Origin of the sequence: Enterobacter vonholyi (assembly GCF_008364555.1) — a bacterium.
Lineage (GTDB): Bacteria > Pseudomonadota > Gammaproteobacteria > Enterobacterales > Enterobacteriaceae > Enterobacter > Enterobacter vonholyi.
Window position 1 is genome coordinate 571,427 of record NZ_VTUC01000006.1, and the last position, 57,671, is coordinate 629,097.

At 56.7% G+C, this 57,671-nt stretch carries 50 protein-coding genes and 1 pseudogene (2 of these 51 running past the window's edge); 22 read left to right on the forward strand and 29 right to left on the reverse strand.

The window, feature by feature from the left end:
• Window positions 1–242, reverse strand: partial view of a formate dehydrogenase-N subunit alpha gene (gene fdnG, locus F0319_RS11410; RefSeq protein ID WP_149366970.1) — the beginning only. Its footprint begins 2,806 nt before the window's first position; 242 of the gene's 3,048 nt are visible here — the first part of the coding sequence; its start codon is at window positions 240–242; the stop codon falls past the left edge of the window.
• 221 nt (window positions 243–463) lie between these two features.
• Here fdnG and yddG point away from each other — a divergent pair, with 221 nt between their 5' ends.
• Entirely contained in the window at window positions 464–1,342 is an 879-nt protein-coding gene (yddG, locus tag F0319_RS11415) for an aromatic amino acid DMT transporter YddG (protein WP_111963630.1), read from the forward strand.
• A 629-nt stretch (window positions 1,343–1,971) separates the two neighbouring features.
• Entirely contained in the window at window positions 1,972–3,081 is a 1,110-nt protein-coding gene (locus F0319_RS11420) for a porin OmpC (RefSeq protein WP_033145646.1), read from the forward strand.
• Window positions 3,082–3,135: 54 nt separating this feature from the next.
• Here F0319_RS11420 and F0319_RS11425 read toward each other — a convergent pair whose 3' ends face one another.
• Window positions 3,136–4,080 carry a LysR substrate-binding domain-containing protein gene (locus F0319_RS11425; RefSeq protein ID WP_127731023.1) on the reverse strand — a complete coding sequence of 315 codons (945 nt, stop codon included), beginning with the start codon at window positions 4,078–4,080 and terminating at the stop codon, window positions 3,136–3,138.
• Between the two features lie 170 nt (window positions 4,081–4,250).
• Here F0319_RS11425 and F0319_RS11430 point away from each other — a divergent pair, with 170 nt between their 5' ends.
• Genes F0319_RS11430 through F0319_RS11460 form a run of 7 tightly spaced genes read left to right on the forward strand, consistent with a single transcriptional unit; the run spans window position 4,251 to window position 10,701 of the window.
• Window positions 4,251–5,201 carry a branched-chain amino acid ABC transporter permease gene (locus F0319_RS11430; protein WP_149366971.1) on the forward strand — a complete coding sequence of 317 codons (951 nt, stop codon included), beginning with the start codon at window positions 4,251–4,253 and terminating at the stop codon, window positions 5,199–5,201.
• 8 nt (window positions 5,202–5,209) lie between these two features.
• The gene (locus F0319_RS11435; protein ID WP_149366972.1) at window positions 5,210–6,316 is read left to right on the forward strand and encodes a branched-chain amino acid ABC transporter permease; all 1,107 of its coding nucleotides are present in this window, start codon (window positions 5,210–5,212) and stop codon (window positions 6,314–6,316) included.
• Window positions 6,313–7,080 (forward strand): ABC transporter ATP-binding protein, encoded by a 768-nt coding sequence (locus tag F0319_RS11440; protein ID WP_149366973.1) that lies wholly within the window; start codon window positions 6,313–6,315, stop codon window positions 7,078–7,080. Before F0319_RS11435 ends, F0319_RS11440 begins: the two co-directional genes overlap by 4 nt.
• A complete protein-coding gene (locus tag F0319_RS11445) occupies window positions 7,073–7,792 on the forward strand; it encodes an ABC transporter ATP-binding protein (RefSeq protein WP_149366974.1) in 720 nt (239 codons plus the stop codon). The genes F0319_RS11440 and F0319_RS11445 overlap by 8 nt, the downstream gene beginning before the upstream one ends.
• 28 nt (window positions 7,793–7,820) lie before the next feature.
• Window positions 7,821–8,978 (forward strand): branched-chain amino acid ABC transporter substrate-binding protein, encoded by a 1,158-nt coding sequence (locus F0319_RS11450; RefSeq protein ID WP_127731031.1) that lies wholly within the window; start codon window positions 7,821–7,823, stop codon window positions 8,976–8,978.
• Window positions 8,979–8,995: 17 nt separating this feature from the next.
• Window positions 8,996–9,478, forward strand: a complete 483-nt coding sequence (locus tag F0319_RS11455) for an L-2-amino-thiazoline-4-carboxylic acid hydrolase (RefSeq protein ID WP_127731033.1) — start codon at window positions 8,996–8,998, stop codon at window positions 9,476–9,478.
• Window positions 9,475–10,701 carry a Zn-dependent hydrolase gene (locus tag F0319_RS11460; protein ID WP_149366975.1) on the forward strand — a complete coding sequence of 409 codons (1,227 nt, stop codon included), beginning with the start codon at window positions 9,475–9,477 and terminating at the stop codon, window positions 10,699–10,701. The genes F0319_RS11455 and F0319_RS11460 overlap by 4 nt, the downstream gene beginning before the upstream one ends.
• 16 nt (window positions 10,702–10,717) lie before the next feature.
• Here F0319_RS11460 and F0319_RS11465 read toward each other — a convergent pair whose 3' ends face one another.
• Window positions 10,718–12,601, reverse strand: a complete 1,884-nt coding sequence (locus F0319_RS11465) for a potassium transporter Kup (RefSeq protein WP_149366976.1) — start codon at window positions 12,599–12,601, stop codon at window positions 10,718–10,720.
• Window positions 12,602–12,690: 89 nt separating this feature from the next.
• Window positions 12,691–14,178, reverse strand: a complete 1,488-nt coding sequence (locus F0319_RS11470) for an MFS transporter (protein ID WP_149366977.1) — start codon at window positions 14,176–14,178, stop codon at window positions 12,691–12,693.
• Between the two features lie 116 nt (window positions 14,179–14,294).
• On the opposite strand from F0319_RS11470, the gene F0319_RS11475 reads away from it, so the two are divergent.
• Window positions 14,295–14,888: a TetR family transcriptional regulator gene (locus tag F0319_RS11475; protein WP_149366978.1), complete on the forward strand. Its 594-nt coding sequence runs from the start codon at window positions 14,295–14,297 to the stop codon at window positions 14,886–14,888.
• 34 nt (window positions 14,889–14,922) lie between these two features.
• Here F0319_RS11475 and nhoA read toward each other — a convergent pair whose 3' ends face one another.
• Window positions 14,923–15,768 carry an N-hydroxyarylamine O-acetyltransferase gene (nhoA, locus tag F0319_RS11480; RefSeq protein ID WP_149366979.1) on the reverse strand — a complete coding sequence of 282 codons (846 nt, stop codon included), beginning with the start codon at window positions 15,766–15,768 and terminating at the stop codon, window positions 14,923–14,925.
• A gap of 108 nt (window positions 15,769–15,876) precedes the next feature.
• Here nhoA and F0319_RS11485 point away from each other — a divergent pair, with 108 nt between their 5' ends.
• Window positions 15,877–16,449: a flavin reductase family protein gene (locus F0319_RS11485; RefSeq protein WP_032656883.1), complete on the forward strand. Its 573-nt coding sequence runs from the start codon at window positions 15,877–15,879 to the stop codon at window positions 16,447–16,449.
• Window positions 16,450–16,484: 35 nt separating this feature from the next.
• On the opposite strand, the gene fusA is transcribed toward F0319_RS11485, so the two are convergent.
• Window positions 16,485–18,584 (reverse strand): elongation factor G, encoded by a 2,100-nt coding sequence (fusA, locus tag F0319_RS11490; protein WP_127731047.1) that lies wholly within the window; start codon window positions 18,582–18,584, stop codon window positions 16,485–16,487.
• Between the two features lie 160 nt (window positions 18,585–18,744).
• On the opposite strand from fusA, the gene F0319_RS11495 reads away from it, so the two are divergent.
• Window positions 18,745–19,044: an ArsR/SmtB family transcription factor gene (locus tag F0319_RS11495; protein WP_149366980.1), complete on the forward strand. Its 300-nt coding sequence runs from the start codon at window positions 18,745–18,747 to the stop codon at window positions 19,042–19,044.
• Here F0319_RS11495 and F0319_RS11500 read toward each other — a convergent pair.
• Window positions 19,037–19,678 carry an ECs1377 family protein gene (locus tag F0319_RS11500; protein ID WP_149366981.1) on the reverse strand — a complete coding sequence of 214 codons (642 nt, stop codon included), beginning with the start codon at window positions 19,676–19,678 and terminating at the stop codon, window positions 19,037–19,039. The two genes, F0319_RS11495 and F0319_RS11500, sit on opposite strands and share 8 nt — an antisense overlap.
• 121 nt (window positions 19,679–19,799) lie before the next feature.
• A complete protein-coding gene (locus tag F0319_RS11505) occupies window positions 19,800–21,131 on the reverse strand; it encodes a 2-hydroxycarboxylate transporter family protein (protein WP_149366982.1) in 1,332 nt (443 codons plus the stop codon).
• 406 nt (window positions 21,132–21,537) lie between these two features.
• Between F0319_RS11505 and F0319_RS11510 the strand changes: the two genes are divergently transcribed.
• Together F0319_RS11510 and F0319_RS11515 are read left to right on the forward strand one after the other, a co-directional pair.
• Window positions 21,538–22,485, forward strand: coding sequence for an AEC family transporter (locus tag F0319_RS11510; protein ID WP_111963649.1), 948 nt, complete (start codon window positions 21,538–21,540; stop codon window positions 22,483–22,485).
• A 32-nt stretch (window positions 22,486–22,517) separates the two neighbouring features.
• Window positions 22,518–24,203 (forward strand): NAD-dependent malic enzyme, encoded by a 1,686-nt coding sequence (locus F0319_RS11515; RefSeq protein WP_111963650.1) that lies wholly within the window; start codon window positions 22,518–22,520, stop codon window positions 24,201–24,203.
• A gap of 44 nt (window positions 24,204–24,247) precedes the next feature.
• Here F0319_RS11515 and F0319_RS11520 read toward each other — a convergent pair whose 3' ends face one another.
• The 11 genes and pseudogenes from F0319_RS11520 to F0319_RS11575 form a co-directional block, all read right to left on the reverse strand.
• Window positions 24,248–25,249 carry a Kdo(2)-lipid IV(A) acyltransferase gene (locus tag F0319_RS11520; RefSeq protein ID WP_149366983.1) on the reverse strand — a complete coding sequence of 334 codons (1,002 nt, stop codon included), beginning with the start codon at window positions 25,247–25,249 and terminating at the stop codon, window positions 24,248–24,250.
• A gap of 192 nt (window positions 25,250–25,441) precedes the next feature.
• Window positions 25,442–25,672, reverse strand: coding sequence for a tautomerase PptA (pptA, locus tag F0319_RS11525; RefSeq protein WP_023311964.1), 231 nt, complete (start codon window positions 25,670–25,672; stop codon window positions 25,442–25,444).
• 37 nt (window positions 25,673–25,709) lie between these two features.
• On the reverse strand, window positions 25,710–26,327 hold the full coding sequence (locus tag F0319_RS11530; RefSeq protein ID WP_111963652.1) for a glutathione S-transferase family protein: 618 nt from the start codon (window positions 26,325–26,327) through the stop codon (window positions 25,710–25,712).
• Window positions 26,328–26,368: 41 nt separating this feature from the next.
• Window positions 26,369–27,256, reverse strand: coding sequence for a transporter substrate-binding domain-containing protein (locus tag F0319_RS11535; RefSeq protein ID WP_149366984.1), 888 nt, complete (start codon window positions 27,254–27,256; stop codon window positions 26,369–26,371).
• 9 nt (window positions 27,257–27,265) lie between these two features.
• Complete coding sequence (locus F0319_RS11540; RefSeq protein WP_023311967.1) at window positions 27,266–28,039, reverse strand: amino acid ABC transporter ATP-binding protein; 774 nt, start codon at window positions 28,037–28,039, stop codon at window positions 27,266–27,268.
• Window positions 28,023–28,949: an amino acid ABC transporter permease gene (locus tag F0319_RS11545; protein WP_111963654.1), complete on the reverse strand. Its 927-nt coding sequence runs from the start codon at window positions 28,947–28,949 to the stop codon at window positions 28,023–28,025. The genes F0319_RS11540 and F0319_RS11545 overlap by 17 nt, the downstream gene beginning before the upstream one ends.
• 9 nt (window positions 28,950–28,958) lie before the next feature.
• The gene (locus F0319_RS11550) at window positions 28,959–29,468 is read right to left on the reverse strand and encodes a GNAT family N-acetyltransferase (RefSeq protein ID WP_111963655.1); all 510 of its coding nucleotides are present in this window, start codon (window positions 29,466–29,468) and stop codon (window positions 28,959–28,961) included.
• Window positions 29,469–29,477: 9 nt separating this feature from the next.
• Window positions 29,478–31,741 (reverse strand): annotated as a pseudogene (locus tag F0319_RS22345) (NtaA/DmoA family FMN-dependent monooxygenase).
• Window positions 31,742–31,757: 16 nt separating this feature from the next.
• Complete coding sequence (locus tag F0319_RS11565; protein WP_111963658.1) at window positions 31,758–32,879, reverse strand: amidohydrolase; 1,122 nt, start codon at window positions 32,877–32,879, stop codon at window positions 31,758–31,760.
• Window positions 32,876–33,877 carry an LLM class flavin-dependent oxidoreductase gene (locus tag F0319_RS11570; RefSeq protein ID WP_111963659.1) on the reverse strand — a complete coding sequence of 334 codons (1,002 nt, stop codon included), beginning with the start codon at window positions 33,875–33,877 and terminating at the stop codon, window positions 32,876–32,878. Before F0319_RS11570 ends, F0319_RS11565 begins: the two co-directional genes overlap by 4 nt.
• 110 nt (window positions 33,878–33,987) lie before the next feature.
• A complete protein-coding gene (locus F0319_RS11575; RefSeq protein ID WP_115875251.1) occupies window positions 33,988–34,527 on the reverse strand; it encodes an AAA family ATPase in 540 nt (179 codons plus the stop codon).
• 344 nt (window positions 34,528–34,871) lie between these two features.
• Between F0319_RS11575 and F0319_RS11580 the strand changes: the two genes are divergently transcribed.
• Together F0319_RS11580 and ansP are read left to right on the forward strand one after the other, a co-directional pair.
• Window positions 34,872–36,407: a methyl-accepting chemotaxis protein gene (locus tag F0319_RS11580; protein ID WP_111963661.1), complete on the forward strand. Its 1,536-nt coding sequence runs from the start codon at window positions 34,872–34,874 to the stop codon at window positions 36,405–36,407.
• Window positions 36,408–36,842: 435 nt separating this feature from the next.
• Window positions 36,843–38,339 carry an L-asparagine permease gene (gene ansP, locus F0319_RS11585; RefSeq protein WP_111963662.1) on the forward strand — a complete coding sequence of 499 codons (1,497 nt, stop codon included), beginning with the start codon at window positions 36,843–36,845 and terminating at the stop codon, window positions 38,337–38,339.
• 51 nt (window positions 38,340–38,390) lie between these two features.
• Here ansP and yncE read toward each other — a convergent pair whose 3' ends face one another.
• Window positions 38,391–39,452, reverse strand: coding sequence for a 7-bladed beta-propeller protein YncE (gene yncE / locus F0319_RS11590; protein WP_111963663.1), 1,062 nt, complete (start codon window positions 39,450–39,452; stop codon window positions 38,391–38,393).
• 242 nt (window positions 39,453–39,694) lie between these two features.
• Here yncE and pqqU point away from each other — a divergent pair, with 242 nt between their 5' ends.
• The gene (gene pqqU / locus F0319_RS11595; RefSeq protein ID WP_149366985.1) at window positions 39,695–41,809 is read left to right on the forward strand and encodes a TonB-dependent receptor PqqU; all 2,115 of its coding nucleotides are present in this window, start codon (window positions 39,695–39,697) and stop codon (window positions 41,807–41,809) included.
• 119 nt (window positions 41,810–41,928) lie between these two features.
• On the opposite strand, the gene F0319_RS11600 is transcribed toward pqqU, so the two are convergent.
• The 3 genes from F0319_RS11600 to F0319_RS11610 form a co-directional block, all read right to left on the reverse strand.
• Window positions 41,929–42,597, reverse strand: a complete 669-nt coding sequence (locus F0319_RS11600; protein WP_111963665.1) for a GntR family transcriptional regulator — start codon at window positions 42,595–42,597, stop codon at window positions 41,929–41,931.
• Between the two features lie 254 nt (window positions 42,598–42,851).
• Entirely contained in the window at window positions 42,852–43,892 is a 1,041-nt protein-coding gene (locus F0319_RS11605; RefSeq protein ID WP_149366986.1) for an NADP-dependent oxidoreductase, read from the reverse strand.
• 65 nt (window positions 43,893–43,957) lie between these two features.
• Window positions 43,958–44,533 carry a helix-turn-helix domain-containing protein gene (locus F0319_RS11610; RefSeq protein WP_008501301.1) on the reverse strand — a complete coding sequence of 192 codons (576 nt, stop codon included), beginning with the start codon at window positions 44,531–44,533 and terminating at the stop codon, window positions 43,958–43,960.
• 148 nt (window positions 44,534–44,681) lie between these two features.
• Here F0319_RS11610 and F0319_RS11615 point away from each other — a divergent pair, with 148 nt between their 5' ends.
• Both F0319_RS11615 and F0319_RS11620 read left to right on the forward strand, forming a co-directional pair.
• Window positions 44,682–45,200, forward strand: a complete 519-nt coding sequence (locus F0319_RS11615; protein WP_149366987.1) for a GNAT family N-acetyltransferase — start codon at window positions 44,682–44,684, stop codon at window positions 45,198–45,200.
• On the forward strand, window positions 45,197–45,646 hold the full coding sequence (locus F0319_RS11620) for a DMT family transporter (RefSeq protein WP_032656841.1): 450 nt from the start codon (window positions 45,197–45,199) through the stop codon (window positions 45,644–45,646). The genes F0319_RS11615 and F0319_RS11620 overlap by 4 nt, the downstream gene beginning before the upstream one ends.
• A gap of 3 nt (window positions 45,647–45,649) precedes the next feature.
• Here the strand turns inward: F0319_RS11620 and F0319_RS11625 are convergent, their stop codons facing one another.
• On the reverse strand, window positions 45,650–45,883 hold the full coding sequence (locus tag F0319_RS11625; protein WP_115875267.1) for a YdcY family protein: 234 nt from the start codon (window positions 45,881–45,883) through the stop codon (window positions 45,650–45,652).
• A gap of 49 nt (window positions 45,884–45,932) precedes the next feature.
• Complete coding sequence (locus F0319_RS11630; protein WP_149366988.1) at window positions 45,933–47,531, reverse strand: ABC transporter substrate-binding protein; 1,599 nt, start codon at window positions 47,529–47,531, stop codon at window positions 45,933–45,935.
• A gap of 283 nt (window positions 47,532–47,814) precedes the next feature.
• Between F0319_RS11630 and F0319_RS11635 the strand changes: the two genes are divergently transcribed.
• Genes F0319_RS11635 through F0319_RS11645 form a run of 3 tightly spaced genes read left to right on the forward strand, consistent with a single transcriptional unit; the run spans window position 47,815 to window position 54,321 of the window.
• Complete coding sequence (locus F0319_RS11635; protein WP_149366989.1) at window positions 47,815–49,161, forward strand: SrfA family protein; 1,347 nt, start codon at window positions 47,815–47,817, stop codon at window positions 49,159–49,161.
• Window positions 49,162–49,165: 4 nt separating this feature from the next.
• Window positions 49,166–52,147, forward strand: coding sequence for a virulence factor SrfB (locus F0319_RS11640; protein ID WP_149366990.1), 2,982 nt, complete (start codon window positions 49,166–49,168; stop codon window positions 52,145–52,147).
• Window positions 52,144–54,321, forward strand: coding sequence for a virulence factor SrfC family protein (locus F0319_RS11645; protein ID WP_149366991.1), 2,178 nt, complete (start codon window positions 52,144–52,146; stop codon window positions 54,319–54,321). Before F0319_RS11640 ends, F0319_RS11645 begins: the two co-directional genes overlap by 4 nt.
• Before the next feature lie 71 nt (window positions 54,322–54,392).
• Here the strand turns inward: F0319_RS11645 and F0319_RS11650 are convergent, their stop codons facing one another.
• From F0319_RS11650 to F0319_RS11665, 4 genes are all read right to left on the reverse strand, one after another.
• Window positions 54,393–55,148, reverse strand: a complete 756-nt coding sequence (locus F0319_RS11650; protein ID WP_149366992.1) for an alpha/beta fold hydrolase — start codon at window positions 55,146–55,148, stop codon at window positions 54,393–54,395.
• Window positions 55,149–55,235: 87 nt separating this feature from the next.
• Window positions 55,236–55,409 (reverse strand): GhoT/OrtT family toxin, encoded by a 174-nt coding sequence (locus F0319_RS11655; protein ID WP_013096478.1) that lies wholly within the window; start codon window positions 55,407–55,409, stop codon window positions 55,236–55,238.
• Between the two features lie 182 nt (window positions 55,410–55,591).
• Window positions 55,592–57,016, reverse strand: a complete 1,425-nt coding sequence (gene patD, locus F0319_RS11660) for an aminobutyraldehyde dehydrogenase (protein WP_149366993.1) — start codon at window positions 57,014–57,016, stop codon at window positions 55,592–55,594.
• A gap of 24 nt (window positions 57,017–57,040) precedes the next feature.
• A protein-coding gene (locus tag F0319_RS11665) for an ABC transporter permease (RefSeq protein ID WP_029741505.1) crosses the window boundary here: on the reverse strand, window positions 57,041–57,671 show its 3' portion. Its footprint extends 176 nt past the window's final position; the window shows 631 of its 807 coding nt (coding positions 177–807); its start codon lies beyond the right edge, outside the window; the stop codon is at window positions 57,041–57,043.

A 57,671-nucleotide genomic window follows, 5' to 3' on the forward strand; every position in this document is an offset into this window, starting at 1 on the left:
TCCCCTTCAATGTGGTAAATCGCTTCTCTGGCGTTCTTCGCGCCATCGCCCAGGCTATACATTAAAAGCCCACAACCCACGGAGCAGTATGTGCAGGTGTTACGGATCTCTTTCGCGCGCAGCAGCTTATAGTTGCGTGCCTGAGCCAGCGCCATTTTGGGGGCAAATCCCAGCATGGCTGCCGTTGTTCCGGCCATACCGCCCGCGCAGATTTTAAAAAATTGTCTGCGGCTGACGTCCATTGTTGTCCTCGTTATCTGAAAACATTTCGCGCCGCAAACTAACAGCAAAGCCCCTGATTTTTTTGCGTCAAATCAAGGTCATCTGCCTTCCCCCCCTTAATAGTCACCCCCGGAACATTTCATTACCCCTTTTTGATTAACGGTTTAAGAGAATAATTCACGACAGCGACAGGCGTAATACGATACATTTTTCCTTTGATTTTTATTGCGATGACGAAGTAATGGACAGAAAGAGAGCAACGCTTATTGGGCTGGCGGCGATATTGTTATGGAGCACCATGGTCGGCCTTATTCGCAGCGTGAGTGAGGGGCTTGGGCCGGTAGGCGGTGCGGCGATGATTTACACTCTCAGCGGATTACTATGTCTGGTGACGGTAGGATTTCCTGATATCAGGCGGTTTTCACTCCGCTATCTTATTGCCGGCAGCGTTTTATTTGTCAGCTACGAAATATGTCTGGCGCTGTCGCTGGGCTATGCCGCGACGCGCGCTCAGGCGATTGAAGTCGGTATGGTGAATTACCTTTGGCCAAGCCTGACGATCGTATTTGCGATTTTGTTCAACGGGCAAAAGTCTACCCTGTGGGTGCTCCCCGGCCTGGTCATTTCGCTGCTGGGCGTCTGCTGGGTATTGGGCGGTGAAGAAGGGTTACATCTTGAGGAAATAACCCGCAATGTCGTTTCCAGCCCCCTGAGCTACGCGCTGGCGTTCGCCGGGGCCTTTATCTGGGCTGCCTACTGCACGGTAACCAGCAAATTTGCGAAAGGACAAAACGGTATTACCCTGTTTGTTTTGCTGACCGCGCTGAGCCTGTGGGTGAAATATTTTCTGAGCGATCAGCCCGAGATGGTGTTCACGCTTCCGGTGGTGGTGAAGCTCGTCATGTGCGGGATCGCGCTTGGGTTTGGTTACGCCGCATGGAATATTGGCATTCTGCACGGGAACGTCACGGTTCTGGCTGCCGTATCCTATTTTACCCCCGTGCTCTCTGCCGCGCTTGCCGCCGCGGTGCTAAGCTCTCCCCTTTCATTCTCGTTCTGGCAAGGGGCGCTGATGGTCTGCGCCGGGTCGTTGCTCTGCTGGTACGCAACAAGACAATAGCGCCTCTCCAGCGGCCGGGTTAATTTCAACCCGGCAACATAATTAACATAAATTTAAAATGTGATCGCACCTCAGAATATTTATCATAATAATAGAGCGTCTGTTTAAGTTCGGTTTATATTGAGCGCCTTCTGTAAAGCCACCTGAAGCGAGTTGACGTAAACTGACAACCCAGTGAAATTAGTCAGTAATAAACATTAACGCTCTGCATAGCATTACATGCAATAATTCAGCCCTGGCAGCTTTAATGGAATATACGAAATAGACGTTGAAAAATTAAATCAACCCATTGTTTTTAAGGAGAAACAGGCGATACCCCCCTGCCAAACCATCGGAAATTGCGAAATATAACGCAATAGACTAAAACCATCAGAAATTATCTTAAAAGCAATAATCCCACTGACTAAATAACCATTAATCGTATAAATTCCGGCCATATTGTTTGAATAATCGCCTTCTTGCACGATCGAGATCACACTAATTGAAATTATCTCTAATATTTTGAAACTTATTATTGAAATAAGACTACGAGATTCTTAAAAATAGCATGCCATTGACGAACAGCCTCGTTTAGAAATCGTTCACAGTGGTTCAGGAAATACTGAAAAAAATTATAAGGAATATTTAAGATGAAACTTAAATTAGTTGCAGTGGCAGTCACTTCCATGCTGGCAGCAGGCGTTGTTAACGCTGCCGAAATTTACAACAAAGACGGTAACAAGCTGGATCTGTACGGTAAAGTAACAGGTCTGCACTATTTCTCTGATGACGCTGGCGCAGATGGCGATAAAACCTACATGCGTATCGGCTTCAAGGGCGAAACCCAGGTTAACGATCAGCTGTCCGGCTACGGCCAGTGGGAATACCAGATTCAGGGTAACAAAGACGAAGGCGACAACCAGTCCTGGACCCGTGTGGCGTTTGCAGGTCTGAAGTTCGCGGAAGCAGGCTCCTTTGATTACGGTCGTAACTACGGCGTAATTTACGACGTGACCTCCTGGACCGACGTTCTGCCAGAATTCGGCGGTGACACCTACGGTGCCGACAACTTCCTGCAGTCTCGTGCTAACGGCGTTGCGACCTACCGTAACCAGGACTTCTTTGGTCTGGTTGACGGCCTGAACTTTGCTCTGCAGTACCAGGGCAAAAACGGCAGCGTAAGCGGTGAAAACACCAGCGGCCGCAGCCTGCTGAACCAGAACGGTGACGGCTACGGCGCGTCCCTGACATACGATCTGGGCGAAGGCTTCAGCGTAGGTGGTGCAATGTCCTCTTCCCGTCGTACCGCTGACCAGAATGCGGCTGGCGTATACGGTGAAGGCGACCGCGCAGAAGTATACAGCGGTGGTGTGAAATACGACGCGAACAACATTTACCTCGCGGCACAGTACTCTCAGACCTATAACGCAACCCGCTTCGGTACCTCTAACGGTAATCGCAGCGACATCTACGGCTTTGCAAACAAGGCGCAAAACTTCGAAGTTGTGGCTCAGTATCAGTTCGACTTTGGCCTGCGTCCATCCATCGCCTACCTGCAGTCTAAAGGTAAAGACATCGAAAACTTCGGCGACCAGGATCTGGTTAAATACATCGATGTTGGCACGACCTACTATTTTAACAAAAACATGTCCACCTACGTGGATTACAAAATCAACCTGCTCGACGACAACCAGTTCACTCGCCAGGCAGGCATCGGTACCGACAACATCGTTGCGCTGGGTCTGACCTACCAGTTCTAAATCTTGTCTGTACAAAAGCCAGCTGCACAAGCTGGCTTTTTTTATCTCCCTCTTTTACCCGCCAGACGACTCCCCACCCGCCGCCCGACGCAGCCAGTTTTGCAGCAGCTTGCCGTCTTCAGTCATCTCTGAGTCAGTACGCACGCAGAGGTAATAGTCGCGCCCGTCATCAATCGGCAGGTCAAATATCTTCACCAGTTCGCCGCTCTCAAGATAAGGCGCAATCAGCGGCTCACGCATTAACGCACACCCCAGACCAGCCTGAACGCCCGCCAGCGTCAGCAGACCGTCCTCAAACATCGGACCGCTGCGGCGCACGGGGCGCTTCACCCCCTGCTGTACAAACCACTGCGCCCACGTGGTGCGCTCCTCATCGTGCAGCAGCGGCATTTGCAGCAGTTGCTCGGGCGTGTCGATATGGCCGTGAATGCGCAAAAACGCGCGGCTGCACACCGGGACCATCTGACCGGAAATCAGCTTTTCGCTTTGATAGCCCGCCCACTGCCCGTTGCCAAAACGAATCGACATATCCGACGCGTCGCTCAGATAGTTACGATGGTTGGCATACACCACGTTGATCTCGGTTTGCGGATTGGCGCGCATAAACGCAGGCAAACGTGGGATAAACCACCCCATACCAAAAAGTGGGATCAGGCTGATGGTGACCTGACGCGTTTGCGCCTGCTCCGCCAGGTGCTCCGTCGCCTGGCGCAGCACGTTAAACGCCGCGCGGATAGAGCGGTAATATTCCCGCCCGTGCTGGCTCAGCACCAGCCTGCGCCCCTGACGCTCCGTGAGCGGCATTTGCAGATACCCTTCAAGCACCCTGAGCTGATGGCTTACGGCCGACGGAGAGATGTCCAGCTCCTGCGCGGCCAGCGTGACGCTGCCCAGCCGGGCGATGGCCTCGAAAGCACGTACGGCCCGAAGCGGCGGATCGTTTGCCAGTCGGCTTTCTGCATACGCCGTCAGGCTCGCCAATTGTTCTGTTTTATTCATATGTTGATTTCTTTAGGCTTTTCACCCCAAAACAGGCATTAACTATCTTCATATAAATCATAAAGATAAAACAATATTTATTTATCATAAGAAATAATAGATGCGTATTTTACAATTTAATTCATTTATTGGATGGTAGCCGCAGAACGAGCACTTTGCGGGTACAGACGTTGGATACACTCATACAACAACTGATCAACGGTGTGATGCTGGGCAGCATCTACGCGCTGATTGCGCTGGGCTATACCATGGTGTATGGCATCTTGCGCATTATTAACTTTGCTCACGGCGATATTCTGATGGTCGGTGCGCTCACCACGCTCTCCGCCATAAACGCCCTGAATACCACCTTTCCACAAATGCCGCTGCTGTTGCAGCTTGGCGTTGCCCTGGTGATTGCCATGGCCGTTTGCGCCGTGCTGGCAATGGCCGTTGAACGCTTTGCCTACCGTCGACTGCGCAACGCACCGCGCCTGGCGCCACTGATCTCGGGTATCGGCGTCTCCGTCCTGCTGCAAACCGTGGCGATGATTATCTGGACGCGCAACCCGCTGATGTTCCCGCAGATCCTGCCGATGGACCCTATCGCCGTCACGTCCGGCAGCGAAGCGCACCCGCCCGCCATCGTGACCGTTACCGGAATTGTCACCGTGGCGCTGGCACTGGCGGTGATGACCGGGCTGTGGCTGCTGGTGGAATACACCCGTCTGGGGCGCAGCATGCGCGCCGTGGCGGAAAACCCGCGCGTGGCCACGCTGATGGGGGTTAACCCAAACGCCATTATCACCCTGACGTTTGCCATTGGCGGCGTGTTCGCCGCGCTGGCAGGCGTAATGATGGCGAGCAACTACGGCAACGCCAGCTTCTCGATGGGCTTTTTGCCCGGGATCAAGGCCTTTACCGCCGCCGTGCTGGGGGGCATTGGCAACATTCGTGGCGCCATGATCGGCGGGATACTGCTCGGCATTATCGAAGCGCTGGGCGCGGGCTACCTGGGTGAACTGACCCACGGCGTATTTGGCAGCAACTATCAGGATGTCTTTGCCTTTATGGTGCTGATTCTGGTGCTGGTCTTCCGTCCGGCTGGCCTGCTGGGCGAGCGCGTGGCGCAAAGGGCGTAAGGAATACCATGACAACACTTCAACTCCAGACTCCGGCGACGACGCGCAAATTCTGGTCAGGCATGAGCCTGTTCTGCCTCGCGCTGCTGGTTGCTCCCGTGGTGACCACGCAGCTTGGCGGCAACTACTGGGTGCGCGTTATCGACTTCGCCCTGCTCTACATCATGCTGGCTCTGGGGCTCAATATTGTGGTGGGCTATACCGGCCTGCTGGACATGGGCTTTATCGCCTTTTACGCGGTTGGCGCTTATCTCGCTGCGCTGATGGCCTCCCCACACCTGCTGGAGGTGTTTCCTGTTCTCGGCGTCTGGTTCCCGGACGGGCTGCACACCTCGTATCTGCTCATTATTCCGCTGGCTGCGCTCGTCGCTGCAGTCTGCGGCATTTTACTGGGAGCGCCCACGCTGAAGCTACGCGGAGACTACCTGGCGATAGTGACCCTTGGCTTCGGCGAAATTATCCGCATCCTGATGCGCAACCTAGACCGTCCCGTGAACATCACCAACGGCGCAAAGGGCATAACCGGAGTGGATACGCTGAACCTGTTCGGCCTGAAGTTTAGCGGCGTATACCACTGGTTTGGTTTCAAAGTGCCCGCCCTGTGGCTGTGGTACTACCTGCTGATGCTGGTGATTGTGGCGATTATTTTTGTCTGCCTGCGCCTGCAGCATTCCCGTATTGGTCGCGCCTGGCACGCTATCCGCGAGGATGAAGATGTAGCCCGCGCGATGGGCATCAACGTGCGTAACTATAAGCTGCTCGCCTTTGCGATGGGGGCCTCCTTTGGCGGCGTAGCGGGTGCGCTTTTCGGCGCGTTTCAGGGATTTGTCTCGCCGGAATCCTTCACGTTACAGGAATCCATTGCCGTACTGGCGATGGTGGTGCTGGGCGGTATGGGGCACATTCCGGGGGTGATCCTCGGCGCGGTACTGCTTACCGCCCTGCCGGAACTGCTGCGCAGCCAGGCAGCGCCGGTTCAGCAGGCGCTGTTCGGTACGGTGCTGATTGACCCGGAAGTACTGCGTCAGCTGTTTTACGGTCTGGCACTGGTGCTGGTGATGCTGGTGCGCCCGTCCGGGATCTGGCCGGTACGCCACAAGGAGGCGAAAGCATGAGCCTGTTAACCGTACGCAACATGACAAAACGCTTCGGCGGCCTTACCGCCGTGGATGACGTTTCCATTACCGTGAACAAGGGCGAGATCTACGGCCTGATTGGTCCTAACGGGGCGGGAAAAACCACCTGTTTTAACCTGATCACCGGGCTTTATCCGGCGGACAGCGGCGAATTTTCCATTGCCGATAAGCCCTATTTTCCAAAACACATTGAGAAAGTCACCGCCGCAGGAATTGCGCGCACCTTCCAGAACGTTCGCCTCTTCAACGAGATGTCGGTGCTGGAAAACGTGATGGTGGGCCGCCACGTGCGCACCCTTAACGGTCTGTGGGCCGCGCTGAGCCGCCACAAACGCGCTCGCGAGGAAGAAAAGCAGACCCGCGAACTGGCCTGGCACTGGCTGGAGTACACCGGCATTGCGCAGTTCGCCCACTATCGCGCCTGCGATCTGGCCTATGGTCATCAGCGTCGCCTTGAAATCGCCCGCGCGCTGGCAACGGATCCGCTGCTGCTGGCGCTGGACGAGCCCGCCGCCGGGATGAACGCGGCGGAAAAAGTGACGCTCGGCGAACTGCTCATCCGCATCCGCGATGACGGCAAAACCCTGCTGATGATTGAACATGACGTCAAGCTGGTGATGGGCATCTGCGATCGACTGACGGTGCTTGATTACGGCAAAACGCTCGCCAGCGGCACGCCGGAAAGCGTGCGGCGCGACCCGGCGGTAATCGCCGCCTGGCTTGGAGGCAACGCGCATGTCTGAATTGCTGAAGGTGGAACGTCTGGACGTGCATTACGGCGGAATTCAGGCCGTACGCGATGTCTCCTTTACCCTGCGCGAGGGCGAACAGGCTACGCTGATCGGCGCGAACGGCGCGGGGAAAAGCTCCACCGTGCGCGCCATTACCGGGCTGGAAAGCTTTAGCGGCAGTATTGAATTCAGCGGTAAAGCGGTGCGTAAACAGAGCCCGGAGACCCTGCTTCGCGACGGACTGGTGATGGTCCCGGAGGGCCGCGGGATCTTCTCCCGCATGACGGTACTGGAAAACCTGCAGATGGGCGCCTGGCTCAGGCGTGACACTGTCACCGTTAAGCGTGAGATGAACGAGGTGTTCGAGCGCTTCCCGCGCCTGGGCGAACGCCAGCATCAGCTTGCCGGTCTGCTGTCCGGCGGTGAGCAACAGCTGCTGGCCCTTAACCGCGCCCTGCTCAGCCGCCCGCGCCTGCTGATCCTCGACGAACCGTCGATGGGCCTTGCCCCGAAGATGGTCGAGAACATTTTTGCCGTCATCGCCGGGCTGCGCGAGCGCGGAGTCGCCCTGCTGCTCATCGAACAAAACGCCCGTCTCGCGCTGGAAGTCACCGACAGCGCGTGGGTGATGGACAGCGGTAGCATTGTTCATCATGGCGAATCGACAGCGCTGCTCGATGACGACCAGATTGCACAGATTTATTTGGGCGAAATGCCCGTTTAACAACACCAGCCAACATCAGGGACATACCATGAAAACAGTAAAAATCAGTGCGCTCAGCGCCGCTATTCTGCTCGGTAGTTTTGCCTCCACGTCCGCGTGGGCCGCCGACGGTGAAACCGTGGTCATCGGTCTGGCGGGGCCGCTGACCGGCCCGTCTGCCCGTATCGGTAAAGATCTGGAGAACGGCGCGCAGCTGGCAATTGACGACATTAACAAGCAGCACCCGACCATCGGTGGCAAAGCTGTGACCTTCAAGCTGCAGTCCGAAGACGATCAGTCCGACCCGCGCACCGCCGTAGCCGTCGCACAGCGTCTGGTGGACAGCGGCGTGGCGGGCGTGGTCGGTCACTGGAACACCGGCACCAGCATTCCAGCGGCCCGCGTTTATCACGATGCGGGCATCGCACAGGTGGCACCGGTCGCGACCGGTCACGCCTATACCAAACAGGGTTTTGACACCAGCTTCCGCGTGATGGGCCACGACGATGACGGCGGCCAGCTCGCCGGCCAGTACGCGGTAAATACCCTGAAAGCCAAACGCATTGCGGTGATCGACGACCGTACCGCATTCGGTCAGGGTCTGGCAGACCAGTTTATAAAATCGCTTGAAGCGCAGGGCGTGAAAATTGTCGATCGTCAGTACGTGGATGACAAAACGGTTGATTTCAGCGCCGTGCTGACCGCCATCCGCAGTAAAAACGCCGATCTGATCTTCTTCGGCGGCGTCGACAGCCAGGCCGCTCCGCTGGCCCGTCGCATCAAACAGCTGGGCATGAATGCCACGCTGATGGGCGCAGGCGGATTCGTCAGCCAGACGTTCCTGCAGCTGGCACAGAAAGAAGGAGAAGGCGTGGTCGCTCTGGAGCCGGGCCTGCCCGTTGACCAGATGCCGGGTGGCAAAGCGTTTGAACAGGCCTATCAGGCGCGCTACCACACCCATATCGAACTGCACGCCCCATTCGCCTATGACGCCACCCGCGTGCTGGTTGCGGCGATGGAAAAAGCAAACTCCGTTGAGCCCTCAGACTATCTGCCAGCCCTGCGCGCCATCAGCTATTCCGGCGTCACCGGACAGATCGCATTTGATAAAGAAGGTAACCTGAAATCGCCGTCGTTCACGGTCTATAAGGTTGTCGACGGCAAATGGCAGCCGCAGACCGTGCTGGGTGGCACAAAAGCGAAGTAACGCAGCGAGGCAATGTGATGAGTGATAATAACGAGCTGGGCATTCTCGCCCGCCGCAAAATTGAAGCCGAAATTATTAAGCCAATTTATGAAATCCTGGTGCGCGAGATAGGGAAAGCCCGCGCCCAGGCGGTGATTGGCGAGGCTATCGAGCAGGCCGCAATTGACGCAGGCAAAGCGTTTGCCAGCAAAGAACCCAACGGCGCGGACGTAAAAAGCTTTATCGCCCTGCAGTATCTGTGGGAGAAAGATAATGCCCTGGAGGTCAAGGTGATCGACGCCGACGACCAGCAGTACAACTACAACGTCACCCGCTGTCGCTACGCGGAGATGTATCACGAGATGGGGCTGGGCGAGATTGGTCACCTGCTCTCCTGCGCGCGCGATGAAAAATTTATCGTTGGCTATGCGCCCGACGTAGAGCTAACCCGCACCACCACCATTATGCAGGGCGGCGCGTGCTGTGATTTCCGCTACCGCAGCAGTAAGGACAAGACATGATCCGCGTCAACGCCGAAAGGCTGTGGTCAACGCTTGAGATGATGGCGCAGATCGGCGGCACGCCCGCCGGTGGCGTCACCCGTCTGGCATTGAGCGAGGAAGATCGTATTGCGCGCAACCTGCTGCGCGACTGGGCGCTGGATGCCGGTTTTACCTGTGACGTCGACAGCATGGGCAATATGTTTATCCGCCGCGCCGGGAAAAAACCGCAGCTTGCCCCAGTCATGACCGGTTCGCACGTGGATACCCAGCCGCTGGGAGGGAACTACGACGGTGTTTACGGCGTGCTGGCCGGGCTGGAGCTGCTGCGAACCCTTAACGATAATAACGTTGAGACCGAGCGTGACGTTGTGCTGGTGAACTGGACTAACGAAGAAGGCGCGCGCTTTGCGCCAGCCATGCTCTCATCAGGGGTCTGGACGGGGCAATTTAGCGAAGCCTACGCCCATGCCCGCGCGGATATCGACGGTATCACCGTAGGTGAAGCCCTGGATAACATCGGCTACCGGGGTGAAGCCCCTGCCCGCGCGTTTCCGGTTCACGCCTGCTACGAGCTGCACATCGAACAGGGCCCGATTCTGGAAGACGAAGGTCTGGATATCGGGCTCGTCCGCGCGGCCATGGGCCAGCGCTGGTTTACTCTGACGCTGGACGGATTTGCCGCCCATGCAGGAACGACGCCGATGCACAGCCGCCGCGACGCGCTGACCGCCTTCGCGGAGCTGGCGTTGAAGGTGGAAGATATCGGCTATCGGCATGCGCCGGACGGACGTGCGACGATCGGTATGGCGCAGGTTACGCCAAACTCGCGCAACGTCGTGCCGTCTCGCGTGGTATGCAGCGTGGAGTTTCGCCATCCGGCGCAGGCGGCGCTGGAAGCCATGGAGGCGGCGCTGCATAAGGTGGCTGAAAGCCTGAGCCTGCGCGGCGTGTCGGCTCTCGTTGAACGCATTTTTGACTACGCGCCCATCGCGTTTGATGCCGAATGCCTGGCGCGTTCGGAGAAGGCCGTGGCGGAACTGGGCTATTCGTCGAAACCGATGGTCTCGGGTGCGGGACACGACACCTGCTATGTCAGCAAAATTGCGCCCGCCAGCATGATCTTTATCCCCTGCGTGAAAGGCGTCAGCCATAACGAAGCGGAGAGGATCCTCCCTGAGTGGTCCGAGAAAGGGGCGAACGTGCTGTTGCACAGCGTCCTGTCCGCGGCCCAGGAGAGCTAGAACGGCGCGAGCGACACTAGACGGCAACGCGTCGGCTAATTTCAACCACCCGATCGCTGGGAAGATGGTAGTGGTTGATGACGTGCGTGCAGTTGCGCTTCATGAAGGCAAATATGTGCCGTTGCCAGGCCGCCATACCGGACCCGCCTTCGCCTGCCACAATGGTTTCATGCCCGACATACCAGGTGGCGTCATCGGTGGCGAAAAGCGCGTTAATCTCGCTGACGCCCTGCAACAAACGCGGGATGTCCGGGTGTTCCATAAAGCCATACTGCGCCACGCCGTGCCAGTAGCCCGGCGCGCGCTGCTCTACCCTGATGCGCTGCTCTTCCCCGACGTAGGGCACGTTGAGAATATCAATGGTCAGCGACAACACGTCCTGCTGTAGCGCCCGGTTTCGCGCGACGTGCCAGCGCATTACCGGCGGGATATTGTGCTGTGTCCGGGTCAAAAAGACGGCAGAGCCCGCCACTCTGGGCACCGTCTTTTGCCGAAGCTGGGCAAAGAACGCATCCACGCTGACGCCCTTCTCGCCCACCGATGCGGATACCGCCTTAACGCCGCGGTGCCAGATCAGCATCACCGTACAAATAGCTGCGGCCATCAGCAGCGGTATGTAGCCGCCTTCCAGGACCTTTATCAGATTGGCAAATAAGAATGTGGCATCAATTACCAGAAAACAGAGGGCGATAACCGCGCTGCTGGCCAGGCTCCAGCGCCACACTTCCCGCATCGCCACAAACAACAGCCCCGTAGTCATCAGCATGGTTAATGACACGGCAATGCCGTACGCCGCTGCAAGCTTATCTGAGGATTTAAAGAACACCACCAGCCCGATGGTTACTACCATCAGCAGCCAGTTGATTATCCCGATATAAATTTGACCGTAGCTTTCTGCCGCCGTCTGCTTGATGCGTAATCGAGGTAGCCAGCCGAGCTGTATCGCCTGACGCGTCATGGAAAAAGCGCCGGTAATAATCGCCTGACTGGCGATGATCGTCGCCAGCGCGGCAAGAATGATGAGCGGTACCTGCAGGGCTGGCGGACAGAGCGTATAGAATAGATTTTGCTTGCTGTCGGCACCGGCCAGAATCAGCGCTGACTGACCAGCATAGTTGAGCAGCAGCGAAGGAAAGACGATGCCGTACCAGGCAAGCCAGATGGGCTTTTTACCAAAATGCCCCATGTCGGCATACAGCGCCTCGGCCCCCGTCACGCAGAGAAATACGCCGCCCAGGACCAGGAAACTGGTGTACCCGTTCGAAAACAAAAACGCGATGCCGTACGCAGGATTGAGAGCCAGCAATACCGAGGGGTGCTGAACAATCCCCCGCACGCCCAGGACCGCAATCGCCAGAAACCACAGCGCCATTACCGGGCCAAATATCTTCCCTATGCGGGCGGTACCAAAAGGCTGGATCAGGAACAGCGCCAGCAACACCGCCACCGTCAGGGGTAATATGTACGGCTGGGACTCCGGAATGACCATCTCCAGCCCTTCCAGAGCGGAAAGCACGGAGATGGCTGGGGTTATCGCGCCATCTCCGTAAATTAACGCGGCGCCTATGAGGGCAGCAAAAATGACCCAGCGACCGCCTTTGCCTTTTTCCACCAGAAGCGACATCAGGGCCATAATGCCTCCCTCACCATGATTATCAATTCGCATGGCGAAGGCGGCATACTTGATGGAGGTCACCAGGATAAGCGTCCAGGTAATAAGAGAGAGCAGGCCCAGGATGACGCCTGGCGTAGGGTCATGCTCTGAGAGCGAAAGCACCGTCCGGAAGGTATAAAGCGGGCTGGTGCCGATATCACCAAAAACGACGCCCAGCGCGCCCCCCGCAAGCAGGGTTAACCGGGAAAGCGGTTGGGACGCATCACTGCTGTGGCGAGAGCTCATATTTTCCAGCAAGAGTCAGATAATCCTGTAAAAAACATAGCCCATCAGCCCCGCCCGCGCCAACCGCTCGCCCTGTTTTACTGCGCTGTTTACTGCGGATTGACCTTCGCCAGGCTAAACCAGATCCCCACTGCCAGCAACAGCAGCATTCCGCCCGCGCTGCCCAGCGCCACGCTGTGGGACGTAATAAACGCGCTTTTCGCCGCCTCAATCACCGGCTCAGCCAGATGCGGCGTCAGGTTCTGCGCCACCTTCATCGCTTCACCAATCGATGACGAGGCTTTGTCGACGAGCGAGGCGTTCAGCCCCTGCGGCAGCTCAATCGACGCCGAGAAGCTGCGGGTCAACAGCAGACCAAAAATGGCGATCCCCAGCCCGGCCCCCATCTCATAGGACATGGTTTCAATCGCCCCCGCTGCGGCGGCTTTCTCCTTCGGCGCGGCAGCCATAATTGCCGAGGTCGAGGCCAGCAGCGCGCTGGCGGCACTGAAGCCGAGCAGCACCATCAGCCCCCACGCCTGCCACTGCTGCGTGCTGAAGTCGAGCGTCGACAGGCCGATAAAGCTGACGGCGCTGAGCCCCATGCCGCCGGCCGCGACGATGCGTAGCCCCAAACGCCCAACCAGCACGCCCGCGATCGGCCCGCTGAATCCGCTGGCGACCATCACCGGCAGCATAAACATGCCCGCTTCAAACGGCGTAAAGCCGTGAACAAACTGCAGCTCCTGGGCCATCAGCAGCTCAAACCCGACCAGGGCAATCATGGCGGTCATCGCCATCACCACGCCGCTCAGAATGATGCGGTGACAGAACAGGCGCATGTCGATCATCGGTACGCGGGCGCGAAGCTGAATACGCACAAAGATAAACAACAGCACCGAGCCGCTCACCAGCGCGGAAGCCACCAGCCACGGCGACAGCGCGCCTTTTAGCGCGGTTTTGGCGCTGTAGACCAGCAGCAAAATCGCCACGATCAGCATGATGGCATGGCTGATATTCAACGGCTGCTCCGGTCGTCCCTGCTGAGGAGGGACAAAACGCGCGGCCAGCGAAACCACCACCAGCACAATCGGCACGTTGATTAAAAACACCGATCCCCAGTAAAAATGCTCCAGCAGCATACCGCCGATCAGGGGGCCAAACGCCGCCCCGCCGGAACCGACCGCCGCCCAGACGCCGAGCGCGATGTTGCGATCTTTCGCGTCGGTAAACAGCGTGCGGATCCCAGCCAGGGTGGCAGGAATGATCATTGCAGCACCGATCGCCAGCGAGGCGCGCGCCGCGATCAGCCATCCTGCTGAAGGGGCAAACGCTGCCGCCAGCGACGACAAGCCAAATAGCGTACTGCCAATCATGAGCAGTCGTTTAAAACCAATCCGGTCACCCAGGGCGCCCATCGGCAGCACCATACCCGCCATCACCAGCGAGTAGATATCGATGATCCACAATAATTCGTTACCGCTGGCGCCCAGCGTCATGCTCAATGTTGGCGCCGCCACGTGCAGCACCGTCGCGTCAATCGCGACCGGAATATACACCAGCACGATAATCACTAACGCTAACCACTGACGAAACATAAATTTCCTTTTCATTTTAAACCTGGACACATGTCCAGATTGCGATCCTACGTAAAGTTGAACGCGTGTCCAGCTTTTTGTTACACTCGTTTCGTTCCCATTGAGAGTGAGTAACGATGCGATATCTGAGCAAGGATGAACGGCGCGAAGCCATCTTACAGGCCGCCATGCGCGTGGCGCTGGCCGAAGGACTGGCGGCAATGACGGTACGCCGCGTTGCAGCTGAAGCCGGGGTTGCGACCGGACAGGTTCACCACCATTTTACCTCCGGCGGAGAGCTAAAATCGCTGGCCTTCGTACGGTTAATTCGCGAGCTGTTAGATGCGGATGTCGCGGGTAAACAGGCCGGATGGCGGGAGCAGCTTCATGACATGCTCGGCAGCGATGACGGCAGGTTCGAGCCCTATATTCGCCTGTGGCGCGAAGCGCAGATCCTGGCCAGCCGCGATGCCGATATCAAAGGCGCCTATGTGATGACCATGGAGATGTGGCATCAGGAAACGGTGGCGCTGATCTGTGCGGGAACAGAGGCCGGGGTATTTCGTCCTGGCGATCGGGCGGAAAATATCGCCTGGCGCTTGATTGGCCTGGTATGCGGTCTTGACGGGATGTATATCTTAAACATGCCCGAAATGGATGAAACCGCGTTTAACAATCATCTGGATAAATTAATCACCCTCGAGTTATTTACTCCCCCGTCTCAGAAGTGAAGTTGTCGGGGGCCAACAGCCCCCTCTTTGCGCATTATTTCCCGGCCTGAGGATGTGTATCAAAGCCCGCCATTACCGCCGTTAGCTCCGCCAGGGAAAATCCGTGTTTTGCATCGTCAACGCCCAGTCCAAAGCGTTCCTGCATCAGCTGATAAAGCGCCTCGGCATCCGGCAAATGGATCTGCTCCTCCACATGGCCATTCTGCCAGTGGGTAAAGTTGAAGTTGGTCAGCGTCAGCTTGCCGCCGTCCGGCAGATGGCGACACATCAGCAGATGATGACGGAAATGCGACTGCGGCCAGTGCGCCGACCAGAAATTCCCCATCACGTAATCGCTGAAATACTGCGTAGTCAGGTCAAACTGGTACATCGACTGCCAGTGCTCGTGGTGACGGAACTGCAGCACCCAGTCGTTGCCCTCGCTCAGCAGACGGTACAGGCCGTGCGGCGTCTCCTGTTCTTCATTAGCGAGCAGGCGAATCGGCGCCGTCAGCGTCTGGCCGCCAAACCCGACATCGGCTATCCAGCGCTCACCGTTAAGCTCAACCAGCAGCAGGCGATGCGTGCGCGGCGGCATTTGCGGCGGACTCGCTAATACCACGCGTCCCAGCACGCTGCGCACCGTAAATCCGACCTCACGCAATACGCGCTCGAACAGGCCGTTTTGCTCAAAGCAGTAGCCTCCGCGACGTGCGGTGACCAGCTTGTCAACGAGGCACCGATCGTCAAGCTGGATTTCGCGCGGCAGAACGACATCGATATTCTCAAAAGGGATTGCACAGTTGTGATGTAAATGCAGCGCGCGCAGGGTATCGATATCCACCCGTGTCGGCTGCGTCCAGCCGATGCGGGCGAAATAGGCGGTCAGGAATGGGGACATGCATCAGTTTCCTTTGATTGTGATGTTCTGTTTATAAACTAATTTTACCCACTCACTTTGATTTACGTGCTTTTTCGCCATAATCATCGGTGTAGATGAGGAGATCCTATGAGCCACTTTCGCCCTGTTGAATTACGTCATGCCAGCCGTCTGCTGAACCACGGCCCTACTGTGCTTATCACCAGTCGGGATGAAAGCCTCGACAGACGTAACGTGATGGCCGCCGCATGGTCAATGCCCGTTGAGTTTGAACCGCCGCGCATCGCGATCGTCGTGGATAAAAGTACCTGGTCACGCGAGCTGATCGAGCGCAGCGGGAAGTTTGGCATCGTCATCCCCGGCGTGGCGGCGGCAAACTGGACATACGCGGTCGGTAGCGTCAGCGGGCGCGATGAAGACAAATTCAACTGCTACGGGATCCCGGTGGTGAACGGTCCTGAGCTTGGCCTGCCGGTGATTGAAGAAAAATGTCTGGCGTGGATGGAGTGTCGGTTACTACCCGTCACCTCCGCGGCAGAAAAATACGATACGCTGTTTGGTGAAGTGGTTTCAGCGGCAGCCGATGAACGCGCGTTTGTCGCCGGACGCTGGCAGTTTGACGGGGATAAGCTGAATACCCTGCATCATCTTGGGGCCGGGACGTTTGTGGCGAGCGGGAAAATGGTGAAGGCGCTGGATTGAGAAAACCCTCCCCCAATTGGGAGAGGGTGACCGTATTACTTCGCACGACGCGCAATAATTTCATCCGCAACATTCCGCGGGGCTTCCGCAAAATGATGGAACTCCATCGTATACGTCGCGCGTCCCTGGGACATCGAGCGCAATGTCGTGGCATAGCCAAACATCTCGGCCAGCGGCACGTCAGCGCGAATAATCTGGCTTCCGTACTGCTCCGCCATCCCCTGCACCATACCGCGACGGGAAGAGAGATCGCCCATGATGTTACCGGCGTACTCTTCCGGCGTTTCCACCTCCACATGCATGATCGGCTCAAGGATCACCGGGTCCGCCCTGCGGGCGCCCTCTTTAAAGCCGAGGATCGCCGCCATGCGGAACGCCATCTCCGAGGAGTCAACGTCATGATACGAGCCAAACGTCAGCGTCGCTTTGACGTCTACAACCGGATAGCCCGCCAGCACGCCGCTGTTCATCGCTTCCCGCAGCCCTTTCTCAACGGACGGAATATACTCGCGCGGAACCACGCCGCCCTTAGTGGCATCTTCAAATTTAAAACCACTTCCAGGCTCCAGCGGCTCCAGGCTCAGCACCACATGGCCGTACTGCCCTTTGCCGCCGGACTGACGGACAAATTTGCCTTCGATATCCTTCACCGTTTTACGCAGGGTTTCGCGGTAGGTTACCTGCGGACGACCAATGTTCGCTTCGACGCCAAACTCACGCTTCATGCGGTCGACGATGATCTCAAGATGTAGCTCACCCATCCCGGAGATAATGGTCTGGCCGGACTCTTCGTCAGTATGCAGGCGGAAAGATGGATCTTCCGCCGCCAGACGCTGCAGCGCGATCCCCATTTTCTCCTGATCGCCTTTGGTTTTCGGCTCAATCGCCAGCGAAATCACCGGATCCGGGAACTCCATGCGCTCAAGCGTAATGACGGCGTTCGGATCGGTGAGCGTGTCACCGGTGGTCACGTCTTTCAGCCCCACGCAGGCCGCGATATCCCCGGCGCGCAGTTCGTCCACCTCGTGACGATCGTTGGCATGCATCAGCACGATACGCCCGATACGCTCTTTCTTCCCTTTCACCGGGTTATACACCGCGTCGCCTTTACGCAGCACGCCAGAGTACACGCGGATAAAGGTCAGTTGACCAACGTACGGGTCGCTCATCAGCTTGAATGCCAGGGCCGAGAACGGCTCATCATCGCTCGGATGACGCTCCGCGTGCTGCCCTTTTTCATCCACGCCATCAATAGCAGGCACGTCCAGCGGCGACGGCATAAGCTCAATCACCGCATCGAGCATGCGCTGCACGCCTTTGTTTTTGAACGCGCTGCCGCACAGCATCGGCTGGATTTCGCCCGAGATAGTGCGAATACGCAACCCTTTGATGATTTCCGCTTCCGACAGATCGCCCGTTTCCAGGTACTTGTCCATCAGTTCATCGCTGGCTTCCGCAGCCGCAGAGACCATTTTTTCACGCCACTCCTGGGCGGTGCTGACTAAATCATCCGGCACGGGCGCATAGGTAAACACCATACCCTGAGTCGCATCGTCCCACAGAATAGTGCGCATCTTGATGAGATCCACCACGCCGGTGAAACGATCTTCTGCACCTACCGGGATGACAATCGGCACCGGATTGGCCTTCAGGCGTTCCTGCATCATCCGCACGACGCGGAAGAAATCGGCTCCCGGACGGTCCATTTTGTTAACGAAGGCCAGACGCGGGACGTGATATTTATTGGCCTGACGCCAGACGGTTTCCGACTGCGGCTGCACGCCGCCCACAGAGTCATACACCATCACGGCGCCGTCGAGCACGCGCATGGAACGTTCCACCTCAATGGTGAAATCCACGTGCCCCGGTGTGTCGATGATGTTGATCCGGTGCGGTTCATATCCTCTGTCCATACCCGGCCAGAAGCAGCTGACGGCCGCCGAGGTAATCGTGATCCCACGCTCTTGCTCCTGCGCCATCCAGTCAGTGGTTGCCGCGCCATCGTGTACTTCACCCAGCTTGTGGCTCATCCCGGTATAAAACAGGATGCGCTCAGTGGTGGTGGTTTTACCGGCATCGATATGCGCGGAGATACCGATGTTGCGATAACGTTCGAGAGGGATGGGTCGGGGCATGATATTTCCTTAAGTCTTATGACTTGTCTGTGACGACCAGGATGGTCGTGCATTCGTTCGTTTGCTATAATAGTCCTATTGTACGAGTATTATCGAACTATTTTTTAATGGTTGACCTATTGTTGATATAGCTCAATCTGACACCATACGCAGGAAAACGATGATCCCAAACCACCCTGAAACTGAACAAATACTGCTGGAAAATGTGCTATTTGCCCTCGGCAACCCGCTCCGGCTTGCGATAATTCGCCGGCTGGCCGATGGCAGCGAACTCAGCTGCAACGCGCTGCGCCCGGAAGATGTGGTGAAGTCCACGATGACCCATCACTGGCGCGTACTGCGCGACAGCGGAGTCATCTGGCAGCGTCCGCAGGGACGCGAAAACATGATTTCATTGCGAAGAGACGATCTGGATACCCGCTTTCCGGGACTGATGGCGATCCTGCTGCAGGTTAAGTAATTTGAGTCCCTTCCAGGCGATAGACCGGGACCTGCCGGGTTGTTTTGGTCAGCGTATCGAACACCTCGGCGTTGGACGTCACGATCCGCATCCCTGTTTTGCGTAACCGTTGCACATCGGCCGCGATGCGCTGAATGCCAAACCAGAAAAGTCCGTCGAGCGCGGTTACAGACAGCCCGTTTTCCAGCGCCAGCTTGAGGCGTTCCTTTGGGGCTTTAACCTGCTGGGCAATTTGCCGGTAAGGCAGTTCGTTACATCCTGTTGCGTCACTGCGATGGATACGCGTTTTCAGCTGATAGGTAAACTCGTCAGGTATGCCGTCCAGATCCCTTTTAAGGCTATAGACGCAGCCAAAGCGCTTGCCGTTAAACAGAACATTTTTCTGACTGAGCTGAAGCTCTTTTCTGACAGCGTCAATCAGCTGGGGCGCGCGGGTGAGGAGCAGCCTGAACGGCAGCTCGAAGCTGGTGACATAATCCACATTAAGCAGCGCGAGACGCAGACGATCCTCTGCACCGGACTGTTGCTCACGACACTCCTCCAGCACCTCCGCCCACTGGCGCGTCAGGCGCTCCGGTTCGGCGGCTTCGGTAAGGAGGTATTTTTCAATCTGATAATCAACTCTTCCGGTCATGGTGTGATATCCCGTCGCTGTGGATGCGGTAATTCTATACAGCGCAGGGATATTTATAAAGGACTGAACCGCAGCGACATCCTGAAAATGTCGTTGCGATTCAGTATCCTGAGCTTTCTGATCAGTGCGCCATAATCCAGCCCATCAGAAGCGTGGCGAAAATCACCGTCGACGCGCCGCCGATGCGGGTGGCGATCTGCGCGAACGGCATGAGCGACATCCGGTTAGACGCGGACAAAATGGCCACGTCCCCCGTTCCGCCCAGCCCGCTGTGGCAGCAGGTCACAATGGCCGCTTCCACAGGATACATATTCAGACGCGACGCAATAACGTAGCCGCTCAGCGCCATCGCAATCACAACTGAACCGCATACCACAACGTATCCCACCGAGAATACCGACACCACGCTCTCAAGCGGCACGTATAACATCCCGAGGCCGATCATCAGCGGCCAGACCAGCGCAGCCGAGACGAATTTATAGCAGCTATGCGCGCCCTGCTCCATTGAGGCCGGGATCACCCTGAAGTATTTACACAGAACGGCAACCAGGATCATCAGCACCGGGCCGGGAATGTGCACCAGTTTTTCAAACAGTCCGCCGACGATGAAAAACGCGCACACCATCAGTAACCCGCCCCCCATCAGATGAAAATCCGTCTGCTGCGTGCTTTGCGCCCCGGCAAACAGGCTGGCGTCGTCTTTACTCCGCGTGAGCATGCCATTTCCCGAGAGCGCAGGACGTTTCGCGCCGAGTCGCGCCAGCGAGCCCGCACAAATAATGGCGAAGATATTCCCAACGACCGCAGCGGGTGCAAGCTGCGCAACGAAGACGTCCGGCGTCTGCCCCAGTATTGCCGAATAGGCCAGGGACAGCGGCAAAATCCCCTCGCCGATCCCGCCGCCAATGATGGGCACAATGATGAAGAAGAAGGTGTGGTAAGGCGTATAACCAAACAGTGAGCCCACAATGAGGCCGCTCAGCACGGCCATGCATGTTCCCGCCACCAGCGGAACAAACATGCGCATCATCCCCTGGATCAGCAGCACCCGATTCATCCCCAGAATGCTGCCGACTACCAGGCAGGCGATGACGAAATAGAGCAGATTCGCCTCTTTCATCAGCAGATGCACGGTATCAAGGGTATGTTTCCCGAATACGCCAAAATAGACCAGCACGGAGGGGACCATCAGGCACAGGATCGCCGGGCCGCCGATATCTTTCAGTACCGGGATTTGACGCCCCACTTTGGCAAACGCGAAACCGAGGGTCATGATGACCGCGAGGCCACCGATCATATTTTTCGGCAACAGCCCTGCCCAGGCGGACGTCGCCACAATGGCAGCAATCCCGACGAACAGCATCAACGGGACCGTGCCCACCTCGGTATTGTTGAGCCCAAAGGCAAAACGCGAGGTAGACAGCTCAGAAGTCGGTACAGGATTATCTTTCATATAATCACCTGAAAATTGTGTTCGGATATACAGAGAAAGGAATAAACTGGAGCTATTCCTGATACGAATAAAAGTTCTTAAATATAAATAAAGACTTAGATGGCCTTTTCTTAAACCAGGCTCAATATGAAATTATCACGAGCCTGCCAGGAGAAATGTGAACAATACGGCCCTTTGACTTTAAATAACTTAATTCATTATTAAGTAACTAAAGTTATTTATGGTGACCAGCATCGCTTTATTGCGCCTTATCAATTTTTAACGAAAGTATTACTTGCTCAACTAATACAACCTTTTTGAAATTAATAAAACCAGAAAGAGTGTGACCCATGTCACTCCTGTGCTGCTATCTAAGCGATAGATTAGCGCTGCAATAAAACACATAAAATACCCTACAGGAAATACTATGCCTTCATTACTTTTACAGTCACTGTTTCCACTCGTCTTTATTATGTTACTTGGATGGCTAAGTGGAAAGTTGGGATATTCCCGGCGTGAAGATGCAAACGTCATGGCAACCGTGGTGATTCGTTTCGCCCTTCCTTTTCATCTTTTTATTGGTGCATTGCATACCGATCCCAATAAAATTAAGAACCTGACCTTTATGGCCGTTTTGGTGGTCGGTTTAATGGGGTCGTATTTGCTGACCTTATTTATTTCACGCTACGTTTTTCGCCACGATATCAAAACCAGCGCCATTCAGTCTCTGGTTTGCGCCTTTCCTGATATGGCCTACTTTGGCGCACCGGTTCTGGCGGTATTGATTGGGCCGGAAGGATTTATCGGCGTGCTGATCGGCAATATTATTACCAGCGTTATCATGATCCCCCTGACTATCGTCCTGATTCGTATGGGTGATAAAAGCGGTCATGCTGGCCTGGAGGCGCTGCATCCGGGCGCGATGATCGTGCAAAACCTCATCAAAGCGGCACGCAACCCTATCGTCTGGATCCCGGTTTCCGGCGTATTGCTCAGCCTGGCCGGCGTGCAAATCCCTGCCATTCTCAGCATGCCTATTGAGATGGTTGGCAAGGTTTCAGGCGGACTGTCCCTGTTTGCCCTCGGCCTGCTGTTTTACGGTGAACGTCCAAAACTGAACGTGCAGACATTTACCAATATCAGTATTAAAAACTTAATTCAGCCAGCAATGATGGCCGCCGCCGGGCTCGCCTTTGGCCTGAGCCATACCTTACTACAGCAGGTAGTAATTATTGGCGCAACACCTTCCGCGATTGCGGCGGGGATGTTTGCGTTGCGCAGCGATACCTATATTGATACCGCATCCTCTTCCATATTAATTGGCACTGCCATCGGGGTCGTGACCGAAGGCATCATGATTTATTTAATCTCTTAATCTGTTTTATTAAAAAAATTCAGGAGTTAACCATGTCCCGGAAAGAAGTTCTGTACACCCCCTATAACGGTGCCGTATTGCTGGAAAACCCGCTACTAAATAAAGGGCTCGCATTTATTAAAGAAGAGCGTGATAATTTTAATCTGCATGGGTTATTGCCGCATAACGTTGAAACCATTGAAGAGCAAACCGAGCGCGCCTGGGTGCAGTTCTGCCATTTTAAAAGCGATATTTCGCGTCATGTTTACCTGCGAAATATTCAGGACACCAATGAAACTCTCTTTTATAACCTCTTGCGTTCGCATCTGAAAGAGACGTTACCGATTATCTATACCCCGACGGTCGGTGAAGCCTGCGAGCATTTCTCCACGATTTATCGACGCGCGCGCGGCCTGTTTATTTCATGGCCTAACCGCCATCGTATTGATGAGATGCTGCAAAGCTTTTCGCGCAACGACGTTCGCGTGATTGTGGTGACGGACGGGGAACGTATTTTAGGGCTTGGCGATCAGGGTATCGGCGGGATGGGCATTCCAATTGGCAAGCTGTCGCTTTATACCGCCTGCGGAGGGATCCACCCGGCCTCCACCCTCCCGATTATGCTGGATGTCGGCACCAATAATCAGCAACACCTCGACGACCCGATGTACATGGGCTGGCGCCACCCGCGCATCAGCGACGACCAGTACGCTGAGTTTATGGATATGTTTGTCAGCACCGTTAAAGCGCGCTGGCCCAACGTTCTCCTGCAGTTTGAAGACTTTGCGCAGAAAAACGCCACGCGACTTCTCCAGCGCTACCGCGACCAGCTGTGCTGTTTCAATGATGACATCCAGGGCACGGCAGCCGTCACCGCCGGTACGCTGATGGCTGCGGCCCATGCCGCGGGTACGCGCATTCGCGATCAGCGCGTGGTCTTTTTGGGCAGCGGCTCTGCCGGGTGCGGGATCGCTGAAAAAATTGTGGCGCTGATGGTGGACGACGGCCTGACCGAGTCCGAAGCCCGCAGCCGGATCTTTATGGTCGATCGCTTCGGCCTGCTGACCGACGACATGACAAACCTGCTCGATTTCCAGAAAAACCTGCTTACCGCGCGCGATGCCGTTTGCAGCTGGCAGGTGGACGCGAAGAATATTTCCCTTCTGGACGTGGTGAAGAACGCGCATCCCACGGTGATGATCGGCGTTTCAGGCCAGCCTGGGCTGTTCAGCGAAGAGATCGTCAAAGAGATGCATCGCCATTGTCCGCGCCCCATCATCATGCCGCTCTCGAACCCGACCTCGCGGGCGGAAGCCCAGCCGCAGGATCTTATCGCCTGGACACAGGGTGCCGCGCTGGTGGCCACCGGCAGCCCGTTCGCTCCGGTGTTCTGGGAGAATGCGCACTACGAGATCGCCCAGTGTAACAACGCCTATATTTTCCCTGGTCTGGGGCTTGGCGTGCTGGCCTGCAACGCGCGCCGGGTGACGGAAGAGATGCTGATGGCAGCAAGCCGCAGCCTGGCCGCACAGTCTCCACTGGTGACCACGGAAAGAGGCGGACTGCTGCCGCCGGTAGATCAGATTGAAACGGTTTCACGCCAGATTGCCGTCGCCGTCGCCCGGGCCGCCATTGAACAAGGCGTGGCGCCGTCTTTAGATGATGAAACCCTGATGGCGCGCATTGAGAAGACCTGGTGGCAGGCAGACTATGCGCCGTACCGCCGTTCTGCGCTGTAGCGCTGGTCATGCCCTCACCGCAGGGTGAGGGCATTGCTGAGGGTTTAGTGCTGTACGCCTGAGCGGTCAGAAAATTCGCTGGCGGAGAGAATATCACCCCGTGTTGCCGCCTGTTTCTGGCGAGCATAACGGTCAGGTACCCCTTCAGGTCGCGTTTTGAAGCGACGGTGCAGCCACATATATTGTTCAGGCGCCATGCGTACGGCCTGCTCAATTGCCTTGTTCATCTGCGTCGCCACGACTTCTTTATCGCCGCCCTGCAACGCCTCACTGATATCTTCCAGGATGATCAGCTCGTAACCGGTGCCGTCCGCCCTGCGCCGCGGCACAAAGGGTATGACGGCAGGGTTAGCGCTTTTGACCAGCATATAGCTGCCCGCCGTCGTCGCGGCATCCGGCACCGCGAAGAACGGCACAAACACGCTGTTGGTTTTGCCATAGTCGTGGTCCGGGGCGTACCACAAAATTTCATTCTGCTTCAGCGAACGGATCATTCCCTTTAAATCATGGCGATCGAGCATGGTTTTGTTGGAGCGCAGGCGCCCGCGCGTCTGAAGCCAGTCCAGCAGGGCATTATTATTAGGACGATAAACCCCGATACCGGGGTTAAGCATGCCGAATATCCGCGCGCCCAGCTCAAGCGTCAGAAAATGCATTCCCACCAGCACCACGCCCTTTCCTTGCGCTCTGGCTTTCTCCATATGCTCATAACCCGTCACGGTAAAGCATTTCCGCACTCGCCATGCAGGCCAGAACCACGCCATCCCGGTTTCGATTACCCCCATTCCTACCGATTCAAAATTACGCTGCAGCAATGACTCTCTCTCCGCCTTTTTCATCTCCGGGAAACAGAGCTCCAGGTTGCGGCGTGCAATCTCGACGCGGCGCGGAAGCAGGCGCATCGCCAGTCTACCCAGGCCATTACCGATTCTGAACAGAAGCGGATAAGGGAGCAGCATGATGAGCCACAGTGCCGCAATGCCGGCCCAGCTTAGCCAGTAACGGGGATGAAGAAAGGCGAGTGAAAAACGGGGTAATTTTGTCATCAGAAAATTATCCTTTAACGTGTCTGTCCTTAATTGATTCTGTTGGAGATCTTTCCTAAGGATGTATGAAATGTCAGCCAGAAACGTAAAGTGTAACGGATAAGACAAAACGCATTTTTATCGATTTTTGCGAAAAAGCGGGAAGATGAGAGGGGAAAAACCGGGGAGAGAGTTTCCCCCCGGCAGTTGCGCTTACATTGAATAGCCTGGCTTTTTGATTAGTTCGTCCAGCTTCGGTCCTATTTCGGTATCCCAGACCTGCGCCTTCCAGTCCTCCTGGTTCACCTGATTCAACGCAACGGACACGGAACTGTCTTTGCTGTTGAAATGGCGAATGATGACCTCAGCAATATCCTCGGCCAGGGCAGCTTTTTGTTCGTCGTTCAAATCACGGGGAAAACATTTGATATCTACGTGTGGCATGTGCAGGCTTCCGGTTGTGAATGTGGGTTCCACGTTATCAGATAATATTATTTGCCTTTAACACCTTGTGCAGTTCCGGCAGCTGACATACGGTGTCCGCAATCGCCGTGAATTTAGGGGTGTTCTCGGCAAACCAGGCGTGACGAGGCCCCCAGGTGCGCGCCACCGCAATATAAACATCCAGCAGCGTCAGCCTTTCCCCCAGCGCGAACGGGGCAGCCTTGAGCTGGCTTTCGAACCACAAATAGAGGGACTTCCGGTATTCGATGCAGTTTTTCTGCAGCTGTTCGGGCGCATCCGGCACCCAGCGTTCGGGATAGTCCGCATACGTAAACGTGGGGTAGACGTTGGCCACAAACCAGATGAGCAAACGCTGAAACTGCTGGCGTTCGGCCTGCCCCACGGGCGGCGCGAGATCGGGACATCTGTCGAGCACCATCAGGGCAATCGCCGCCGTTTCGGTCATGATGGCGCCATTTTCGAGCTCCAGCGTAGGTACCTGACACAGCGGGTTGAGCTTTTGCAGTAATTCACGCTGCGGACCGGGCTGGTCAAACCCGTCAACGTTGATAAATTGATAAGGGATATCAGCCAGGGTCAGCATCACTTCACCGATCGCCGAGCCCCAGCCGGGTACGCCATAGAGTTTAATCATGTTGCCCCCTCGGGAATGAAAACCCTAAGTGTAGAGTACCCTTAGTAGGTTATCCCAGGCGGGTTGACCTCCGATTGCGCCACCGCTTCGCCCTGCTCGCCCCAGCGCGCCAGCACCTTCTGGTACTCTCCGCGCTTAATCGCGCCGTCCAGCGCGGCCTGCAGCGCGTAAACCAGCTCATTGCCCTTTTTAGTGGTCGTGGCAACAAACGCCTTCTTTGGCCCTAACCCCACGACGCGGGTTTTGCCGGTGAGCGCGGCTTTCCAGGATGAAACCGACTGAGGGCCAAAGAACACATCTGCCCTGCCGGACTGGATATAGAGATTGCCCGAGGCATCGTCGTGGAGATAGACCGGCAGCGCGGGCGCCCGCCCCGCCTTTTTGTTCTCTTCGTTCCAGCCCAGCAGGATGCGCTCCTGATTGGTGCCAGAGCCAACAATCACCCTTTTCCCGGCCAGATCTGCCGCGCTTTTGATTGACTGAATATCGCTGGTGGATTTCACTGAAAACGCCAGCGAATCGACGCGATAGGTCGCAAAATCAAACTTCTCTTTACGCTGTTCGGTCACCGCAATGTTCACCAGCGCCACGTCGTAGCGCCCGGAAGCGATCCCCAGCGGCCAGTCTTCCCATGCCGTCGGCACCAGCTTTAGCTTCAGCCCCAGGCTGCCCGCCAGCAGGCGGGCGATATCCGGGTCGCTGCCAATCCGCGTGCGGTTATCGCTGGCCAGCAGCGCCAGCGGCGGGGGGGTCAGCATCGAGACGGCGACCGTCAGCGTACCCGGCTCAACGAATTTATAACCGGCGGGGATCTTCGCCACGGCCTGCCGATCCACCGTCACCGGCAGCGGCTGCTCGTTGGCTTTCAGATCGATGCTGGCGTGGCTCGCCGTCGTAAAAAGTAGCCCCGCCAGAAGTCCGTATTTCATCTGCGCTCCTTACAGCACTTTTGACAAGAACTGGCGCGTTCGCGCGTGTGACGGACGGTTTAACACCTCGTCACTGCTGCCCTGCTCGACAATTTTTCCGTCGACCATAAACACCACCTGATCCGCCACTTCCCGGGCAAAGCCGATCTCGTGAGTGACCACCACCAGCGTAGTGCCGGAGCGGGCCAGTTTTTTGATAACATCCAGCACTTCCCCCACCAGCTCCGGATCCAGCGCCGAGGTGGGTTCATCAAACAGCATCACGCGTGGACGTAACGCCAGCGCGCGGGCAATGGCAATACGCTGCTGTTGCCCGCCGGAAAGATGCCGGGACCAGGCATCGGCTTTATCCCGCAGTCCGACCACATCCAGCAGGCTGTACGCTCTTTCCACCGCCTCTTTTTTACTGAGCTTTTTATGCGCGATGGGCGCCTCAATCAGGTTTTCCAGCACCGTGAGGTGCGGAAAGAGGTTGAAGTTCTGAAAAACATAGCCCACGTTGACGCGCTGCTTGAGGATCTCTTTCTCCTTCAGCTCGTAGAGCTTGTCGCCCTGACGACGGTAGCCAATGTAGTCCCCGTCAATCTGAATAAAGCCTTCGTCGACGCGCTCCAGATGGTTAATGGTGCGCAGCAGCGTCGATTTGCCCGACCCGGACGGCCCGAGAATAACCGTCACGGAACCGGGCGGGATCTCAAGCGAAACGTTGTCGAGCGCTTTATGGCGTCCAAAATACTTGCTGACGCCGGTAATGGAGATATGTCCTTCAGGAGAGGCTTGCATGGATAGGCTCCTGTGCTGTCGTGGTGGTGACGGAACGGGTACGACGAGCGGCACGATTCTGATTAACCGCAGAGCGGCGTTCGCTGCGGGCAAGCGCGCGTTCAACACCGTACTGGATAGCGGACAGGACGGTGGTGATCGCCAGGTACCACGCGGCACCGACCATCAGCAGCGGGATCACCTCCTGCGTGCGGTTGTAGATCATCTGGATGGTATAGAACAGTTCCGGCATCGCCAGGACGTACACCATCGCCGTGCCCTTGGCGAGGCTGATGATTTCATTGAAGCCCGACGGCAGAATAGTGCGCAGCGCCTGAGGCAAAATGATGCGGACCGTGCGGCGCCAGGCCGGTAGGCCGAGCGCGGCGGCGGCCTCATACTGCCCGTGATCGACCCCGAGGAATCCGCCGCGAATGATCTCGGCGGTATAGGCGCTCTGCACCAGGGTTAACCCCACCACGGCGGTAGAGAACTGCCCCAGCACGTTGATGGTTTCAAAGCTGCCCCAGGTGATGCCGGTGAACGGCACGCCGAGCGAGAGCGTGTCGTAGAGATAGGAAAAGTTGTACAGGATGATCAGCACGACGATCAGCGGCAGCGAGCGAAACAGCCAGATGTAGGCCCACGCCAGGCTGCTCAGCAGCCAGGAAGAAGAGAGTCTCGCCAGGGCTAGCATGCCGCCAAACACCACGCTCAGCGCGGTACCGATCAGCGTCAGCAACAGGGTCTGCCCGACGCCTTCGAGGATCACCGGGTCGAAGAACCAGCGGGCGAACACCGCCCACTCCCAGCGCGGGTTAAAGGCGACTGACTGAATCACGACCGCCAGGACAAACAGCGCCACCGCGGCGCCGACGGCCCGCAGCGGATAACGCGCCGGGACCACCTTAATGGTTTCAACGTTGCTCATCGTCGTTCCTCATGCGGTTTTACTGAACGCTTCGCGTACCAGCGTTTTCGTGAATCGCAGCCGACCGTCAAACGGAGGCTGGCTGTACTCTTCCGGATCGCGGTTCAGATCGAACTGCGCCTGATAGCCCTGGCTGAGATAGAGCCTGACCGCTTCCGGCTGGCGAAAGCCGGTTGTCAGGTAGATCTGACTGTACCCTGCCAGCACCGCCCTGCGCTCAAGCTCCTGCACCACGCGCCCTGCAAGCCCCTGCTGACGCAGGGTTTTGTCCGTCCAGATGCGTTTGATTTCCGCGGTGCGTTCGTCGAACGGTTTGTACGCGCCGGTGGCAATAATCTTCCCGTCGCGCTCCAGGACGATAAACAGCCCCTGCGGCGCTAAATACCACTCGGTGAGCTCAATTTCCGCATCTTTAGAGAAGTAGTCCCCGTAGCGAGCCGCATATTCCCCGAACAGCCCCTCGATAATGGGCTGAAGCTCGGCATCTTCCGGTGAAACATCACGAAATCGTTCGCTCATCACGCCTCCTTAATCACCCAGGCCTGCCGGGTTCACTTCTGACTGAGGAATGCGCTCAACCCCTTCACCCCAGCGGTTCAGCACTTTGTCGTAATCGCCGTTTTTGATGACGCCATTCAGCGCGGTTTGCACCGGCTCAACCAGCCCGCTGCCTTTCTTCAGCGTCACCGCGATGTGCGCCGCCTTCGGCCAGCCGCCGTCGACGCTACCCACCAGTTTGGTTTTCCCGTTCAGCGCCGCTTTCCATGCGCCAATCACGTTCGGACCAAAGTAGGCATCCGCGCGCCCGGACTGCAGCGCCAGGGTTTGGGCGGCATCGTCTTTGGTATAGATCGGGGTAAAGGGCTTCAGTCCTTTCTTCAGATTTTCAGCATTCCATGCCAGCAGGATGGCCTCCTGATTGGTGCCGGAGCCGACGATAATCCGCAGCCCGGCAATGTCTTCCGCCTTCTGCAGCGACGTAATCGGGCTGGTGGATTTCACATAAAAGCCGAGGGAGTCCTTCCGGTAGGTGGCGAAATCAAACTTCTCTTTACGCTCTTTGGTGACGGTGATGTTGCTGATGGCCGCATCGTATTTCCCGGACGCCACGCCCAGGGGCCAGTCTTCCCAGGAGGTTGGCACCACGTTCAGCTCCAGCCCCAGGCTGTCGGCGACCAGACGGGCGACGTCAACCTCGCTTCCCAGCAGCGTTTTGTTGTCGTCGGAGAAAACCGTCAGCGGCGGTTGATTGAGGCCCGCCACCGCCACGGTAAATTTCCCCGGCACGGCAAAGCGATAGTCTTTCGGCAGCTGTGCCACCGCATCATTGTTTTTGGCGGTATTAATCGGCGTTTTATTGGCCTCAATGCTCACGCCGGTGCCGTTAATATTGACGTTCTCTGCCCAGACGGCAGGGGTAAAGGCCAGCGCGAGCGCCAGAACAAGCGATGATTTCTGCATAGCGGGGTTCTCTTTTATTGTTGTGTGTACTGGTTTTTCGGTTGGTCTAAGCCAAGGCTTTCGCGCAGCGTGGTGCCCGGGTAGTCGGTACGGAACAGGCCGCGGGCCTGCAGAACAGGTACCACCTGGTCAACAAAGCGCGGGAAGGTGTCCGGCGTGCCGCCCTGAATGATGAAGCCGTCTGCGGCATAGCCTTCGAACCAGGCCTGCAGACCATCGGCTACCTCTTCCGGCGTACCGGAAAAGCGTGGACGAGGCGAAGCGGCTTCAAGGGCCACCTGACGCAGGGTTAAGTTGCGCTCTCGGGCATTACGCTTAATTTCATCGGTGGTGCTGCGGAAGCTGTTTTTGCCTAAGTCGCCGATATCCGGGAACGGCTCGTCGAGCGGATACTGGCTGAAATCGTGATGTTCAAAATAGCGTCCGAGGTAATTGAGGGCGTCGTTAATCGACACCAGCGCCGCCGTGGTCTGGTACTGATTTTCCACGTCATCGGCGTCTTTACCCACAATCACGCTGACGCCCTGGAAAATATGGAGATCCGAGGCGCGGCGGCCGTTTGTTTCCAGCTGCTGTTTTACGTCCTGATAAAAGGCTTTTGCCTCGTCGAAGGTCTCGTGGTGGGTGAAAATGGCGTCGGCATGTTTCGCCGCCAGTTTTTTCCCGTCGTCCGACGCCCCGGCCTGAAAGACAATCGGGCGACCCTGCGGCGTGCGGCCAATATTCAGCGGACCGGCGACCTGGAAGAAGTCACCGTGGTGATCGAGCGTATGCAGTTTGGCCGGGTCAAAAAATTGACCGCTCTCTTTGTTGCGGATAAACGCGTCGCCTTCCCAGGAATCCCACAGCCCTTTCACCACGTCAAGATACTCATCGGCAATGCGATAGCGCAGCGCGTGTTCGGGGTGTTTTTCGCGGGAAAAGTTCTTCGCCGACCCTTCCAGCGGCGAGGTCACCACGTTCCAGCCCGCGCGGCCGTTGCTGAGGTGATCGAGGCTGGCAAACTGGCGCGCCGTGGTAAAGGGCTCGCTGTAGGAGGTGGATAAGGTTCCCACCAGTCCCAGGCGCGAGGTGATGCTGGCCAGTGCGGAAAGCACGGTTAACGGTTCAAAACGATTCAGAAAATGAGGGATCGATTTCTCGTTAATATAGAGACCATCGGCCACAAAGAGAAAATCGAGCTTACCTTCCTCGGCCTTTAACGCCGTCGCTTTCACGAAGTCGAAATTAATACTGGCGTCGGCGATCGCCGCAGGATGGCGCCACGCGGACATATTTCCGGATGCACCATGCAGAATGGTGCCCAGCCGCAGTTGTCGGGTTGCAGACATATTTACCTCTCCTGAATTAAACGTGTTGCAGGGCTTTTTCCGCAAGCTGTGCAAAATAGCGGGCAGCGGGCTCAATCAGTGCTTCATCCGGGTTGAAGGCCGGATGATGTAAACCAAACGGGCTGTTGCTGCCAATGCTGACAAACGCGCCGGGAACTGACTGCAAATAGACCGCAAAATCTTCCCCGCCCATATGCAGCTCGGCGTGCCGGGTTTCGTAGCCTGCTTCTCTGGCGACCGAGGTGGCGAAATCGGCCCAGCGCTCGTCGTTCACCAGCGCGGTGGGCCCGGCATACCAGGTGATATCAATCTGCGCGCTGAAGGCGCTGGCAAACCCGGCGGCGATTTCACCCACGCGGGCTTTCACATTCTGCTGCACTTCCGTGCGATGGGTGCGCAGCGTGCCTTCCAGCTCGACGCTTTCCGGCAGCACGTTCCAGGTGTTACCGCCCGCGATGCGGGTCACGCTCAGCACCACCGAATCCAGCGTGTTGACGTTGCGGCTGGCGACGCTTTGCAGCGCCGTCACCAGCTGGCTTGCCAGCACAATGGCGTCGTTGCCTTCGTGAGGACGCGCGGCGTGCGCGCCTTTACCGGTAATGCGGATCACAAAGCGGTCGACGTTGGCATAGAACGGCCCGCCGCGGGTGGCGAACTCACCGACCGGCAGGCCGGGCTCGTTGTGCATGCCGAAAATCGCGCTGACGTCACGCAGGGCACCGGCGCGCACCATGCTCTTCGCACCGCCAAAGTTCTCTTCGGCAGGCTGAAACAGGATCCGCACCCGGCCGTTTAGCGAAGCTTCCCGCTCTTTCAGCTTTAACGCGGCACCGAGGATAACGCTGGTGTGAATATCGTGTCCGCAGGCGTGCATCACCCCTGCACGCTGCGAGCTGAACGGCACGCCGCTGCGCTCTTCTATCGGCAGGGCATCGATATCTGCCCGGAGCGCAACCAGCCTGCTGCCCGTCCCGATTTCCGCCACCAGCCCGGTCGACAGGTCGTAAGGCTGCGGGGCGATCCCGGCATTCGTCAGCCACTGGCGCAGGCGCGCGGTGGTTTCGACCTCCTGGCCGGACAGCTCCGGGTTCTGGTGCAGTTCGCGACGCCAGGCAATCAGCTGTTCGCCAAAGCTCATACGGTGACCTCCTTGTTAAGATGCGCCTCGGCAAGCAGGCGCAGCGACGCGACGCGCGTTGCTCCCTCCGCTACAGGCGTGTCGATGATAAATTCGTCAATGCCCCACTGCTGATGCAGCGCGTTGAGCTGTTCCAGAACCGAATCAGCGGTGCCCGCCAGCAGCGACTGCGCGCGCCGTGCAATGCGCACCGGCTCGCTGCCCGCCTGGCGCGCAAACGCGTAGGCCTGCTCTTCGCTGGCCACGGTGACACGCTGTCCGTTTGCCAGCTCAACGCCCCACACTTCGACCTTCTGCGCCAGCGCGTCTGCTTCGGCCTGCGTCGGCGCGACGATCGCCTGTACCGCCACTATCACGTCCCGCGCGCTGTTCTTACGCCAGGTCGATACCACCTCGCGCAGCAGGTCCGGATCGCCGTTCAGGTGCGCGGCAAACACAAAGTTCCAGTCGAGCCCGGCGGCCAGCAGCGCGCTATCGATACTCGCGCCCAGCAGGAAACCCTCAGCAGGCGACGGCGGCAGCGGCGTGGCGCGGACGGCCTCTTCATTAGACTGATGCTCAGGACGGATCCAGCGATCGAGCTGAGCCAGCTGTTCTGCAAAGCTGCCCTTTTCCTGTTGATTCAGGCCCTGCTGCAGCGCGCGGGTTGAGAGCGGTAATCCGCCGGGGGCTTTCCCGACGCCGAGATCGACGCGGCCAGGCGCCAGCGCGGCCAGCACGTTGAAATTCTCGGCGACTTTATAAGGGCTGTAGTGCTGTAGCATCACGCCGCCAGAGCCAACGCGAATGCGCGTGGTCTGTCCGAGGATCCAGGCAATCAGCAGCTCCGGCGCAGGGCTGGCAAGCTGTGGGGTGTTGTGGTGTTCGGCAATCCAGAAGCGGTGATAGCCCAGATTTTCTGCCTGCTGCGCCAGCGCCAGGGTACGCGCCAGCGCATCGGCAGCCGTTTCGTTTTCAGCGATGGGGCTTTTATCCAGAATGCTGATTCGCCATGACATGTTGCGTTCTCGTTTGACTTAACATGTCGACATTATTAAAGGCGCATTTCACCACTGAGAAACAATTAATTTACATTTAGTTTGCCGGAAATCAGATATATAAAACCATGCTAAGAATAAGACTTTAAGGAGGCGATCAGCGTTTCCACCTGCTCCCGACGGGTAATGCGGACGAAGCGAATATGGCTGTATTGCGGGTTTTGCAGATCGGCTTCATAGCGCGTGCGGTTATTACGCCAGGTTTTGATCGTCCAGATGATAATGGATTCTCTGCTGAAGAACGCGCGCCGGAAACTCTCTTTATTTCCCGTTCCGGGCCAAAGCTCGTGTTTATGCCAGGCCCGTTTTATTGCTCGGGTGACCGCCTGCCTGAGGGTGCGGGCAAACCCATAATCCACCCACACCACCACATCTACATTGCGCCATTTCACCGGTCGCGTACGGTTGTAGTTTCCGTCGAGCACCCAGTCTGGCGAAGCCTGTAGCGCCTGCTCCAGCTTTTCTTGAAACTCATCGTCCGGCGTGCCCTGCCAGTCAGCCTGCCAGTAGAGTCTGTCCATCTCGATACAGGGAATAGACAGCGCGGTCGCAATCTGCTTCGCCAGCGTGCTTTTTCCGCTCCCGCTGGTTCCGATGACGTTAATTTTCACCTCCGCCTCACTGTGTTAACGAAAACTGACCAAATGATAGCGTTTTCATCCTGTTAACGAAACGCTATTTCAGCATGACAATTTTTCCACAGTGACGATCTCCCTCTTGCAGTTTGGGTTATGTCATTTATTTGCATCGCCATCCCAAAATGCCCCTGAAAATATTTTCATTTTTATTACATCCGACAAAATTAACAGATTAAAAATAATGAACAGTGGGTATTTCAGGCAGTCAAAATTTCAGAGAGAATAAGCAGAAGACAGTTATAAAAAATAATCACACTCATCTTGCCGGAGCGTTTTCCGGATGTTTTTTATTCTTGCACATCATCATGGAGTTACTCATGAGGCGTAACACTCCCGTTACACAAAACGAGTATTTACTTAACGATGGTTCGACGTTAATGTCGACCACCGATACAAAAAGTCATATTACCTACGCTAATTCCGCTTTTATTGAAGCCAGCGGATATAAAGAAGAGCATCTTTTGGGCGAGCCGCATAACCTCATCCGCCATCCCGACATGCCTGCCGAAGCGTTTGGCGACATGTGGTTTACCCTGCAGCAAGGTGAGACCTGGACCGGGCTGGTGAAGAATCGTCGTAATAATGGCGATCACTACTGGGTGCGAGCAAACGTGACGCCGGTCTGGCAGGGCGGATCCCTGACGGGCTATATTTCCGTGCGAAATAAACCCACACGCGAGGAGATTGCGACCAGTGAAAAACTCTATACAAAAGTGCGTAATAACGAATTAAAACATTACCGTTTTTATAAAGGATTGCTGGTTCGACGCGGTTTATTTTCATTTATCTCGCTCTTTAAATGTCTCAGCACCCGTAAACGAATCCATCTTGGTATTGCGACGACGGCGTTACTCTCCTGTCTGGCCGTGTATTTATTTCCTGATAAATTTGTGCAATCGGCAAGTCTGGTGCTGCTGTTTACTTCCCTGGGTTATTATCTTCATGCGCAGATCGCCAGTCCGTTAAAATCCATTGTGCAACAGATGCAGCGCGTGGTTTCAGGACGTAAAACGGACTATTACCATTTTGACAGGATCGATGACATCGGGCTGATGATGCGCCTGGTGAATCAATCAGGTTTGAACCTGAATTCGCTGGTTGACGATGTCGGGGCGCAAATCAGCGGAATTAGCACCATCAGCCAGCAGGTTGCCAAAGAAGGTGCGGCGCTACAGACGCGCTCTGAAGAAACAGCAGACTTTCTGCAGCAAACCGCGTCGGCAGTAGAAGAGATTGCCAGCGCGGTGAAGCAGACGGCCGAAACCGCGAACGAGGCGATCCAGATGGCCGATCGCACCAGCGACAGCGCACACCGCGGTGAAGCGATGATGAAAGAGACCATCGGTATGATGCAGTCCGTGTCGCAGGATAACAGCCAGATCGTTGATATTATCAGCGTTATCGATCGCATTGCCTTCCAGACTAACATTCTTGCGCTGAACGCTGCCGTTGAAGCGGCGCGTGCGGGTGAAGCCGGGCGCGGTTTTGCCGTGGTGGCGGCTGAAGTGCGTAATCTTGCGCAGCACTCCGCGACGGCGGCAAAAGAGATCAAAGCGCTGATCGAGAAAAACGTCGCCAGCGTCAACGCTGGCGTGGAGAAAGTGGAACAGACCGAAACGCAGCTGACGGTTATGATCGACAACGTGCTGCGTGTCTCCTCCCTGATTAAGGAGATCGGCCACGCCACGCAGGAGCAAACCCAGGCGCTGACGCTCATCAACGCATCCATCTCCCGTATCGGTGCAATGACCCACAACAATACGGGGATGGTGGATAACGTCACTCACGCCGCGAATCACCTGACGGAGCGCACGACGCGCCTTAAGCAGGCGATTGCCGTTTTTGGCGGTTAGCCGTTCGGGGTCTGTGAAGCCTGAGATTATTTTTGTGCGTTATCGAAGATCCGTCACCCGCCTGTTACCGTTTCATGTTAACGGCGGGTGCTCTGAGGTAACCCCAATTTATACCATCTGGTAATAATTAAGATATTCTGATGATTAAATAATCAACCTCGCGATTGTTTTGACTAAAAACTCATCACGATTCAGCGTGTTGTGATCCCCGTCTGCTCTGACCACACGATTTCCTTCGACGTGCATCACTTTCGGCACGGTTATATTTTGCGTCGCTTATGAATTGCAGGTAGGATGCCTCGCCATGTTTCGCCTTATCCATACGCAGAATGACTGGGAAGGCGACATGTGTTTGCGCAGAAGCAATCGTTTGTATTGCGCTCTGCCAGGCAGGACTATCACGATAATGGTTCAGACAGGCAAACAGGTAACTCAATGAAAACAAGCAATAAAAGCGCAGCCGATCATCACGCTGCTAAACGTCGCTGGTTGAACTCCCACGAAGAGGGCTACCACAAAGCGATGGGCAACCGTCAGGTTCAAATGATCGCCATCGGCGGCGCTATCGGAACGGGTCTGTTTTTAGGTGCTGGTGCACGCCTGCAGATGGCTGGCCCGGCTCTCGCCCTGGTCTATCTGGTGTGCGGGATCTTCTCTTTCTTCATTCTACGCGCGCTGGGCGAGCTGGTACTGCATCGCCCTTCCAGCGGCAGCTTCGTCTCTTATGCCCGTGAATTCCTCGGTGAAAAAGCCGCTTACGTTGCGGGCTGGATGTACTTCGTCAACTGGGCAATGACCGGTATCGTCGATATCACCGCCGTAGCGCTGTATATGCACTACTGGGGCGCGTTTGGCGATGTGCCACAGTGGGTCTTTGCGCTTGGCGCGCTGGCGATTGTCGGCACCATGAACATGATCGGCGTGAAGTGGTTCGCGGAGATGGAGTTCTGGTTTGCGCTGGTAAAAGTACTGGCCATAGTGGTGTTCCTGGTCGTGGGTACCGTCTTCCTCGGCAGCGGTAAGCCGCTGGACGGCAATGCCACCGGCTTCCACCTGATAACCGATAACGGTGGATTCTTCCCGCACGGTCTGCTGCCTGCGCTGGTGCTGGTTCAGGGCGTCGTGTTCGCCTTCGCCTCTATCGAACTGGTGGGTACCGCAGCTGGGGAATGTAAAGACCCGCAGACCATGGTGCCAAAAGCCATTAATAGCGTGATCTGGCGTATCGGTCTGTTCTACGTCGGTTCAGTGGTGCTGCTGGTTCTGCTGCTCCCGTGGACTGCCTATCAGGCGGGTCAGAGTCCGTTCGTGACCTTCTTCTCTAAGCTGGGCGTGCCTTACGTTGGCAGCATCATGAACATCGTGGTCCTGACCGCGGCGCTCTCCAGCCTGAACTCCGGCCTTTACTCTACCGGTCGTATCCTGCGCTCCATGTCGATGGGCGGTTCTGCGCCGAAATTCATGTCGAAGATGAGCAAGCAGCACGTGCCGTACGCCGGTATTCTGGCGACGCTGGTAGTGTACGTATTCGGCGTATTCCTGAACTATCTGGTACCGTCTCAGGTATTCGAAATCGTTCTGAACGTGGCGGCACTCGGGATTATCGCGTCCTGGGGCTTTATCGTGGTCTGCCAGATGCGTCTGCGCAAAGCGATTAAAGAAGGCAAAGCCGCTGACGTCAGCTTTAAGCTGCCTGGCGCGCCGGTGACCTCCTGGCTCACCCTGCTCTTCCTGTTCAGCGTGCTGGTGCTGATGGCGTTCGACTACCCGAACGGCACCTACACCATCGCGACCATTCCGCTGCTGGCCGTGCTGCTTATTGCGGGCTGGTTCGGCGTGCGTAAACGCGTTCATGAAATTCACAGCACCGCGCCGGTTCATCCTGATGATGAAAAACACGACGCGCCGCTGGTGGAAGAAACCTCGCGTTAAGCATCCGGTAAGCATTAAAAAGGGAAGGCAAATGCCTTCCCTTTTTTTATCTTACAGCGCGATACGAATGACATCGTCAGGCTGGGTAGCTTCCTGCTGGCGAGTCGATTTTTGCTTCACCGTCACGTACAGGGTTTTGCCATCCGCAGAGAGCGCCAGGCTGTTCGGGTAGACCGGCGTGTCGAACGTTTTAGTCACCTTATACGTTTTCGCATCTATCACGCTCACCTTGCCGGCTTCACGGTGCGTCACATAGGCTTCATTGCGGGCTGGGTTAAACAGGACCGCCAGTGACTCAGGCGCGGATATTTTCTCGATCACGCTACCGTCTTTCAGGCTCACCACCAGCACTTCCGGCTGCTTTGAATCGGTCAGGAACGCGCGCTGCCCGGCAGTGTCGAGGCTCAGGTTCAGGTAGAAGTGCTCTTTCCCGTCATCCTGCACTTTTTTACGGCTCAGGATTTTGTTCGTGGCCGTATCAATGGTTAACAACTCGCCGTCCGCATTCGTGGTGTACAGACGTTTCGCCTGCCCATCCAGCGCCAGGCCGGTGCTGTAAGTACCGGTATTGGCAATGGTCTCTTTTAGCTTCAGCGTGGCGCCATCCACCACCCAAATCACGCTCTCTTTACCGACACCGGTGATGTAAATGGTGTTGCTCGCGTCGTCCGCCACCAGCTGGCGCGGCTGCAGCGGTTTGACGGTTTCGCTGCGTTGACGCCCGTCCAGCACCAGCCGCCCTTTTACGTCACCCGTTTTAGCATCAATCGCGGTTACCGCGCCGTTGATCGTATTGCCGAACCACAGCGTTTGGGTCGCATTGTCAATGGTGGCACCAAAGGGCTTGAGATCGCTATGGATCGCCTGCGTCACGTCCAGCGTGACCGGATCAAGACGGTAGACCACTCCGCCCTTATCGGTTTTACGGCTTTGCGAGGTCGCCACCCACAGCGCATTCTCCTGCTGGCTGACCGCCATTTCATACGCCCCTTTGCCCACCGCTTTACGCAGCACCTCTTCGGCGGCATGCACCTGGAACGTCCCGGCAAGCAGTAAAGTGGCAGACAGCAGTGACAGGCTCAGACGCGGTGAGCACAGATGACGTAAAGACATAACAATTCCTTTTCTGAAAAGTGGGGTTTGGGCTGACATCACTTCCGGCAGACAACGTCATGGCATTGCCTTTTGATAATGAGAATAGTAATCATTAATGTGTTAAATGTGGAGTTTTTCTTTCCCGCTTCGCCTTCCATTAACGCAATGTGCGGTTATAGTTTTCAAAACTTTTACAAAACCTTTAACATATATGGACATGTTCCATTTGGTTCGTTTACATACCACAACCGGTTTTATTCATGAAAATCATTTCTGCCCGTAAGGCTTCTCTCCCGCTGCTGCTGGTTCCTGTTATTTCTGCGCCGCTCACCGCAATGAGCGCGGAAGAACAAACCATGATCGTCAGCGCCACGCCGCAAACCGTATCGGAACTCGATACACCGGCAGCGGTCAGCGTCGTTAATGGCGATGACATGCGCCAGGCCGCGCCGCGCATCAACCTGTCTGAATCCCTTGGCAGCGTACCCGGGCTGCAAATTCAGAACCGTCAGAACTATGCCCAGGACCTCCAGCTTTCGATGCGCGGATTTGGTGCCCGCTCAACGTTTGGCGTGCGCGGTATCCGTATGTATGTCGACGGTATCCCTGCCACCATGCCGGATGGACAGGGCCAGACGTCCAACATCGATCTTTCCAGCGTGGAGAGCGTTGAAGTGCTGCGCGGCCCCTTCTCTGCCCTGTACGGCAACGCCTCCGGCGGCGTGATTAACATCAACACCCAGACCGGTCAGCAGCCGCCGACCATTGAAGCCAGCAGCTATTACGGCAGCTACGGTACCTGGCGCTACGGCATGAAAGCCACCGGCGCGATGGGTGATGGCACCCACGCGGGCGATGTGGATTACACCGTTTCCACCACCCGTTTCACCACCAAAGGTTACCGCGACCACAGCGGCGCACGGAAAAACCTCGCTAACGCCAAACTGGGCGTGCGCATTGACGACGTCAGCAAGCTGACGCTGATTTTCAACAGCGTGGACATGAAGGCCAACGATCCGGGCGGGCTGAGCTATCAGGAGTGGCAGAACAATCCGCGTCAGTCTCCGCGCGGCGACCAGTACAACACCCGCAAGACCATCAAGCAGACCCAGGCCGGTCTGCGCTACGATCGCCAGCTCAGCACTCAGGACGACCTGAGCGTGATGATGTACGCCGGCGAGCGTGAAATGACGCAGTACCAGTCGATTCCGTATCAGCCGCAGCTAAAAGCCTCCCATTCCGGCGGCGTGATTGATATGCAGCGCCACTATCAGGGCGTGGATACCCGCTGGACGCACCGCGGCGAGCTGCTGGTACCGGTGACTTTTACCACCGGTCTGAACTATGAAAACCTGAGTGAAGATCGTCGCGGTTACGAGAACTTCGTGATGAGCAATGGCGTGCCGGACTATGGCGTGAAGGGTGATAAGCGTCGATACGAACGTAACCTGATGTGGAACGTTGACCCTTACCTGCAAACGAGCTGGCAGCTGACGCAGAAACTCTCTGTTGATGCGGGGGTGCGCTACAGTTCGGTCTGGTTTGATTCCAACGATCATTACGTTACGCCGGGCAACGGTGATGACAGCGGTGACGCGAGCTATCACAAATGGCTTCCGGCCGGTTCCGTGAAGTATGCGGTGACGGACGCATGGAACCTCTACGCTGCCGCAGGGCGTGGGTTCGAAACGCCAACCATCAACGAGCTCTCCTATCGCGCCGATAACCAGGGAGGCCTCAACATTGGGCTGCAGCCGTCCACCAACAATACGTATGAAGTGGGCAGCAAAACCCGAATCGGCAACGGCCTGCTGACGGCGGCGCTGTTCCGCACCGATACGGATGACGAGATCGTGGTGGACTCCAGTTCAGGCGGCCGCACAACCTATAAAAATGCCGGGAAAACTCGTCGTCAGGGTGTGGAAGTTTCCCTCGATCAGCAGTTTGCTGAGAACTTGAAGCTGAAGATGGCGTGGACGTATCTGGATGCCACCTACCGGACTAACGTCTGCAGCGACGCAGACTGTAACGGTAACCGGATGCCGGGTATTGCCCGCAATATGGGTTTCGCCTCGTTTGGCTGGCAGCCGGAGGAAGGCTGGTACGCGGGCACGGACGTGCGTTACATGAGCGATATCATGGCCGACGACGAGAATACGGCGAAAGCGCCGTCGTATACGGTGGTCGGGCTGAACACAGGGTACAAATTCAACTACGGCAGCTGGGGCATGGACGTCTTTGGCCGCGTCGATAACCTGTTCGATAAAGAGTACGCGGGCTCGGTTATTGTCAACGAGTCTAACGGTCGTTATTACGAGCCTGCACCTGGCCGTAACTACGGGGTCGGGCTGTCGGTCTCTTATCGCTTCGAGTAAGCTAAAAGAAAAGTTTATTTGATTAATGAAATAACGCTCCTGATGGCAATAAACCATCAGGAGTTATTCACCGGATAAATAATTAGGTGCGAAATATAGTCGCCCTGCTAAATAATCTCTTAGTTAAAATATTGTCGCTGTAAAAGCAAATTCGCTTCATCAATCACCTTATCAATCGCCTTCTGGCAGGCAACAACATCTCTTCTCTCAAGGGCGGAAAGGAGTTCGTCATAGTGATATGTCGAGGCTTTGATATCGTTAAGCTCCTGATGCAGATAGTTCATACAGGGCCCGATGCGCACCCAGAGCTGCTCAATTAATGCATTAAGCGTAGGCATTTCCGCATACTGATACAGCGTAAACCGGAAGACGCGATTCGCATGCAACGCCTGCTGGACGTTCCCGTTGCGCATGGCCTCATGGAAGGCCTCCGACAATTTGCGCAACGCCTCCAGTTTGCTATCAGACATATTCCGACAGGCTGCGGCAACCGCCATTGGCTCAAGCTGTTTTCTTATGGCGTTAATCTCGTTATAGCGCTCCAGCGTAACCTCCGGGACCAGAAATGCCTGCGCGGGCGTGGCGTGTAATGCCCCTGATGACACCAGGCGCAAAAGCGCCTCGCGAACAGGGGTAATACTGGTTCCTAATTTATCGGCAATTTCTTTCGTAATCAGTCGTGCCCCAGGTTTGAGTGAGCCTGTAATTAACGCTCCTTTCAAACTGAGTTCAACTTGCATAGTAAGACTGACCCTTTGGGCTTTTTCTAAGTGATCCAAATCAAGCATGTGGAATTCCTGTAGCTAAAACTTAATGCTATTTTTAAACGCCAGTTTTAATAAAACGGCGCTGGTCCGATATATCCTGTATCGTCATGCCTGGTGGTGGGAGTACGTAAAAACAGCAAAAAAAGCAAATTTTGTTTTTTTATCGTTTTCGGGCTCATCCGGGATGATGGCGCGAAAAGCTATGTCCAGTAATTAAAGACAATATATCGTATCTTCACAAATAAATAGGGCGGGAACCCCCGCCATATTGCTGTTTATTTATTGTCACTCGCGACGCGAATCACGACTTTGCCGAAGTTTCGTCCTTCCAGCAGGCCAATCAGCGCCTCGGGGGCGTTCTCCAGCCCGTCCGTTACCTGTTCGCGATAGTGGATTTTCCCCTCCTGCACCCAGCGCCCCATCTCTTCCTGGAACTCCTTAATGCGGTGCCCGTAATCCTGTCCGATGATAAAGCCCTGCATACGAATGCGTTTCTTCAGGATGGTCGCCATCAGAAGCGGCAGGCGATCCGGCCCCTCGGGCAAGCCCGTCGCATTGTAGCCGCTTACCAGACCGCATACCGGCACGCGCGCGGAGGTATTGAGTAACGGCAGCACGGCGTCAAATACTTTTCCGCCGACGTTTTCATAATAGACATCAATTCCTTTCGGGCAGGCGTGCTTCAGCTGGTCGGCAAAATCGGCCGCGTGATGATCCAGACACAGGTCAAACCCCAGAACCTCAACGGCATGGCGGCATTTCTCCGCGCCACCGGCCACACCAACCACCCGACAACCCTTGATTTTGCCGATCTGCCCGACGGTCGCGCCAACCGGACCGGTCGCCGCAGCCACCACCAGCGTTTCACCCGCTTTCGGTTGCCCGATATCCAGTAGCCCCATATAGGCGGTAAAGCCCGGCATACCCAGTATCCCCAGCGACCAGGAAGGATGAGACGGATTTTCGCCCAGCTTCACAAGGCCGCTGCCGTCCGAGAGTTCATACTCCTGCCAGCCGCTGTAGCCCAGCACCCATTCACCCGGTTTGAAATCGGGATGATTTGACTGCTCAACCCGGCTGACCGTTCCTCCCACCATCACCGCACCCAGCTCAACCGGCGGTGAATAGGATGGCGCATCGCTCATGCGCCCCCGCATGTACGGGTCCAGCGACAGCCAGACGGTACGAAGCAAAAGCTGCCCCTCAACAGGGGCTGGAACAAGCTGCGTTTCCAGACGAAAATTTTCCGCCACCGGCGCGCCCTGAGGACGAGAGGCCAGCACCCAGCGGCGATTTTGCGAAACAGGTTGATTCATCAGGATCTCCTTCTGGTACAAATGTTATTACAGCCTGGCTCACGATCGGCGTTATCGCATTAGCATTACGAGCCGGACTGGTTAAGCCGTACAACCAGATAGATGCAGGTTTCATTCGTTTCGTTGATGAACCGGCAGTCATTTGGCGGCCCCAGCTCGAGACAATCTCCGGCGTGCATTTCATGGCGAGTGTCGCCCTCCTGAAACACCAGCTCACCGGACTGGAGCCAGATAAGCTGACGCGCCAGCGCGTAAGAAGAGGCAGGCATCGGAACATCGCTGCCCGCAGGCAGTTCAACCTGAACAAGGTCGATGGGCAGATCGGTGCGGGGAGAAACATGGCGGCGCAGGTAGTGCGTCTGCGGATCTCGCCAGACGGGCTGGTTTGCAAGGCGCAGCAGCTTGCCCTCCTGCATTTCGGCCCGGGCAATCAGCGTTGACATGCTGATGCCAAACGCGCCGGACAGGCGGGCAAGCAAGGTGGCCGTCGGGCTACTGTCTCCGCGTTCAATCTTGTGGATCATGGCGCGGGAGACGCCTGCCCGGTCGGCCAGCTCGCTCAGGGACCACCCGCGAGACTCACGCTCCAGGCGAATTCTTGCGCTAATCCGTTGATTCATCGTGTCTGTTATGGTGTTCATGACGTCATACTATAGTGAATGAAGAGCATTTCAATGGGCTTTTGATAACAAAAAAATATGGCTTATGCCGTAGCGTTCGAGCTATACGGTTGTGTAATATCGTAGCCACAACGTAACACTATAGTGAACAACACACAGAGGTTTAATCATGATCGTTCGTCATGCCTGCAAAGAAGACTGCGCTGCGATAGGAGAGATTTACAACCACGCGGTGCTGCATACTGCCGCGATCTGGAACGATAAAACCGTCGATACCGATAACCGAATCGCCTGGTTTGAGGCACGCACTCTCGCGGGTTACCCGGTTCTGGTAAGCGAAAAAGACGGCGTGATTACCGGCTACGCCTCTTTCGGCGACTGGCGCGCCTTCGACGGTTTTCGTCATACGGTTGAGCACTCGGTCTACATCCACCCGGAACACCAGGGAAAAGGCATTGGCCGCACGCTGATGATCGCGCTGATTAACGAGGCCCGCGCCATCGGTAAACACGTGATGGTGGCCGGGATTGAAGCGCAAAACCATGCCTCGATTCACCTCCACGAAACGCTCGGCTTTGTCACCACGGGGCAGATGCCGCAGGTGGGAACCAAGTTTGGCCGCTGGCTGGACTTAACCTTTATGCAGCTGCAGCTGGACGAGCGCAGCGAACCGGACGCTATCCCATGAATCAGTCGCTGACGCTGGCGTTTCTGGTGGCGGCGGGAATTGGTCTGGTGGTGCAAAACACCTTGATGGTGCGTATCACCCAGTCCTCCTCCACCATTCTCATCGCGATGCTGCTGAACTCCCTGGTCGGCATTGTGCTGTTTGTCAGCATTCTGCTGCTGAAACAGGGCGTCGCCGGATTCAGCGAGCTGGCCGCAACGGTTCGCTGGTGGACGCTTATCCCGGGGCTGCTGGGGTCGTTTTTCGTGTTTGCCAGCATCAGCGGATATCAGAACGTTGGCGCGGCAACGACTATCGCCGTGCTGGTAGCAAGCCAGCTGATTGGCGGGCTGGTGATGGACGTGCTGAGGAGCAATGGCATTCCGCTGCGCGCCCTGATTGGCCCGGTGTGCGGCGCGGTGATGCTGGTGGTCGGAGCCTGGCTGGTGGCGCGACGCCAGTTTTAAACGTTACATTATGGTGCCGCCTTTCGTCAGCTGTTCCTCACGCGCGTCCATCTCCTCTTTATGCTGCTTACCGTGGTGCGAAATCGCGGTGCGCAGACGCTGCTGCTGGGTATAGCGATCTTCACGACTGAGCTCAGCATCATCGCTTAATTCGATCAGCAGTTCATTCATGTGGGTAATCACGCTCTCTTCGATGGCGGCATCGACGCGGGCGATAACTTCATTTAAATGTGACATTGTCACTCCTTGTTATGTGCCCGGTGACGCAGCGCCACCGGGCAAACGATCAGTTCAGCTTCGCCTTAGAGAAATCGCTGCCCATCAGGCTCACGCTGTATCCGGTCACGTTGCTGCGGGTCGCGTAGAACGTTTTCCCGTTGGCCAGCGCGATCCACGGCGCCTGCTGGTAGAAAATCTCCTGCGCCTGGCCGTAAAGTTTCGCGCGCTCGGCCGGGTTACTGGTCAGCTTCGCTTTTTGCACCAGCGCATCATACCCCTTATCGCACCAGCGCGCGGCGTTTGAGCCGGTTTTAATGCTGTTGCAGCCGAGCAACACATCGGCGAAGTTGTCCGGGTCGCCGTTATCGGACATCCAGCCAAACAGCGCGGTGTCATGTTCGCCTTTACGCATTCCGGAGAGATATTCACCCCACTCGTAAGAGACAATTTTGGCTTTAACGCCGACTTTAGCCCAGTCGCTCTGGATCATCTCTGCGATACGACGCGAGTTCGGATTATAAGGACGCTGAACCGGCATTGACCACAGCGTGACTTCCGCGCCCTTCTCAAGACCCGCCTGCTTCAGCAGGGCTTTCGCTTTTTCAGGATCGTAGCTGTAGTCCTTCAGGTCTTTATTGAAGCCCAGCATATTTGGTGGGATCGGCGATTTTGCCACCGTGCCCGATCCCATAAAGACCGCATTAACGATGGCCTTCTTGTCGGTCGCGTAGTTAAGCGCCTGACGCACCAGCACGTTATCGAACGGTTTTTTCTCTGTGTTGAACGCCAGATAACCGACGTTCAGCGCATCGACCGAGTGCAGCGTCAGGTCTTTGTTGTTCTTAATGGCATCAAACTGAACCGGGGATGGCGCAGGAATAATCTGGCACTCGTTGGTCTGCAGCTTCGCCAGGCGGGTTTCTACATTTGGCGTGATGGAGAAGATGAGATGCTTCGTCGGCACTTCGCCTTCCCAGTAGTTCGGGTTCGCGACGTAGCGGATCAGCGAATCTACCTTATACTGCTGCAGGACGTACGGCCCGGTACCAATCGGCCAGGTGTCTACGTTTTCAGGCGTGCCTTTTTTCAGCATCGCGTCGGCGTATTCGGCGGAGAGAATGGAGGCGAAATCCATCCCCCAGTCGGCCAGAAACGCGGCGTTGGGTTCGCTGAGGGTGAACTGAACGTGATAATCGTCGACCTTTTTAACGTCCTGGATCAGCTTATCGAGACCCACATCGTTAAAGTATTCGTAGTTGCCCTGCGACACGTTGTGATATGGGTGTTTAGGGTCTTTCTGACGCATGACCGAGAAAATAACGTCATCGGCGTTAAAGTCGCGCGTCGGTTTGAAATATTTATTGCTGTTGAACTTCACCCCTTTGCGCAAGGCAAAGGTATAAGTCTTGCCGTCCGGCGAGATTGTCCAGGACTCTGCTAGCGACGGCACCGGGGTGTTTTTCACCGGGTCGAAATTGATCAGGCGGTTGTACAGTACCTGAGAACTGGCCACAAAAGACGGGCCAGAGCTGGCGATTTGCGGGTTGAAGGACTCGGGGGACGCTTCAGAACAGTAAATAAGGGTGTCGTTGTTTGCCGCCCATGCGGCACCGGCTGGTAACAGCGCGCTCAGCGCAAGAGCGAGCAGTGTTTTCCCTGTAGACATGGTTATAACCCTGACAGTTTTATTATATAGGACAGTAATAACAGCACAGGCGTTTTGACCTGGCAAATAACGAAACACTATCAGGTTATTCTAAAGCCGCGTTTTTTGCTGTTTTAACCGCCAGCGCCCAAAAAGATGATTTGCCTTAAGTGCCATTATTCGTCAAGCACAACCGTCACTTTCTATGCCGCAAGAAATCGGCCCTTTTAGCGTCTCTTCCCCCGTTTGGTTGCTTCCTCGTTTCGTTAAAGTAACGGTGTGAAGAAGTATATGGGATCAAATCGTGGCAAAAACTCTTTTACGCAGCGGTAACCTGGATGACTTTCAGGCCGTTGGCGGCGGCGGACAAGCCGTTTTTGAATCAGCGTTACAAATCCGGGAAGCGCTCCGGTTGCGCAAACAACAGGCCATCGTCGACTGTCTGGCGATCCCTCAGGTCAACGACAGCGGTGACCGCGTGGACTGGTATTCCCCCGTTGAAGGGAGCGTAACCAGCTGGAAAGCGGCAGATGAAGATGACCGCTATCGCGCCCTGCGCTATCTGGAAAACACGCTCGCCAGCGTTGAGTCGTTAAGCAAGAAATGCCTCCAGTCCCCCAAAACCGCGCAGCAGCTTTTTGGCTCTCTGCTGTCAAAGGCGTTTCAGTTCCCGGGTGAAAACTTCCTCTTCCTGGTGGACGGAAAGCCTGTCATAAGCTTCTGGGGCTTTGTAAACCTGAACGAAAATGCGCGCGACGATGTTCTCGACTGCCTGCGAGAATCGCTGGTCCCTGAGCCTGCCCCCGTTGTGATTGAAGATCCTGAGCCCGAGCCTGAGCCAGAACCGGTTGTAGCCTTTGAACACGCCGACGAGCCTCTGATCGCCCCTTCCACGGTGGTGCGCATCACGCCGGAAGATCTGTATGAGCCAAAGCCAGCCCCGGCGGTTGCGCAACCCGCTCAGGAACCTGCTCTGCCGATCGTCGCGAAAAAACGTCGTGTTCCCCTGTGGACGCTGCCGGTTGCCGTCGCGATCGTTGCCGCCATTGCCGCACCGCTGCTATGGCCAAAACAGTCGCCTTCCGCTGAGCCCGCACCGGCGCCCGCACCAGAACCCGTCGAGATTGCGCCAAAGCCGATCAAAGCGGTTGAGCCGCTGGCGATGAAACTGCCGCTGCATCAGGCAGAGGTGCTGGCGAACAAAGAAAAAGAGCCTGCTCCGGCGCCTGCGCCACAGCCTGTCCCGGTGGTGATTGTCGCCATCCCGAAAGATGCCATGGTGATGGAAGCGAATCAGGTGAAAGCGGGATCGACGCGTTTCCTGAACGGTACCTGGCGTGCGGTTCTCGACGTGAAAGATCCGGTCACCGGCAAGCCGCCTTCAATGCGCTATCAGATCCAGAACAATAAAGGCTTCGCCCGGGTTGTCCATGGCGACAACGTCGTCTGCCGCGCGGAGGTCTTCTCCGGGCTGCACAGCAACGGCGAGCTGATGATTAAAAGTCGCGGTACTGCCCGCTGCACTGACGGTTCTCGCTACCCGATGCCGGAAGTTGCCTGTAAAGCAGGCGCCAGCGATATCGCAGAATGTCGCGCCCGTTATGATGCCAATACCGTCGTTCCACTGACGTTCAAGAAAGCAGGTGCCTGATCCTATGCTGGTAAATCTTTGCGACTATAAACAAAGCGTCACGCTTATTGCCAACAGCGGCGTGCAGTTCCTTGATTTCGGTCTGACGCCGCAGGACACCGCCAGCAACGGGCGCTTCGTACGTAAAACCGCGAACGGCCCGCTTTTGCGACTCGATTTCGACCTGGTTGACGGGCGCTATACCCTGCCGGGAACGAACGGCGGGCAGCCTGAAGTGGTTAAGCCGGAAACCACCATTCCGCTGCATCAGTCCCTGGCGGTGCTGGACGGCGTCTGGCTTCCAGTTCCGTTCCTGCGCTTCAACCCGCCGCGAACCTTCGTTGAGGGGCCGGATAACTGGGCCCGCGTTCAGGTGCGCAGGCTGGATACACCCGACACGGCGGGCAATACGCACCGCGTCACGCTCGCCCTTGACAGCCAGATTGCTGAACACGCCACCTCCGCCCTTTCCCCGGTTGAAAACGATATTCTGAACGGGACCCGTTTCGCGCTGGCCTGGCGAGACAATGAGGTTGAAAGCTTCCTCGACCAGACGTGGATTGACGGCTGGCTGCGCGAGGCATTTACCCAGTATGCCGACGGTGTCGAAAACCGCTCAGAACGCGATCTCCAGCAGGCGATGCGCGGTTTTGAATATCAGGCCCACTGGCTCAACCTGATGACCATGCTCGGTGAACAGCTCACCGTGCCGGAAGTGAAATTTGTAACCCATACGCTCAGCACGCCTGCCATTCCGGTCGATCTGATCCTCGACGTGGGCAATACCCACACCTGTGGCGTTATCATAGAAGACCACGGCGATGCCAACGATGGCCTGCGCCAGACCGCCGAGCTGCAGGTTCGCTCGCTAAGCGAGCCGCAGTTCCTGAATGCGCCGCTGTTCACCAGCCGTCTCGAGTTTTCGGAAGCGCGTTTTGGCAAGCAGCACTTCTCGGTCGAAAGCGGTCGCGAAGATGCCTTTGTCTGGCCGTCCATTGTTCGCGTTGGTGATGAAGCCCGCAAGCTGGCGATGCAGCGTCTGGGGACCGAAGGCAACAGCGGCATCTCGAGCCCGCGTCGCTACCTGTGGGATGAAACCCCGGTCGTGCAGGACTGGCGCTTTAGCCAGATGAACAGCAAGACCCAGCGTGAGCCGCTTGCCACCGCGTTTCCGCTGATGAACCTGATGAACGATGACGGCGAGCCGCTCTTCACGCTGCCGCAGGACGAGCGGCTGCCGGTCTTCTCTCCGCAATACAGCCGCAGCACCCTGATGACCCACATGCTGTGCGAGCTGCTGGCGCAGGCGCTGGGGCAGATCAACAGCGTCGCCACGCGCTTACGTCTGGGATTCCCGGCGTCGCCGCGCCAGCTGCGCACGCTGATCCTGACGCTGCCCTCCGCCATGCCAAAGCAGGAGCGCGAGATTTTCCGTCGCCGCATGTTTGAAGCCATCGCCATCGTCTGGAAAGCGATGGGCTGGCACCCGCAGGATGAGGATTTTGTCACCCGCAAACAGCAGGATAAAAGCGTGGTGCCGGTTCCTGAAATCCAGATGGAGTGGGATGAAGCCAGCTGCGGTCAGCTGGTCTGGCTGTATAACGAAGCCATCTCCCGCTTTGGCGGCCAGACCGAAGCCTTCTTCGCCTCTCTGGCCCGTCCGGACCGCGAGCCTGAGCCGGGTAGCCAGCCGGGCCGCGCGCTGCGCGTCGCGTCCATCGACATCGGCGGCGGCACAACGGATATGGCGATCACCCATTATCAGCTGGACGACGGTTCCGGCAATAACGTCAAAATCACCCCTCAGCTGCTGTTCCGTGAAGGATTTAAGGTCGCGGGCGACGATACGCTTCTGGACGTGATTCAGCGCTACGTGTTGCCCGCGCTGCAAACGCAGCTGCAGAAATCCGGTATTGCTGATGCCTCGCTGCTGATGGCCTCGCTGTTCGGCGACTCCGGGCGTATTGATACCCAGGCCGTACTCCGCCAGCAGACGGCGCTGCAGCTCTTTATGCCGATTGGCCATGCCATTCTTGCCGCGTGGGAATCGAGCGACGTTGACGATCCGCTGGCCGGTCTGCATGCCACCTTTGGCGATCTCCTGCCGCAGAAGCCGACGCGCAACGTGATGAACTACCTGCAGCAGGCGATCGATCATGCCCTGCCTGCGGGCTCTGACGCTTTCGACCTGTTCGCCGTGCCGCTGCACGTCAGCTTCCGCGAAATGCAGGATGCGATGCTGGCCGGGCAGTTTACGCTGGCCTCCCCGCTGCACGCGGTGTGTGAGGCGATTTCACATTACAGCTGCGATATTCTGCTGATCACCGGACGCCCCGGCTGCCTGCCCGGTGTGCAGGCGCTCATTCGACATCTGCAGCCGGTGCCGGTCAACCGCATCGTCTGGCTGGATAAATACCAGGTACATGAGTGGTATCCGTTCAGCCAGCAGGGGCGCATTGGCAATCCGAAATCGACAGCTGCAGTCGGGGCCATGCTCTGCAGCCTGGCGCTTGACCTGCGCCTGCCGCGCTTTAACTTTAAAGCTGCGGACATTGGCGCGTATTCCACCGTGCGCTATCTGGGCGTGCTAGATAACACCGTCAATACCCTGCGCGAGGAAAACGTCTGGTACCAGGATATCGATCTGGATAAACCCGGCGCGAAGCTTGACGCGCGTCTGCACTTCCCGCTGCGCGGTAACGTGACTCTCGGCTTCCGCCAGCTGGCGAACGCGCGCTGGCCCGCCACGCCGCTCTACACGCTCAGCATCAACTCGGCTGAACTGGCGAAAGCCATTGCCGGTGACGGCGTGCTGAACGTGCGGCTCAGGCTCTGCGGCGGCAGCAAGCAGGAGGGGCCGGAGGCCTTCGAGCTGAGCGATGCCTGGCTGCAGGACGGCACGCCTGTTGCGCCTGACGCATTAACCTTCAAACTGAATACTTTGGCCGATCGCCGACACAGCGGTAGCCACTACTGGATCGACAGCGGGAGCGTATACCTGAAATGACAGCGACGACGACCACCACTCAGGCCTTAATTGGGTGGATTAATGAGACGCGCCTGAACGCCCCTGTGCTGGATAACGATGCCGACGCCCTGCTTGCCCGCATCAACGCGGCGCAGGCCCGGGAGCAGGCCATTGAACGCGCCATGACCCGCCAGAGCAGCGTTGGGCTTTACGGCCATTCGCAGAGCGCGAAAGCTCACCTGCTGTTGTCTCTTTGCGGCAGCGGTAATGGACGCCTGAACGTGACGCCGGGCCAGCGCACCTTTGACTATTTTTCGCATATCAATCCGGGACATGCCCTGACCAACATGGCCGTCCGCTTTACCCGTGAAAACACGGAGGTGGCGGATGAGGCGTTCCCGCTGCGTCTGAGTCTTGTCACCGAGGCCGAGCTGGTACAGCTGTTTATTGTCCGTACGACCCTCCATCCACAGATGCGCGCGGTGGATAAAGCGGTCATTGAGACACGTCTGGAGAAGTGGCGCGGGCTGCGCCAGCCGCAGAGCGTGCCCGGCATCACGGCTCAGGAAGTGGGAACGATTGCCCGCTTCTGGCAAAGCACGGTTCCCGCCGCTAAGCAGCAAATTGATGATGCCCTGTGGCATGAGTTTGCCCAACTGGTACCTTCTCTCGATCTCAGCACGCGAGCCAGCGTCTGGTCGCTGCTCTGGGGCGAGCAGCAGGAGTTGACCCAGCAGTGGTTAAAACTGGCCCATGTGCTGCACCAGACCAGCCATGCCGGCGATCTTGCTGCCCCGCTTAGCCTGCTGGTGGACAGCTTTGGGCTGCCGGGTGAAGGGTTCCTGACGCACGACGGCGCGTTAGACCTTCAGGACGCGCAGGAGACGCTGCTTCATCCGCTGAATAGCGGTGAAATGCTTAACGCCATCAGCATCCCGGTCGACGTGCTGGCATTCCTGACCCGCGAGCTGGTGCTGCCGGTTGAGAACGGGACTCTGGATAACGTCGATATTATTGATATTCCGATTTTTGAAGATAACCGTGCCGACCCGCTACGCCAGGCAAAATCCCAGTGGCTTCTTGAACATTACCGTCAACAGCTTCAGCCGGATGTGCTGGTGATTTGCAACGCGACGGCACAGCACGAACAGACGGCCAAAAAAGCAAAAGTGTTAATGAACTGGGTGAAGGAGACGCACCCTGCTGAAGAATCTGCCCTGCCGGGGCTGGTGTGGGCGATAACCCCGCATGACGCCCGCTTTACTACCCGGCAAAATCTCGATGAAGCCGTACAGCATCTGCTCGGAAAGCCGGGTTTACGCTGGGGCACGCTGCAGGCGCTGGACAGCCACAGCATGCAGCGCGTCATCGAATGGCTGTCTCAGGCCACGTTGCCCGCGCAGCGACAGAAACGTCTCGGCACGCTGAAAAACGCGCTGCGTCAGGAGCTGTCGGCTCTGATGCAAAGCTATCTGGCACCGCTGGTTGAAGAACCGGGGACAAGACGCGCTCAGGCGGAAAACATGGTGCGCATGCTGCAAAGCAGCGCCGCCCGCCACGGCGAACTGCTTGAAGGCCTGCTGCCGCCTCTGAAAGCCTTTGAAACGCTGCTCGCCGTTCAGCAGCCTCGCGAGGAGCAGGTGAACGGGCTGTTTACGGACACTATTGATCTATTTGCCGAGAACGCGCAGGAAAGCACTGGCCTGTTCCAGACAAAAGACAAAGCGCGTCTCGCGCACCGAGTCTGGATAAATCATCTGCGCCAGTGGAGCCGCAACGAGGCGACCGCCGCCCGTCTTGGGCTGGATCCTGAGGTGTTACAGCAAATCGCGGACGTGCTGGTCGTCACCAGCTACCGGCTGGATCTGCCTCAACAGCTTCAGCGCATTGTCGAAGCGGATAAAAGTAGCGCAGCACAGCTGCATGCCGTGATGGGCAATTTCGTTGGCTGGCTGGGTTACGACCAAACGCCCGTGGCAACACGTCCGGCAAGCCGCATCCGCAAGGGCCAGGCCATCTTCGTCACGCCGGTGGTCAGCAGCGCCGAGCCTCGTTTGACGCGCCTGGGAGAACAGCCTGTACATGCGGCCACCGCGTACGTGTACGACTGGCTGGTCGCACTCTATAGCCGCGCGATAGAGAACATTGATTACCAGCACCCGCATGATGTTCAGCCTGACGCACGTCAGGCACTGCGGGCTTTAATAAAGTAGCCGCCCTTCTTGCCGGGTGGCGCTGCGCTTACCCGGCCTACATTTCGCAACGATGATAAATTGCACAATAATCACATCGTCATACATCCGGCTAAGGCCTGCGCCAGCGCAGACGGATTTTCCCACGACATCGAGTGCCCCGCCGCTGGGATAATTTTCACCTCAACGCCCTTTTGCTTCAGATTATCCACATCGTCATCCGGCAGAGACAGCTCGCCGAAAATCAACGTTACCGGGCAAGGGAGTGACAGGAACTGCGCTTCCCACTCGGGCTCAACGCCCGCCACCAGGCTCGATGCCCCCCTCCAGACCGCATACGGCGCATTATTCTGCAGGCACCCGGCCCACGCTGTTTTTTCTACGCTGAGCATGGCGTCATAACCCTGCTCCAGAAACTGTTGCTCGGTTTGCGCTGCAATAGTCCGGCTGAACATGCCCCCACCCGCGTGGAAATTGGGCTCTGACACCATCAGTCCCTTCACGCACGACCCCAGCAGCCCCGCCGTTTCGATAGCGATACTGCCGCCCATGCTGTGGCCGTATAACCAGAAGGAATCCAGCTCAAGATGGTCAATCAGTTCCGCGACAACGTGCGCCTGGTCAGTGGTTTTATAGCTGTAGTGCTCGGGCTTATCGCTGTAGCCGCTGCCGGGCAAGTCAATGAGAATCGCTCTGCGCGCGCCAAACAGCGGGTCATGTACGACGCGGGGATATTCGTAGGAAGAGGCGCAGCCCAGCCCGTGAATAAACACCACGGGATCGCCGGTGCCGGGCAAATCGTGCCAGCGCACGGTACAACCGGCCTGCTGCGAGTAAAAACTGTTCATAAGCACTCCTTTTTATGATGCACTGTGTATTTATACAGTTATTACATCAGGAATGCTATGTTCAGCTTTTAAAACTGGAAGCGTGCTTCAGAAAAGCGAGACCAGCAGCGCAACGGGAAAGCTCATTGGCCAGGTTGACCCCACCAGAAAAGCGCTGAGCAGGCGGATACGTTTGCGGTCTTTAGAGAGGAACCAGGTGATTAATGCGCAGATGGAAGCCATGATTGCGTAAAAAACCAACATCTTTTGATACAACGTCATTCTGTATACCAGAGCCGAAAAAATAACCGCACGCAATATGCGTCATATGTTGACACAGATCAAGTTTTTTCGTTACAGAATAACCACTTAAAAATTACGGCTAATAACAATTGAGTATTTTTGGTAACACGTGTGGCGGGCAAGGAGAACGCCTGGCCGCGCATGCGGCCAGGCTGGGAGGATTAGTGTTTGATCATGACATGCCGCACGACCGTATAATCCTCAAGCCCGTAGACCGACATATCCTTCCCGTAGCCCGATAGTTTCATGCCGCCGTGCGGCATTTCGCTCACCAGCATAAAATGGGTATTCACCCAGGTGCAGCCATATTGCAGGCGCGCGCTCAGGCGATGGGCGCGGCCGACGTCTTTGGTCCAGACCGAAGACGCCAGGCCATATTGCGAATCGTTCGCCCAGGCCAACACCTGCGCCTCATCATCAAATTCGGTGACGCTCACCACCGGGCCAAACACCTCACGCTGCACAATGGCATCTTCCTGTTTGGCCCCCGCCAGCAGGGTTGGCTGGAAGTAGTAGCCCGCCCCCTCTTTTTTGCTGCCCCCGGTCACAACGCTGACGTGGCTCAGGGCTTTGGCCTCATCCACCGCTTTGCACACGCGGGATAAATGTGCCGCCGAACTCAGCGGCCCCAGCTCGGTTGATTCGTCCTCGGGTGCGCCCATTTTCAGGCTCGCAACCGCGGCACCCAGTTTTTCCACCAGCGCGGCGTAAATGCCCTTTTGCGCGTAGATACGACAGGCGGCGGTACAGTCCTGCCCGGCGTTGTAGAAGCCAAACGTCCTCACCCCTTCGACGACCGCATCCAGGTCGGCATCATCAAACACGATCACCGGCGCTTTACCGCCCAGCTCCATGTGGGTGCGTTTAATGGAGGACGCCGTATGGCCGATGATATGTTCCCCGGTAGCAATTGAACCGGTCAGCGAGACCATACGGACTTTTTCATGTCCGGTAAGCGGATCGCCGACCGTTTTGCCCCGACCAAACAGCACGTTAAGAACGCCCGCCGGGAAGATATCTTTTGCCAGCTCTCCCAGCTTAAGCGCGGTCAGGGGCGTAATCTCAGAGGGCTTAATCACCACGCAGTTCCCTGCCGCCAGCGCGGGTGCCAGTTTCCAGGCTGCCATCATCAGCGGGTAGTTCCACGGTGCAATAGAGGCAACCACGCCCACCGGGTCGCGGCGGATCATCGACGTATGGCCGTCAAGGTACTCTCCGGCGGCCAGCCCGTTAAGGCAGCGGGCGGCCCCGGCAAAGAAACGGAAAACGTCAACCACCGCCGGAATTTCATCACCCAGAGCGCAGTGCAGCGGCTTGCCGCAGTTGAGGGATTCGAGCCGGGCAAACTCCTCGCCGTGGGCTTCAATCGCATCCGCCAGCTTCAGCAGGCTCTCGGCGCGGGTTTTCGGCGTCGTTTGTCCCCACGCCACAAAAGCACGGTCGGCCGCCTGAACCGCCGCGTCGACCTGGGCCGCTGACGCCTCAGCAATCTCCAGCAGCACCTCTCCGGTGGCCGGGTTATAAACCGGCTGTTTCTCACCCTCTCCGGCAACCAGTTCACCGTTTATCAGCAGATGTTTTTGCATAGCATTTTCCTGTTGAATTCACTGTTATTTCCCGCTGCCGGCAATGTTTTCGCCGTCGCGGGTTAGCCACCAGGCTCCCAGAATGGGGATAGTTGTCACCAGCATCACCAGCAGAGCCACGACGTTGGTGACCGGCACGTCGCGCGGACGCCCGAGCTGGTTGAGCAACCACAGCGGTAACGTGCGCTCGTGTCCCGCCGTAAATGTTGTGACGATTATCTCGTCAAACGACAGGGCAAACGCCAGCATACCCCCGGCCAGCAGCGCTGAACCCAGATTGGGCAGCACCACATAGCGGAAGGTTTGCCATCCGTCGGCCCCGAGATCCATCGACGCTTCGACCAGACTCCAGGAGGTGCGCCTGAACCGGGCAATTACGTTGTTAAACACCACCACCACGCAAAAGGTGGCGTGTCCCACCACGATGGTGAAAAAGCCCGGCTCAAGGTCGATCGTTTTGAAGGCCGTCAGCAGCGCCAGGCCGGTGATGATCCCCGGTAACGCAATCGGTAACAGCAGCAGCAGAGAGATCGCATTCTTGCCAAAAAACTCGCTTCGCCACAGCGCCGCTGCAGCAAGCGTGCCAAGCACAAGGGCTATCGCGGTGGAGAGCGCGGCAATTTGAAGTGACAACGTCACGGATTCGATAATATCG

Excerpts from the sequence above, each read along its gene's own strand:
- yddG (WP_111963630.1), top strand. The coding sequence starts at position 464 with ATGGACAGAAAGAGAGCAACGCTTATTGGGCTGGCGGCGATATTGTTA.
- F0319_RS11420 (WP_033145646.1), top strand. The coding sequence starts at position 1,972 with ATGAAACTTAAATTAGTTGCAGTGGCAGTCACTTCCATGCTGGCAGCA.
- F0319_RS11425 (WP_127731023.1), bottom strand. The coding sequence starts at position 4,080 with ATGAATAAAACAGAACAATTGGCGAGCCTGACGGCGTATGCAGAAAGC.
- F0319_RS11435 (WP_149366972.1), top strand. The coding sequence starts at position 5,210 with ATGACAACACTTCAACTCCAGACTCCGGCGACGACGCGCAAATTCTGG.
- F0319_RS11440 (WP_149366973.1), top strand. The coding sequence starts at position 6,313 with ATGAGCCTGTTAACCGTACGCAACATGACAAAACGCTTCGGCGGCCTT.
- F0319_RS11445 (WP_149366974.1), top strand. The coding sequence starts at position 7,073 with ATGTCTGAATTGCTGAAGGTGGAACGTCTGGACGTGCATTACGGCGGA.
- F0319_RS11450 (WP_127731031.1), top strand. The coding sequence starts at position 7,821 with ATGAAAACAGTAAAAATCAGTGCGCTCAGCGCCGCTATTCTGCTCGGT.
- F0319_RS11455 (WP_127731033.1), top strand. The coding sequence starts at position 8,996 with ATGAGTGATAATAACGAGCTGGGCATTCTCGCCCGCCGCAAAATTGAA.
- F0319_RS11460 (WP_149366975.1), top strand. The coding sequence starts at position 9,475 with ATGATCCGCGTCAACGCCGAAAGGCTGTGGTCAACGCTTGAGATGATG.
- F0319_RS11465 (WP_149366976.1), bottom strand. The coding sequence starts at position 12,601 with ATGAGCTCTCGCCACAGCAGTGATGCGTCCCAACCGCTTTCCCGGTTA.
- F0319_RS11470 (WP_149366977.1), bottom strand. The coding sequence starts at position 14,178 with ATGTTTCGTCAGTGGTTAGCGTTAGTGATTATCGTGCTGGTGTATATT.
- F0319_RS11475 (WP_149366978.1), top strand. The coding sequence starts at position 14,295 with ATGCGATATCTGAGCAAGGATGAACGGCGCGAAGCCATCTTACAGGCC.
- nhoA (WP_149366979.1), bottom strand. The coding sequence starts at position 15,768 with ATGTCCCCATTCCTGACCGCCTATTTCGCCCGCATCGGCTGGACGCAG.
- F0319_RS11485 (WP_032656883.1), top strand. The coding sequence starts at position 15,877 with ATGAGCCACTTTCGCCCTGTTGAATTACGTCATGCCAGCCGTCTGCTG.
- fusA (WP_127731047.1), bottom strand. The coding sequence starts at position 18,584 with ATGCCCCGACCCATCCCTCTCGAACGTTATCGCAACATCGGTATCTCC.
- F0319_RS11495 (WP_149366980.1), top strand. The coding sequence starts at position 18,745 with ATGATCCCAAACCACCCTGAAACTGAACAAATACTGCTGGAAAATGTG.
- F0319_RS11500 (WP_149366981.1), bottom strand. The coding sequence starts at position 19,678 with ATGACCGGAAGAGTTGATTATCAGATTGAAAAATACCTCCTTACCGAA.
- F0319_RS11505 (WP_149366982.1), bottom strand. The coding sequence starts at position 21,131 with ATGAAAGATAATCCTGTACCGACTTCTGAGCTGTCTACCTCGCGTTTT.
- F0319_RS11510 (WP_111963649.1), top strand. The coding sequence starts at position 21,538 with ATGCCTTCATTACTTTTACAGTCACTGTTTCCACTCGTCTTTATTATG.
- F0319_RS11515 (WP_111963650.1), top strand. The coding sequence starts at position 22,518 with ATGTCCCGGAAAGAAGTTCTGTACACCCCCTATAACGGTGCCGTATTG.
- F0319_RS11520 (WP_149366983.1), bottom strand. The coding sequence starts at position 25,249 with ATGACAAAATTACCCCGTTTTTCACTCGCCTTTCTTCATCCCCGTTAC.
- pptA (WP_023311964.1), bottom strand. The coding sequence starts at position 25,672 with ATGCCACACGTAGATATCAAATGTTTTCCCCGTGATTTGAACGACGAA.
- F0319_RS11530 (WP_111963652.1), bottom strand. The coding sequence starts at position 26,327 with ATGATTAAACTCTATGGCGTACCCGGCTGGGGCTCGGCGATCGGTGAA.
- F0319_RS11535 (WP_149366984.1), bottom strand. The coding sequence starts at position 27,256 with ATGAAATACGGACTTCTGGCGGGGCTACTTTTTACGACGGCGAGCCAC.
- F0319_RS11540 (WP_023311967.1), bottom strand. The coding sequence starts at position 28,039 with ATGCAAGCCTCTCCTGAAGGACATATCTCCATTACCGGCGTCAGCAAG.
- F0319_RS11545 (WP_111963654.1), bottom strand. The coding sequence starts at position 28,949 with ATGAGCAACGTTGAAACCATTAAGGTGGTCCCGGCGCGTTATCCGCTG.
- F0319_RS11550 (WP_111963655.1), bottom strand. The coding sequence starts at position 29,468 with ATGAGCGAACGATTTCGTGATGTTTCACCGGAAGATGCCGAGCTTCAG.
- F0319_RS11565 (WP_111963658.1), bottom strand. The coding sequence starts at position 32,879 with ATGAGCTTTGGCGAACAGCTGATTGCCTGGCGTCGCGAACTGCACCAG.
- F0319_RS11570 (WP_111963659.1), bottom strand. The coding sequence starts at position 33,877 with ATGTCATGGCGAATCAGCATTCTGGATAAAAGCCCCATCGCTGAAAAC.
- F0319_RS11580 (WP_111963661.1), top strand. The coding sequence starts at position 34,872 with ATGAGGCGTAACACTCCCGTTACACAAAACGAGTATTTACTTAACGAT.
- ansP (WP_111963662.1), top strand. The coding sequence starts at position 36,843 with ATGAAAACAAGCAATAAAAGCGCAGCCGATCATCACGCTGCTAAACGT.
- yncE (WP_111963663.1), bottom strand. The coding sequence starts at position 39,452 with ATGTCTTTACGTCATCTGTGCTCACCGCGTCTGAGCCTGTCACTGCTG.
- pqqU (WP_149366985.1), top strand. The coding sequence starts at position 39,695 with ATGAAAATCATTTCTGCCCGTAAGGCTTCTCTCCCGCTGCTGCTGGTT.
- F0319_RS11600 (WP_111963665.1), bottom strand. The coding sequence starts at position 42,597 with ATGCTTGATTTGGATCACTTAGAAAAAGCCCAAAGGGTCAGTCTTACT.
- F0319_RS11605 (WP_149366986.1), bottom strand. The coding sequence starts at position 43,892 with ATGAATCAACCTGTTTCGCAAAATCGCCGCTGGGTGCTGGCCTCTCGT.
- F0319_RS11610 (WP_008501301.1), bottom strand. The coding sequence starts at position 44,533 with ATGAACACCATAACAGACACGATGAATCAACGGATTAGCGCAAGAATT.
- F0319_RS11615 (WP_149366987.1), top strand. The coding sequence starts at position 44,682 with ATGATCGTTCGTCATGCCTGCAAAGAAGACTGCGCTGCGATAGGAGAG.
- F0319_RS11620 (WP_032656841.1), top strand. The coding sequence starts at position 45,197 with ATGAATCAGTCGCTGACGCTGGCGTTTCTGGTGGCGGCGGGAATTGGT.
- F0319_RS11625 (WP_115875267.1), bottom strand. The coding sequence starts at position 45,883 with ATGTCACATTTAAATGAAGTTATCGCCCGCGTCGATGCCGCCATCGAA.
- F0319_RS11630 (WP_149366988.1), bottom strand. The coding sequence starts at position 47,531 with ATGTCTACAGGGAAAACACTGCTCGCTCTTGCGCTGAGCGCGCTGTTA.
- F0319_RS11640 (WP_149366990.1), top strand. The coding sequence starts at position 49,166 with ATGCTGGTAAATCTTTGCGACTATAAACAAAGCGTCACGCTTATTGCC.
- F0319_RS11645 (WP_149366991.1), top strand. The coding sequence starts at position 52,144 with ATGACAGCGACGACGACCACCACTCAGGCCTTAATTGGGTGGATTAAT.
- F0319_RS11650 (WP_149366992.1), bottom strand. The coding sequence starts at position 55,148 with ATGAACAGTTTTTACTCGCAGCAGGCCGGTTGTACCGTGCGCTGGCAC.
- F0319_RS11655 (WP_013096478.1), bottom strand. The coding sequence starts at position 55,409 with ATGACGTTGTATCAAAAGATGTTGGTTTTTTACGCAATCATGGCTTCC.
- patD (WP_149366993.1), bottom strand. The coding sequence starts at position 57,016 with ATGCAAAAACATCTGCTGATAAACGGTGAACTGGTTGCCGGAGAGGGT.